Annotated in this window: 44 protein-coding genes and 10 pseudogenes; 23 read left to right on the top strand and 31 right to left on the bottom strand. The window is 68.7% G+C overall.

Annotated features, from left to right (window positions below):
- Nucleotides 1–209 precede the first annotated feature (209 nt).
- Complete coding sequence (locus IE244_RS15390) at nt 210–467, bottom strand: hypothetical protein (RefSeq protein WP_191874058.1); 258 nt, start codon at nt 465–467, stop codon at nt 210–212.
- Between the two features lie 315 nt (nt 468–782).
- Here IE244_RS15390 and IE244_RS15385 point away from each other — a divergent pair, with 315 nt between their 5' ends.
- The 4 genes from IE244_RS15385 (at nt 783) to IE244_RS15370 (ending at nt 4211) form a co-directional block, all read left to right on the top strand.
- Nucleotides 783–1004, top strand: coding sequence for a ferredoxin (locus IE244_RS15385; protein WP_191874057.1), 222 nt, complete (start codon nt 783–785; stop codon nt 1002–1004).
- Complete coding sequence (locus IE244_RS15380) at nt 994–2388, top strand: NAD(P)/FAD-dependent oxidoreductase (protein ID WP_191874056.1); 1395 nt, start codon at nt 994–996, stop codon at nt 2386–2388. The genes IE244_RS15385 and IE244_RS15380 overlap by 11 nt, the downstream gene beginning before the upstream one ends.
- 39 nt (nt 2389–2427) lie before the next feature.
- Nucleotides 2428–3636, top strand: coding sequence for a cytochrome P450 (locus tag IE244_RS15375; protein ID WP_191874055.1), 1209 nt, complete (start codon nt 2428–2430; stop codon nt 3634–3636).
- A 161-nt stretch (nt 3637–3797) separates the two neighbouring features.
- A complete protein-coding gene (locus IE244_RS15370) occupies nt 3798–4211 on the top strand; it encodes a hypothetical protein (protein WP_191874095.1) in 414 nt (137 codons plus the stop codon).
- Nucleotides 4212–4437: 226 nt separating this feature from the next.
- Here the strand turns inward: IE244_RS15370 and IE244_RS42015 are convergent, their stop codons facing one another.
- Together IE244_RS42015 and IE244_RS43165 are read right to left on the bottom strand one after the other, a co-directional pair.
- A complete protein-coding gene (locus tag IE244_RS42015) occupies nt 4438–4581 on the bottom strand; it encodes a hypothetical protein (RefSeq protein WP_229854130.1) in 144 nt (47 codons plus the stop codon).
- A 115-nt stretch (nt 4582–4696) separates the two neighbouring features.
- A pseudogene (locus IE244_RS43165) lies at nt 4697–5011 on the bottom strand (MFS transporter); the annotation flags it as partial.
- A gap of 130 nt (nt 5012–5141) precedes the next feature.
- Between IE244_RS43165 and IE244_RS15360 the strand changes: the two are divergent.
- The 3 genes from IE244_RS15360 (at nt 5142) to IE244_RS15350 (ending at nt 7352) form a co-directional block, all read left to right on the top strand.
- Complete coding sequence (locus tag IE244_RS15360) at nt 5142–5621, top strand: winged helix-turn-helix transcriptional regulator (RefSeq protein WP_229854129.1); 480 nt, start codon at nt 5142–5144, stop codon at nt 5619–5621.
- Nucleotides 5622–5726: 105 nt separating this feature from the next.
- Nucleotides 5727–6335, top strand: coding sequence for a type 1 glutamine amidotransferase family protein (locus IE244_RS15355; RefSeq protein ID WP_191874052.1), 609 nt, complete (start codon nt 5727–5729; stop codon nt 6333–6335).
- Nucleotides 6336–6632: 297 nt separating this feature from the next.
- Complete coding sequence (locus IE244_RS15350) at nt 6633–7352, top strand: hypothetical protein (RefSeq protein WP_191874051.1); 720 nt, start codon at nt 6633–6635, stop codon at nt 7350–7352.
- A gap of 567 nt (nt 7353–7919) precedes the next feature.
- Here the strand turns inward: IE244_RS15350 and IE244_RS15345 are convergent.
- The gene (locus IE244_RS15345; RefSeq protein WP_191874050.1) at nt 7920–8411 is read right to left on the bottom strand and encodes a winged helix-turn-helix transcriptional regulator; all 492 of its coding nucleotides are present in this window, start codon (nt 8409–8411) and stop codon (nt 7920–7922) included.
- Nucleotides 8412–8519: 108 nt separating this feature from the next.
- On the opposite strand from IE244_RS15345, the gene IE244_RS15340 reads away from it, so the two are divergent.
- Both IE244_RS15340 and IE244_RS15335 read left to right on the top strand, forming a co-directional pair.
- Nucleotides 8520–8918, top strand: a complete 399-nt coding sequence (locus IE244_RS15340; protein ID WP_191874049.1) for an SDR family NAD(P)-dependent oxidoreductase — start codon at nt 8520–8522, stop codon at nt 8916–8918.
- A gap of 12 nt (nt 8919–8930) precedes the next feature.
- Complete coding sequence (locus IE244_RS15335) at nt 8931–10514, top strand: MFS transporter (RefSeq protein WP_229854128.1); 1584 nt, start codon at nt 8931–8933, stop codon at nt 10512–10514.
- Nucleotides 10515–10564: 50 nt separating this feature from the next.
- On the opposite strand, the pseudogene IE244_RS15330 reads toward IE244_RS15335, so the two are convergent.
- Both IE244_RS15330 and IE244_RS15325 read right to left on the bottom strand, forming a co-directional pair.
- Nucleotides 10565–11001, bottom strand: a pseudogene (locus IE244_RS15330) (HNH endonuclease); the annotation flags it as partial.
- Between the two features lie 95 nt (nt 11002–11096).
- Complete coding sequence (locus IE244_RS15325; protein ID WP_191874048.1) at nt 11097–12818, bottom strand: alpha-keto acid decarboxylase family protein; 1722 nt, start codon at nt 12816–12818, stop codon at nt 11097–11099.
- 1361 nt (nt 12819–14179) lie between these two features.
- Here IE244_RS15325 and IE244_RS15320 point away from each other — a divergent pair.
- From IE244_RS15320 to IE244_RS15295, 6 genes and pseudogenes are all read left to right on the top strand, one after another.
- On the top strand, nt 14180–14497 hold the full coding sequence (locus tag IE244_RS15320) for a putative quinol monooxygenase (RefSeq protein ID WP_191874047.1): 318 nt from the start codon (nt 14180–14182) through the stop codon (nt 14495–14497).
- A gap of 138 nt (nt 14498–14635) precedes the next feature.
- Nucleotides 14636–15259 carry a cysteine hydrolase family protein gene (locus tag IE244_RS15315; protein WP_191874046.1) on the top strand — a complete coding sequence of 208 codons (624 nt, stop codon included), beginning with the start codon at nt 14636–14638 and terminating at the stop codon, nt 15257–15259.
- Between the two features lie 90 nt (nt 15260–15349).
- Nucleotides 15350–15520, top strand: a pseudogene (locus tag IE244_RS15310) (IS5/IS1182 family transposase); the annotation flags it as partial.
- A gap of 45 nt (nt 15521–15565) precedes the next feature.
- The gene (locus IE244_RS15305; RefSeq protein ID WP_191874045.1) at nt 15566–15964 is read left to right on the top strand and encodes a hypothetical protein; all 399 of its coding nucleotides are present in this window, start codon (nt 15566–15568) and stop codon (nt 15962–15964) included.
- 57 nt (nt 15965–16021) lie between these two features.
- Nucleotides 16022–16183, top strand: coding sequence for a hypothetical protein (locus tag IE244_RS15300; RefSeq protein WP_191874044.1), 162 nt, complete (start codon nt 16022–16024; stop codon nt 16181–16183).
- Nucleotides 16184–16355: 172 nt separating this feature from the next.
- Nucleotides 16356–17230: pseudogene (locus IE244_RS15295) on the top strand (IS5 family transposase).
- Nucleotides 17231–17248: 18 nt separating this feature from the next.
- On the opposite strand, the gene acpP reads toward IE244_RS15295, so the two are convergent.
- Nucleotides 17249–17500, bottom strand: a complete 252-nt coding sequence (gene acpP, locus IE244_RS15290; RefSeq protein WP_308436266.1) for an acyl carrier protein — start codon at nt 17498–17500, stop codon at nt 17249–17251.
- Nucleotides 17501–18180: 680 nt separating this feature from the next.
- Between acpP and IE244_RS15285 the strand changes: the two genes are divergently transcribed.
- Nucleotides 18181–18582: a hypothetical protein gene (locus tag IE244_RS15285; RefSeq protein ID WP_191874042.1), complete on the top strand. Its 402-nt coding sequence runs from the start codon at nt 18181–18183 to the stop codon at nt 18580–18582.
- Nucleotides 18583–18659: 77 nt separating this feature from the next.
- Here the strand turns inward: IE244_RS15285 and IE244_RS15280 are convergent, their stop codons facing one another.
- From IE244_RS15280 to IE244_RS15270, 3 genes and pseudogenes are all read right to left on the bottom strand, one after another.
- Nucleotides 18660–19367, bottom strand: coding sequence for a hypothetical protein (locus IE244_RS15280; protein WP_191874041.1), 708 nt, complete (start codon nt 19365–19367; stop codon nt 18660–18662).
- 136 nt (nt 19368–19503) lie between these two features.
- Nucleotides 19504–19650, bottom strand: a pseudogene (locus IE244_RS43390) (IS110 family transposase); the annotation flags it as partial.
- A gap of 34 nt (nt 19651–19684) precedes the next feature.
- Entirely contained in the window at nt 19685–20530 is an 846-nt protein-coding gene (locus IE244_RS15270) for a helix-turn-helix domain-containing protein (RefSeq protein ID WP_191874040.1), read from the bottom strand.
- A 96-nt stretch (nt 20531–20626) separates the two neighbouring features.
- Between IE244_RS15270 and IE244_RS15265 the strand changes: the two genes are divergently transcribed.
- Nucleotides 20627–21403: an alpha/beta fold hydrolase gene (locus IE244_RS15265; protein WP_191874039.1), complete on the top strand. Its 777-nt coding sequence runs from the start codon at nt 20627–20629 to the stop codon at nt 21401–21403.
- Here IE244_RS15265 and IE244_RS15260 read toward each other — a convergent pair.
- Nucleotides 21378–22292, bottom strand: coding sequence for a protein kinase family protein (locus IE244_RS15260; protein ID WP_229854126.1), 915 nt, complete (start codon nt 22290–22292; stop codon nt 21378–21380). The two genes, IE244_RS15265 and IE244_RS15260, sit on opposite strands and share 26 nt — an antisense overlap.
- Nucleotides 22293–22772: 480 nt before the next feature.
- Between IE244_RS15260 and IE244_RS42005 the strand changes: the two are divergent.
- Nucleotides 22773–23255 (top strand): annotated as a pseudogene (locus IE244_RS42005) (Scr1 family TA system antitoxin-like transcriptional regulator); the annotation flags it as partial.
- Between the two features lie 219 nt (nt 23256–23474).
- Here the strand turns inward: IE244_RS42005 and IE244_RS15250 are convergent.
- The 10 genes from IE244_RS15250 to IE244_RS15205 form a co-directional block, all read right to left on the bottom strand.
- A complete protein-coding gene (locus IE244_RS15250; RefSeq protein ID WP_191874037.1) occupies nt 23475–25505 on the bottom strand; it encodes a PQQ-dependent sugar dehydrogenase in 2031 nt (676 codons plus the stop codon).
- 21 nt (nt 25506–25526) lie between these two features.
- Nucleotides 25527–27776 (bottom strand): alpha-galactosidase, encoded by a 2250-nt coding sequence (locus IE244_RS15245; RefSeq protein ID WP_191874036.1) that lies wholly within the window; start codon nt 27774–27776, stop codon nt 25527–25529.
- A complete protein-coding gene (locus IE244_RS15240; RefSeq protein WP_373305745.1) occupies nt 27773–31018 on the bottom strand; it encodes a glycosyl hydrolase family 28 protein in 3246 nt (1081 codons plus the stop codon). The genes IE244_RS15245 and IE244_RS15240 overlap by 4 nt, the downstream gene beginning before the upstream one ends.
- A 13-nt stretch (nt 31019–31031) precedes the next feature.
- Nucleotides 31032–31817 carry a heparin lyase I family protein gene (locus IE244_RS15235; protein WP_191874035.1) on the bottom strand — a complete coding sequence of 262 codons (786 nt, stop codon included), beginning with the start codon at nt 31815–31817 and terminating at the stop codon, nt 31032–31034.
- Between the two features lie 5 nt (nt 31818–31822).
- Nucleotides 31823–33010 (bottom strand): glycoside hydrolase family 88/105 protein, encoded by a 1188-nt coding sequence (locus tag IE244_RS15230; RefSeq protein ID WP_191874034.1) that lies wholly within the window; start codon nt 33008–33010, stop codon nt 31823–31825.
- A 159-nt stretch (nt 33011–33169) separates the two neighbouring features.
- Entirely contained in the window at nt 33170–34279 is a 1110-nt protein-coding gene (pqqE, locus tag IE244_RS15225) for a pyrroloquinoline quinone biosynthesis protein PqqE (protein WP_191874033.1), read from the bottom strand.
- A complete protein-coding gene (gene pqqD, locus IE244_RS15220) occupies nt 34276–34560 on the bottom strand; it encodes a pyrroloquinoline quinone biosynthesis peptide chaperone PqqD (RefSeq protein WP_229854125.1) in 285 nt (94 codons plus the stop codon). The genes pqqE and pqqD overlap by 4 nt, the downstream gene beginning before the upstream one ends.
- Nucleotides 34557–35273, bottom strand: coding sequence for a pyrroloquinoline-quinone synthase PqqC (pqqC, locus tag IE244_RS15215; RefSeq protein WP_191874031.1), 717 nt, complete (start codon nt 35271–35273; stop codon nt 34557–34559). Before pqqC ends, pqqD begins: the two co-directional genes overlap by 4 nt.
- A complete protein-coding gene (pqqA, locus tag IE244_RS15210; RefSeq protein ID WP_191874030.1) occupies nt 35270–35437 on the bottom strand; it encodes a pyrroloquinoline quinone precursor peptide PqqA in 168 nt (55 codons plus the stop codon). The genes pqqC and pqqA overlap by 4 nt, the downstream gene beginning before the upstream one ends.
- A gap of 324 nt (nt 35438–35761) precedes the next feature.
- Complete coding sequence (locus IE244_RS15205; RefSeq protein ID WP_191874094.1) at nt 35762–35986, bottom strand: nitroreductase family protein; 225 nt, start codon at nt 35984–35986, stop codon at nt 35762–35764.
- Between IE244_RS15205 and IE244_RS15200 the strand changes: the two are divergent.
- Nucleotides 35950–36333: pseudogene (locus IE244_RS15200) on the top strand (IS701 family transposase); the annotation flags it as partial. The gene IE244_RS15205 and the pseudogene IE244_RS15200 overlap by 37 nt on opposite strands.
- 304 nt (nt 36334–36637) lie before the next feature.
- Nucleotides 36638–36937: an antibiotic biosynthesis monooxygenase gene (locus IE244_RS15195; protein WP_031173738.1), complete on the top strand. Its 300-nt coding sequence runs from the start codon at nt 36638–36640 to the stop codon at nt 36935–36937.
- A 138-nt stretch (nt 36938–37075) separates the two neighbouring features.
- On the opposite strand, the pseudogene IE244_RS43160 reads toward IE244_RS15195, so the two are convergent.
- The 9 genes and pseudogenes from IE244_RS43160 to IE244_RS41995 all read right to left on the bottom strand — a co-directional run.
- A pseudogene (locus IE244_RS43160) lies at nt 37076–37357 on the bottom strand (transposase); the annotation flags it as partial.
- Nucleotides 37264–37743 carry an IS5 family transposase gene (locus IE244_RS15190; RefSeq protein WP_191874029.1) on the bottom strand — a complete coding sequence of 160 codons (480 nt, stop codon included), beginning with the start codon at nt 37741–37743 and terminating at the stop codon, nt 37264–37266. The gene IE244_RS15190 and the pseudogene IE244_RS43160, both read right to left, overlap by 94 nt.
- A gap of 425 nt (nt 37744–38168) precedes the next feature.
- A complete protein-coding gene (locus IE244_RS15185) occupies nt 38169–38555 on the bottom strand; it encodes a hypothetical protein (protein WP_191874028.1) in 387 nt (128 codons plus the stop codon).
- Nucleotides 38556–38577: 22 nt separating this feature from the next.
- Nucleotides 38578–38880: pseudogene (locus IE244_RS15180) on the bottom strand (transposase); the annotation flags it as partial.
- Nucleotides 38831–39817, bottom strand: a pseudogene (locus IE244_RS15175) (IS256 family transposase). The pseudogenes IE244_RS15180 and IE244_RS15175, both read right to left, overlap by 50 nt.
- Nucleotides 39818–39979: 162 nt before the next feature.
- The gene (locus IE244_RS15170) at nt 39980–41215 is read right to left on the bottom strand and encodes a hypothetical protein (protein ID WP_191874027.1); all 1236 of its coding nucleotides are present in this window, start codon (nt 41213–41215) and stop codon (nt 39980–39982) included.
- A gap of 1929 nt (nt 41216–43144) precedes the next feature.
- Nucleotides 43145–44485 carry an SMI1/KNR4 family protein gene (locus tag IE244_RS15165; protein WP_191874026.1) on the bottom strand — a complete coding sequence of 447 codons (1341 nt, stop codon included), beginning with the start codon at nt 44483–44485 and terminating at the stop codon, nt 43145–43147.
- A gap of 46 nt (nt 44486–44531) precedes the next feature.
- On the bottom strand, nt 44532–45050 hold the full coding sequence (locus IE244_RS42000) for a 2OG-Fe(II) oxygenase family protein (protein WP_229854124.1): 519 nt from the start codon (nt 45048–45050) through the stop codon (nt 44532–44534).
- Nucleotides 45047–45415, bottom strand: coding sequence for a 2-oxoglutarate and iron-dependent oxygenase domain-containing protein (locus IE244_RS41995; RefSeq protein WP_229854141.1), 369 nt, complete (start codon nt 45413–45415; stop codon nt 45047–45049). Before IE244_RS41995 ends, IE244_RS42000 begins: the two co-directional genes overlap by 4 nt.
- A gap of 445 nt (nt 45416–45860) precedes the next feature.
- Here IE244_RS41995 and IE244_RS15155 point away from each other — a divergent pair, with 445 nt between their 5' ends.
- Complete coding sequence (locus tag IE244_RS15155) at nt 45861–47222, top strand: bifunctional o-acetylhomoserine/o-acetylserine sulfhydrylase (RefSeq protein ID WP_191874025.1); 1362 nt, start codon at nt 45861–45863, stop codon at nt 47220–47222.
- Nucleotides 47219–48364: a homoserine O-acetyltransferase MetX gene (metX, locus tag IE244_RS15150; protein WP_191874088.1), complete on the top strand. Its 1146-nt coding sequence runs from the start codon at nt 47219–47221 to the stop codon at nt 48362–48364. Before IE244_RS15155 ends, metX begins: the two co-directional genes overlap by 4 nt.
- Before the next feature lie 33 nt (nt 48365–48397).
- Here metX and IE244_RS41990 read toward each other — a convergent pair whose 3' ends face one another.
- Complete coding sequence (locus tag IE244_RS41990) at nt 48398–48934, bottom strand: sulfurtransferase (RefSeq protein WP_229854123.1); 537 nt, start codon at nt 48932–48934, stop codon at nt 48398–48400.
- A 48-nt stretch (nt 48935–48982) separates the two neighbouring features.
- Between IE244_RS41990 and IE244_RS15140 the strand changes: the two genes are divergently transcribed.
- Nucleotides 48983–49255 carry a hypothetical protein gene (locus tag IE244_RS15140; RefSeq protein ID WP_191874024.1) on the top strand — a complete coding sequence of 91 codons (273 nt, stop codon included), beginning with the start codon at nt 48983–48985 and terminating at the stop codon, nt 49253–49255.
- Nucleotides 49256–49330: the final 75 nt, after the last annotated feature.

Below are 49330 nucleotides of genomic sequence, written 5' to 3'. Positions count from 1 at the left end.
GGGCGACAAGGAGAGGTTCAACCGGGACCTGCTGGAATTCCTCAACAAGTAGCAGCCGACCCTGCCAGCCGCAGGGTCTTGCTCGCCTTCGCCCAGGACGACGAAGGAACGCCCGCGCCCTCGGACTCGGGCCGGCGCCGGCATCGAGCAGTTCCTGCACAGCGGCCTCACCCTGCGCCCCGACACCGCGGTGCCGGATCCTTTGCCGGTCACGATCGCCTCGTATCCCCGGCATCCTGACCGTGGTCGATTGCGACGCGCAGGAGGACGATCGCGCCGTCGGCGGCTTCAGCATGGCTGACGACCACCTCACGGAGAGGTCCAAGCCGCTGCTGGGAGTCGATGGGAAAACCGCCTGCACCACCGAAATGATCGTCAGCCAACTGGTCACAAACGCCATCCGCTACGGCACACCGCCAGTTCAGACACAGCTCATCAAGGACCGCACACTCACCTGCGACGTCCACGACGGCAATTCCCTCGCACCACGGCTGATTGCAGGTCTACCGGCCCCAAGCCCTGCCCGTCGCGGCGGTCCGGAGGGGAGCCGGCGCATACAGCCGCCCGAGTCCCCGTCCGTCCGGTGTTCATGCGGCCGATGGTGCCTCGTCTCCCTTGCGGTTGACCGGCCGGGTGCGCATCGGCCTGCCGGGCAGCCTTCGCCTTGCGAGCGCCCTGCGCAGAGGCCCATCCTGAAAGAGGCATGCCGACCACCGTATGGACCGAGCGCAGACGGCTGCGGAACCTGCGGGGACCGCGGCCCGCGCGGGGAGCGGGTTCTGATGAGGCTTGTCGTCGATCTCAACCGATGCCAGGGATTCGCACAGTGCGTCTTCCTCGCCCCGGACGTCTTCTCCCTCCACGGGGAAGAAGCGCTGCTGTTCTCTCCTCGCTTCGACGAGGCACAACGTGACCGGGTGGAGAAGGCCGCTGCCGCCTGCCCGGTCCAGGCCATCCTCGTCGACTACTCCGACGAGCCGACGGTCGAGCCCCATGTCGGCTGACACGGACGTCCAGGCCCTGCGGCGCCAGGGCCGCATCGTCGTCGTCGGTGCCTCGCTGGCCGGTCTGCGCGCGGCGGAGACCCTGCGCGAGCAGGGCTTCACCGGATCGCTGACCATGATCGGCGACGAGCCGTACGAACCCTACGACCGGCCGCCGCTGTCCAAGCAGGCACTGCTCGGGCGGGCACGGCCCGAGGACACCGCGCTGCCGCGACGGCGCGACATCGACGCCGAATGGCGTCTGGGCGTCGCCGCCGAGAGCCTGGACCGCGACGCCAAGCAGGTACGCCTGGCGAACGGCGAAACCGTCCCTTACGACCGCCTGCTGATCGCCACCGGGACCCGGGCGCGGCCCTGGTTCCACCCGGAAGAGGCCGCGCTGGACGGGGTGTTCGGGCTGCGTACCCGCGACGACTCCGCACGCCTGCGCCGGAAGCTGACCGGGGGCGTGTCCCGGGTGCTGGTGATCGGCGCCGGCTTCACGGGCTCCGAGGTCGCCTCCGCCTGCCGGGAGCTGGGCCTTCAGGTCACGGTCGCCGAGCGCGGCCCGGCCCCGCTGGTGGGCGCCCTGGGCGGAGTGATCGGCGCGGTCGCGGACCGGCTGCAGCGCAAGCACGGAGTCGACCTGCGCTGCGGCATCAGCGTCACCGCCCTCGAGGGCGACGATGTGGGGCGACTCAGGCGTGCCCATCTGTCCGACGGCTCGGCGATCGACGTGGAGGTGGCGGTCGTCTCGCTCGGTGCCATGCGGAACACGGAATGGCTGGCCGGCTCGGGGGTGGCCGCCGGCCCTCGGGGGATCGCGTGCGACGCCGGCTGTCGGGTGTTCGACGTCAACGGCATCGTCACCGACGACATCTACGCCGCAGGTGACGTCGCCCGCAGCCCCCACCCGCTGTTCGACTACCAGTTCCTGGCGCTGGAGCACTGGGGCAACGCGGTCGAACAGGCCGAGATCGCCGCCCACAACATGATCTGTGCCGGTCCGGATCGCCGCCCGCACCTATGGCTGCCGATGTTCTGGTCCACCCAGTTCGGCATCAACATCAAGTCGGTGGGTGTCCCTTCGCTGGGCGACCAACTGGTTGTCGCCCAGGGGGCGCTCGCCGAGGAGAGGTTCGTCGCGGTGTACGGCTACCGGGGCCGCGTCATCGCCGCGGCGTCCTTCGACGGAGCCAAGTGGCTGGGGTTCTACGAGCAGCAGATCGCGGCCGGCGCACCGTTCCCGCCGGAGTACCGCACAGTCGACCGCCGGACCGAGACGCTGCATCCGGTCGACCCGGCCTTCCCCGACCCCCATCTGCCCACCCATGGGGCCACGGTCACGCTGACGGGTCACTCGCCGAGCGAGCGGCGTGTCGCGTTCGTTCCGGCACATGCCTGATCACCGGCCCTGCACCGCCCGGAGCCCTCAGGAGTCACCATGACGTCCGGCACCCTCCTCGCGCAGATCACCGACTACGCCAACCGGGCCGATCCGTACCCGCTCTACGCGGAACTGCGCAAGCAACCGGTCAGGCGGGAGGACGACGGCTCCTACCTGGTCAGCACCTATTACGAGGTGCGGAGCCTGGCCAACGACCCACGGCTGAGCAACGACACGAGCAACCGCCCGTCCGGCTACGCCCGCGTCGGGCAACCGGACCCGGAGACCGGTCTGCCGCCCAGCTTCATCTTCACCGACCCGCCCGTGCACGACCGGCTGCGCGACACCATCAACCGGCCGTTCGGTCCCCCGCACAGCCCCAGATTCCTCGACGGCCTGCGCGGAGAGCTGGCCAAGGCGGTCACCGAGCTGCTCGACGCTTTCGAAGGCAAGGACCAGGTCGACATCGTCGAAGACTTCGCCTACCCCCTTCCGGTCACCGCCATCTGCAAGGTCCTCGGCGTCCCGCGCGAGGACGAACCGCGCTTCCACGGCTGGGCCGATGCCCTGGCGTCGTCAGTCGATCCCCACTCCGGCGACGACGGCGGCCCGGAAAAGGCACAGCGGGCCCGTCAGGAGATGGGCGCCTACCTGGCCGGTCTGATCGAGACCAAACGCCGTCACCCCGGCCCCGGGATGCTCAGCGCGCTCGCCCCCGACATGACACCGGCCGACCTGGAGGCCACCGCGGTGCTGCTCCTGGTCGCCGGCCACGAGACCACCGTCAACGCGATCACCAACACGACCCTCACCCTGCTGCGCCACCCCGACATCCTCCAGCGGTTCCAGAAGGACCCGGACCTGGCCGTCCCGCTCATCGAGGAAGTGCTGCGCTACGAGCCCCCGGTCCAGTTCGTCCCGTGGACCACCGCCCTGGCCGACATCGACATCGCCGGCACCACGATCCCCAAGGGCTCGCCGGTCTGGCTCATGCTGGCCGCGGCCAACCGCGACCCCCGGCGCTTCGAGAATCCCGACCGGTTCGATCCCGACCGCAAGGACAACGAGCACCTGGGCTTCTACACCGGCATCCACTACTGCTTCGGCGCCCCCCTCGCCCGCATAGAACTACACCTGGCTGTGCCCGAACTCTTCCGCCGGGTCACCTTCTCCCGGCTGCTCGAGGACCCGCCGCCGTACCGCGCCAACGCCGTACTGCGCGGCCCCCGCCACCTTCCCGTGGCCATCGAGAGCCTCACCGCATGAGCGCCATGCGTCCGGTGCCGACCTGAAGGACATCCGGCGGACGCCATCTGGTCCGGGCCGCCGCCACTGCTGAGGTGCACACCGATCGCTGACGTCGCCAGGCTCAGTACGGCGGCTGCGCCCCAGGCGATCCGGAAGTCGTGACGTGAGGACACACCGACGTGGGAACCACCGACCACCGTAACCAGGACCGCGACGCCGACCGTGGCCGAGGTCTGGCGGACAGAGTTGACCAGCGCCGACGCGGTCGCCGCACGGTGCCCCGGCAGGGCGTGCACACCAGTGGCCATCAGAGTGCCCAGGGCCAGACCGATGCCCGTACCGGTCGACAGCTGGCTGGGCAGCAGGTCACGCGCATGATCCGGCGTGACGGACGCGAAGCAGGCGCGCCAGACCATGCCGCCGGTGAACAGCAACCCGCCAACGGCGACCAGCGGACCGTGCCCGAAGCGCTGCGCGGCGCGGGCGGTCAGAAGGGTGACGACCGGCACGAGTGCGGGACCCGGGACCAGGGCGACACCGGTGCGCAGAGCGCTCCAGTGCCAGATTTCCTGGCACCACAGCACGTTCGATAGCAGCATGATCGCGAAAGGCGATGCCGAACACGAGGCTGCCCGCGTTCGCCGCTCCGAAGCGCGGTAGCCGCAGCAGGTCCAGCTCGAACAGCGGGCGGGGGCGCCGCAGGGACCTGGCGACGAACGCGGTGCCGCTGATCACGGCAACGGCCAGGAGCAGCACGGTCCTGCCGCTCGTCCAGCCCCAGTCGGGCGCCTGCACCAGCGCCCCGGACAGCGCCGCGTCCTACGAGTTGAGCAGCGGGGCGCCGCGGAGGTCGGGCAGCGGCGCGGCCTCCCGGGTGGCCGACTTCGGCAGCACCGCTCGGCCGGCGAGCATCGCCGCGATGCCGATGGCCACGTTGACGGCGAAGGCCCACCTCCAGTCCACCTCGACCAGGAGGCCGCCGGCGACGGGCCCGGCGCGCGGCGGGTCCGCCGACCGCAGCCCAGCTCCGGGTGGCGTGGGTACGACGCTCGGCCGGCACCGTCGCCAGCAGCAGGGCCAGGGATGCCGGGATCTGGGCGGCCGCCCCGGCGGCCTGCACCACCCGGGCCGCGACGAGGGTCACCAGGTGCGGGGCCAGGGCACAGCCCAGCGACGCGAGGGCGAAGACGGCGATCCCGGTGAGGAACACCGGCCGCTGGCCCATGCGGTCACCCGCACGCCCGGCCATCACCAGCAGCGCGGCGAAGGTGATCGCGTAGGCGTTAAGGACCCAGGACGGCGAACCGAGGGCCGCGCCCCTGCCGCCCCCGGAGAAGCTCGCTCCCACGGCCGGAAGTGCGACGTTGACGATCCACAGATCCAGGTTGGTCATGAAGACGGCCACCAGGACGACCGCGGTGGCCGTTCGGGGGTGATTTGAAATTCAAAGCATCATGCGCATGGTGCAAGCCGAGCACGGAGATGGTTTGAAAATCAAACCTCGCCGGGGTGATACTGGAGCCGTGACCACACGCATCGATCCCCAGGACATGGCCGGACGCCCCTGCTCGCTCTCCGCCGCCCTGCAGGTCGTCGGCGACCGATGGGCCCTGCCGGCGATCCGCGAGGTCATGCTCGGCAACCACCGGTTCCGGCAGATCGCCAGGAACACCGGCGCCCCCACGGACCGTCTGGCGGCGCGCCTGAAGGCGCTGGTGGAGAGCGGTGTCCTCGAACGGCGCCCGCTGCCGGACGACACACGCCACAGCGGCTACTACCTGACGGAAGCGGGGCGCGACCTGGCGGGCATCACCCGCGAACTCATCGGCTGGGGCGACCGCTGGGCCGTCACCAGGCCGCCCGTCCGGCTCCTTCACCAGGACCACGAACTGGTCACTCGCGCCGTCTGCGGGACCTGCGGCGAGCAGGTCCACGCCGAGGACGTCCACCGGGAGGAGATGATCCCCGGCTGGGACCGCTCCGGTCCGGTGCAAGCCCCATAGACCGTGCGGTGGTCATCGATCCCGCCCCGGAACGGGCGTGTGATCGCCCCGGAATGGCGCGCCAGGGAGCAGTGCAGATCTCATGCCGTGATAGAAGGAGATGTGATGCAGGTAGCCGTGGTCACCTTCGACGGGTTCAACGAACTCGACAGCTTCATCGCATCCGCGCTGATCAACCGATGCCGTAAGTACGGCTTGGAAGCCTTCATCACGACGCCGACACCGGTGATCACGTCGATGAACGGTGTAGAGGTGACAGGGCAGCGCCCGATGAAGTTCGTGACCGAAGCCGAGGTCGTGCTGATCGGTAGTGGCGTGAAGACTCGAGACGTGGTCGCCGACGACCGGCTGATCTCCCGGCTGCCGCTCGACCCTTCGCGACAGCTCGTCGGTGCGCAATGCTCCGGCGCGCTGGTGCTCGCCCGACTGGGGTTGCTGGACGGCATGCCAGCTTGCACCGACATGAAGAGCCGGCCCTTTGTGGAAGCCTGCGACGTGACCGTGCTGGACGCGCCGTTCCACGCCGAGGGGAACATCGCCACGGCAGGGGGCTGCCTGGCGTCCCAGTACCTCGCCACCTGGGTGATCACCCGCATGCTCGGGGAGGGCGCCGCGCGAGACGTCATCGGCTACGTGGCTCCGGTCGGCGAAAACCAGGAGACCATCGAGCGCGCCATGCGCGCCGTCCACACGGGCGAGGTCGCACTGCGCTGACGCCCGGCGATCAGTCGCGGCACAATGAAGATCCACCATCTTGAAGCCGTCCGGGCACGGCCTGATGTGAGGTGACGGTCGGTGCTGGTCACGGGCGGTTGTCGGAGCTCAAGCTCTCGTCCGCCACTTCGGTGATCACGGGTCCACGGATTCCCCTGACGTGAGGCATGTGTCCGTGGATTTGGGCGGGAGAGCGTTTCACCTCCCGGGCCCGTCGACGAACCGTCCGTGTCGACCGCATCATCCTCAGCCTTGAGTCCGCGGGCGTGCGCGGGCGTCGCATCTGAGGAGACCTGCATGAACGAACTACTCACCGAGGCGATCGAAGCCCACGGCGGGAACATACGCTGGCGCCAGCTGACTCAGGCGCGAGCCACCCTTGTCAGTGGCGGTCATCTGTTCGCCCTGAAAGGCTTGCCGCAGGATCCCGCGCCGCGCGAGATGACCGTTCTCCTTCACGAGGAGCACGCCTCGGTCAGACCCTTCGGTGCCCCGGACCAGAAGACCGACTTCACGCCCGGACGTGTGAGTATCGACACGCTCGACGGGCGAGTGGTGGCCGAACGCGAGGCCCCACGGTCGTCCTTCAGCGGCCACACTTTGGAGACCCCCTGGGACCCGCTGGACCGCGCGTACTTCAACGGCTACGCGCTGTGGACCTACCTCACCACACCGTTCCTGCTGGCCATGCCCGGCTTCACGGTCACGGAGATCGAGCCGTGGCGGGAAGGGGACGAACTGTGGCGAGGACTGCGCGCCACCTTCCCACCCGAGATCGGCAGCCACAGCACCCACCAAGACTTCTACTTCGGCCCCGACCGGCTGCTGCGCCGACACGACTATCACGTCGACGTGGCAGGCGGATTCGCCGCCGCGCAGTACGTCTACGACTGCGTGGAAGCGGACGGCATCGTGCTGCCCACCAAGCGGCGGGCCTACCGCCGCGACGCCGATGGCTACCCCACCCTCGATCAGGTCATGGTCTCGATCGACCTCAGCGACATCCACTTCAGCTGACAGCAAGGAGAACGTCCGGCCGATGCGCTCGATGGCGGTGAAGAGTTCGGCAACGATGCCTTCGGCCTCATTGCGTTCGGGCAGGCAGAGCGAACGCCCGAGATGGTTCGGTGCGGATGTCGGCACTGTGTTGGACGAGGCTGAGGTCTCGCATGCGCTGGTTGGTCTTTGTCCCGGCCATCTTCGAAGACGAGGAGCGGTTTGGCGCCATGAGCGGGTGTTTCGGCGAACGAGATGGCCTCGGTGAAGCGTTCGAGCGGGAACGGCTGGCCTTGGGGATGCTCAGCACGTCATCAGCGACAAGGCTGCGAACCTCGGACAACGCGCGCAGCGCATCCGCGGGTGAGAGCCACACGCTGCACCAGGTCCTCGTCCGAACACGCGTCATCTGCGTATTGCCGCTCCTGCCCGGTCGGTCGTGTCGGCACTCAGGGACTTCGACGTTTCGGACATGCAGGAGCTCCTCGGGGGCGTGAGTTGCCGGTGTAGCGTGCCGGTCGGCGATGGTGGGGGCGGGCCACTTCTGCGGTGGAACGGTCCTGCCGGCAGTTTCAGCCGCGGCTGGGTTCAGGGGCTGTCCGGGCTGACGCGGATGAGACCCGGGCCGGCGTCGACGAACGAGTCCCCGATCGGCACGTCGTGGCCGTCGTCGCAGCGGAGCACCGCGTGCACCGGGGCGCCGCAATGCTCGTGGCGTACGACCACGGGGGGCCCTTGTTCGTCGGTGGCCCAGGCGTCGCCCCACTGCCGCAGCGCCACGATGACGGTCCGGAAGTCCCGTCCCTTCTGGGTCAGTTGATAGGCGTACCGGGTCCGCTGGCCGGGCTCCTGGTAGGGGACGCGTTCCAGGAGACCGGCGGCGGTCAGTTCTTTCAGGCGCGCCGCGGCGGCGGGTTCGCTGATGCCCACACGCTTGGCGAAGTCGTCGAACCGGCGCGTGCCGAAGAACGCCTCGCGCATGATCAGCAGCGCTGTCCTGTTGCCGACGATCTCCAGAGTCCTGGCGATGGAGCAGTTGGCCATGGACCAGGCGTCCCGTTCCTCCAGCAGATCCTTCATCTCTCCACCCTTCACCTGACTTGCATCAAGCAAAGTCAGCCTATACCGTCGCAGCTGACTTATGTAATCGTAAGTCAGCTGGGGTGTGCGCATCACGAGAGAGGAATGATGGACATCAGCACAGCAACCGTCCTGGTCACCGGGGCCAAGGGCGGGCTCGGCAGGGCGCTCGCCCAGGAGCTGCTCGCGCGTGGCGCCACGGTGTACGGGGCGGCCCGCCGACCGGACCAGATCGATCTGCCCGGCGTGAAAGCGATACGGCTCGACGTCACCGGCCCCGCCTCCGTCGCCGCGGCCGCCGAGGAGGCCCGTGACACCTCCGCCCTGATCAACAACGCGGGCAGGGCCGTCGGCGCCTACGCCGCCGCCAAGTCCGCGGACGCCGCCCGCGCGACCCTCGACGGCATTGCCTCCAGGGCTGCGGAGATCGTCGTCGACGACCGCAGCCGCCAGGTACAGGCCGACCTCTCCGGCGGCGTCGCCGCCCTTTACCCGCAGCTCGGCTGAGACGAGGACACCGTGACTTCCACTCCTTCCCCCGCCCCGGGCCGGCTCAAGCCGACCGACCGGCACACCGGTGTCCGGCCCTCCCCGAACCACCCCTCCCGGCTCGCCGCCGGCGTCACACTCATCGCGATGTGCCTGGGCGCCATGACGACCTTTCTGCTGATCACCGCATCGGTGTCGGCACTGTCGGCCATCCAGGACGACCTGCACGTATCCCCGACCGGCCTCGTCTGGATCCCCTCCGCGTACACCCTGGTCGTGGCCAGTCTGGTGATGTCCGCTGGCACCATCGGCAACCTCTACGGCCGCAAGCGCGCCTTCGTCACCGGCGCCGCGGTCATGATCATCGGCTCGCTCATCGTCTACGCGGCGGGTTCGGCGGGAGGCGTCATCGCCGGCCAGCTCGTCTCCGGCCTCGGCGGCGCACTCATCCTGCCCAACAGCCTGGCCATCCTGGGGGCCACGTTCCCCGACCCCCACCGGCGCACCGAAGTCGTCACCATCTGGGCGGCCTCCTCGGGCATCGGACTCGCCGCAGGCCCCCTGATCGCGGGCACACTGCTGGACCACTTCCACTGGAACACGGTCTTCCTGTCGACCGCCGTCCTCGCCGTGGTCACCCTGGCCGCAGCAGCCTTCGTAGCGGAATCGCGCGGCCCCGCCGGCAAGCTCGACATCCCCGGCCAGGTCCTGGCCGTCCTGGGCATCGCCGCCCTCGTCTACGCCCTCATCGAAGGCGGGCACGACGGCTACACCAGCCCCCGCATCCTCATCGCCTGGATCACCGCGGCCGCGGCCCTGACCGGTTTCGTCCTCGTCGAGCGCGCCGACCGCACACCCATGCTGGACATCACCCTGTTCCGGTCGGCATCCTTCAGCGCCGTCATGTTCGTCGCGGCCGTCTCCCTGTTCGGCTTCACCGGCCTGGCCATCCTGTCGGTGCTCTTCTACGAGCGTGTCCAGCACCTGTCCGCCCTGGACGTGGGATGGCGGCTGCTGGCCTTCTTCGGCGTCTACGTCATCGTCAGCTACGCGACCGGACGCGTGATCCGCCGCACCGGCTTCAAGCTCCCACTGTCCCTGGGCTTCCTCATCGGAGCCGCCGCCACGGCCGGACTCACCACGCTGGAGCCGACCACCCCCTATGCCCGGGTGTGGTGGCTCTACGCGCTCTTCGGAGCCGCAAGCGGGATGGTGGCTGCGCCGAGCACCGCCGCCGCCCTGGTCAGCGTCTCCCATGAACACGCCGGCATGGCCTCCGGAGCAGTCAACACCTTCCGCCAGATCGGATCCGTCACTGGCACCTCCCTCCTCGGCGCACTGCTCGCCAGCCGGCTCCAGTCCCAACTGCCGCCCCAGCTGGATGCCCACCACGTGCCCCGAGCAGCCTGGCCCACCGTCGAACACGCCGTATCCAGCGGCAGCGGCGGCCACCGAGCAGCCCCGCCGAACGTGACCGCCGCGATCGGCGAAGCCTTCACCTCCGGTGTCCACGCCGGCATGATCGTCATCGCCGCCGTGTTCCTGTGCGCGGCCCTCGCCTCAGCCCTGCTGGTACACAACCGACCGCACCACACCACCGCCACGCCGAACTGACGCGCAGCTTCTCGCCTTCGCAGCGATGCCGACGGTGCCGGGGCGGTCAAGGCTTCAGTGGCAGGGCGTGGCTCGCCGTGGAACACCTGGCGGGCGTGCCAGTCGCGGTGAGCGGCCGCGACAGGGTGCGCGCCGGGCTGTGGGCCGAAGAGTGGCCGGCCCGCGAGGGCTATAACGTGCTCGCGGGCGGCGGGGCTGTGGCCGACGAAGCGCTGTGAGACCAGGATGCGCTGATCGTCTCCCACGCCGAGGACGCCCTTGTCGAAGAGCTTGTGGTGCAGCGAGCACAGGCACACCCCGTTGTCGATGTCGTCGGGACCGCCGAACGCCCACCAGCGCACGTGGGCGGCCTCCAGCCCGACCGGCACCGCCCCGATCCTGCCGTCGTACCGCAAAAGGCGCTCCGGTACTCGTAGGCGGTCAGCACCAGCTCCCGCATCCGCGGGTCCCGCTGCCCGCGCACCGCCGAGAGCTGCTCGGTCTGCGCCGCTTGCTGTTCAGGGTAGGCACATCGATTTGATCTGCGATGCCTGCCTCAGCCAAGTCGTCTCCGGGCACGCTGCTGTTTCGCGTGGCGGGGAGTCAGGCCGGCCTGAGTTGGACGTTGTCGCGGTGCTGCGGGCCGCGAGGCCCGTAGTCGATGTCCGCTCCGGTGTTGCTGCTGGCCATGACCGCGGCGGGAGCGTCGTAGGGATCCATGACCGCTTCGATGAAGATCAGCGTGTCGTTGGGCGCGCTGAGGGCCTCCGCCAGGTCCGCGGCGGTCTTGACGACGAACGACCGCGCCGTGGTGTCCGGGCGGAGCACCCTCGGTAGATCCGCGTAGGCCCAGGCGGCGATGTCGTTGTACTGCTCGGTTTTGCCGAGGTAACCGCGTTCGATGGTGTATCCGCCGTTGTTGATCAGGAAGATCACCGGCTTGTGGTCGTGCCGGAGGATGGTCGACAGCTCCTGCGCGGTCAGCTGGAACGAGCCGTCGCCCAGGAACAGCAGGTGGCGACGGTCCGGCGCTGCGGTCAGTGTTCCGAGCAGGGCTGCGACCGAGTAGCCGATCGAGCCCCAGTTGATCGATCCGACGAAGGTGCAGTCCGGTGGCAGCTGCAGGCCGAGGAGGGCGTACGACGTGCCGTTGTCGAGGAGGAGCACGTCCCCGGACCGGAGGTAGTCCTGGATTGCTTGCCAGTACGCGGCCTGCGTCAGGTTGGTGGAGCCGCCTGCGGGGGTCCCTGTCGCCGTAGCCCCCCGCCCTGTAGCCCCCCGCTGTGGTATAGCGCGGCTCGTGCCGTGCGGGACGGTGTCCAGTACGCCGCGGATGACTTCCTGGAGCGTCACCGCCTGATAGTTGTCATCACCGATGTCCACCGAGTGGCTGCGGGCGCGGATGGTGTCGGCCGGCAGCGAAGCGGTGAAGTCGCCCGTGGTCACCTCGATCGGCCGGTAGCCGATGGAGAGCAGGCAGTCGCTGGTCTCGATCGCCGCGCGCACATGCGGCTCGCTGGCCTGGCCGTTGTAGATGCCGACGTAATAGGGGAACGTCTCGTCGATGACCGCCTTGGCTGTGCTGATCGCTGCAACGGGAAGCCGCATTTTCTCGGCCAGCCCCATGAGGTCGGCTGCCACGCCGAAGCGGTCCGCGTCCAGATCCACCAGGACCGCCGGTGACTTGGCGGCGGACAGGTGGGCTGCGATTGCGGTGACGCACGACCGCAGCCGTTCCGGGTCGCTGGGCGGTTGCGCGAGCACCAGCGGAGCTTGCGGAACCACGATGTCGAGATAGGCGATGTCGGAAGGCAACTCCACGTACACCGGGAGCTTTTCCCGCCACGCGGTGAGGATCAGCCTGTCGATCTCGGTGACCGCGTTGTGCGGGGTCAGCCGCGCCTGCGCGGCGGTCACCTGCGCGTAGGCGCCGAGGAAGCGGTCCCAGGTGCCGTCGGCCATCGTGTGGTGCATCCCCAGGCCGCGATCGATGGACTTGAGCGGTATCGACCCGCAGATACAGACCACCGGCACGTGCTCGCTGTAGGAGCCGGCGACCCCGTTGATCGCGCTCAGGGCGCCGACGGCGTTCGTCACGAGGAGCGCGCCCATGCCGTTCAGCCGGGCATAGCCGTCCGCCGCGTAGGACGCGTTCAGCTCACTGCAGTTGCCGACCCATTTCAGCGTGCCCGCGTCCTGAAGCTGCTGCAGCAGTTCGAGGTTGAAGTCACCAGGGACGCCGAAGAGGTGGCCGACGCCGGCCTCCTTCAGACGCCGAAGCAGGAAGTCGCCGATCGTCATCCATCGGCTCGGGCTGGTGGACATCGCCTGTGCCTCCGAATCGCCGGTATCGTCTCCGTCAGGAGCGGGAGCGACTTATATCCATTTTGCGGTCAGAGATGGCTGCGCGCCTCTGTACGTCTTCGTGCTCCCACCCACGGGCGGATCGACCAGGGAGTTGCGGGCGGTCTCGTACGCCGGTCCCTGTGTGCGCAAGGACACGACCCCCGCACCCGGGTGTACTACGAACGCCGCACCCAGGAGGGCAAGACCCGACGCGAGATCATCCGATGCCTCAAGCGAGATGCCGGCCGAGAGGTCTTCCACCTGGTCAGGGCAGTATCCAGCGTCCCCCGCTACAGGGGCGTCTGCGCTGGCGCGGACGATGCAGTCGGTACGTCACGCAGTCCGGGTTTCTGCGACGATCCGGGAGTGCCTGATCTGCGATCGCACCCGCCCACTCGTCTTTGACGATCCGCGTAGCACATGGCGCGCCCCCGGCCACGCGCCGGTGGGGGCGTGAATGACAGGATCGGGTCCTCAACCTGGTCAGACAGGTTTCAAGCACCCCTCGTATGTGGAGCGCGCAGACGAGGCGATGGCCGCACTTTCCTCCCCGATCTCGCCGGTCCGGGCGCTGACCTGACCGACCCGGTGGCCGTCGACCTCCTGCGGGACATCCTCACCGAGGAGCACGCCGACGCCACGCTCCTGGTCACTGCGGCCGCTGTCTTCGCGTCAAGGGTCGTTCCTGGAGCATACGGCCGCGGACTACGACCGGTACCAGGTGATCAACCGCGCCTTCTTCTTCGTCACCCAGACCGTGGCCAGAGCGCCGTCGTCTTCATCCGTCTTCATCCGTCTTCATCGCTTTTCCCGCCATCCCGCCATCCGGTCTGACTCTGGTGGCAGAGGAGGAGGGCCTGCGCGACGCCCTCTACGCCGCCCTGGAAACCATCGCCTGCCGGACGGAGCCGAGGGCCTCGGCGGGCGTGGGTGTGGAGGTTGTGCGGGGCTGCGAGGCCCCGGCGCGCGACAGGGTGACGGCGGTCAGCGCGACACCTCCCAGCCCCAGCGCACCCGCACCGGCGGTGCGCAGCAGGTGGCGCCAGGGCAACCGTGGCGGTGGCTTCGTCGTCGGAGTCACTGTTCCCGGATGCCTGAGACATGGGCTCCCTTTCCGCCCCTGGCGGGCGCCTTCAGTGAGGTGCGGTGACACGCGGAACCGTCTCGGCGCCGTGGCGGCGATGCGTGACCGCACACCATGGCCGCACGCGCCCGTTGCAGGTCCCGCGGTCGTTGAGCCTCATGCTCAGCCGTGACCTGGGCCTCGCAATCGGTTCAGGGCCGTCGACGCGCGTGCCGCCCGCTGTGTGAGGAGACTGGGAGTGGTAGAAGGAGGCAGGATGAGCCAGATGGCGCTTTGTGTCCGCTTCACGCTGCATGACGGTGCTGGTGAAGCGTTCGACGAACTGGTCCGGGAGGCCGTCGAAGGGGTCCTCGAACACGAGCCGGGCACCTCGGTGTACGCCTGCAGTGAAGTCGAGGGAGCACCGAACCAGCGCCTCTTCTTCGAGCTGTACGCCGACCGAGCCGCCTTCGAGGAACACGGACGTCAGCCCCACGTCCGTCACTTCCTCAACCAGAGCAAGCAATACGCAGAGAAGACGGAGATCGACCACCTGCGACCGTACGCCGGAAAGTACCCTGCCGCGGCCGGATAGCGCGGTTCAGTCCTGTACCGACCGTGCCTCGGGGACGCGAAGCGGACTCGGGCACAAGGCGTGACGCCTCCCGGCCCGGCACCACTCTGAGCAGACCGGGACCGAACCCCCCAAGTAGGGCCGGGACGAGGAGGAACCATGGCCGAAATCTACGATCCTCGCCACACGGCCGTCCTGCTGGTCGACCCCTACAACGACTTCCTCTCGGAGGGCGGCAAGGTCTGGCCCCGCCTGGAGCCCGTGGCCCGCAGCGTCGATCTTCTGGACCATCTCCGGTCTGTGGTCGCCGCCGCCCGCGCAAACGGTGTGCGCGTGGTCTTCGTACCGCACCGCCGCTGGGAGCCGGGCGACTACGAGTCGTGGGACCATCCGACCCCCTCGCAGCGGAAGATCCAGGAGTTCCACCACTTCGCCCGGGGCTCCTGGGGCGGGGAGTTCCACCCTGACTTCCAGCCGCAGCCGGGCGAGGTCGTCGTACGGGAACACTGGGGATCGAGCGGGTTCGCCAACACGGACCTGGACATGCAGCTCAAGCAGCACGGCATCACTCACGTCGTCGTCGTCGGCGTCCTGGCCAACACCTGCATCGAGGCCACCGCCCGCTACGCCATGGAGCTCGGCTACCACGTCACGCTGGTCACCGACGCCACCGCGTCCCTCCGCCCCGAGATGATGCACGCCGCTCACCGACTCAACGGCCCCACCTACGCCCAGGCCATCGTCACGACAGACCAACTCACCGCCGCACTCGGCCCACGGTGAACACCGTGGGACGCATGACTCGCACCACCCTGGCTGCCGAGGGGCGAAGGTGTCGCCACCGTCGATGAGAAGGTCGGCTCCGGCTGACCACGCACGCGGGGCATCATCCCTCGCATCGCCCGACACGGAGTCGAGAGCTCCCACCATCTGGGCCGACACCGTTGGGTCGTCGAACGCGCCATCGCCTGGCTCAGCGGACGCCGACGACTACACCGCCGCTACGAACGCAAGGCCAGCCACTTCCTGGCCTTCACCGCCCTCTTTCGGGGTGCTGGCGGCAAGTGCCTGAAATCTGGGCCGCGCAGTGTGCTGGGCCCGAGCGGCGCGGCCGGCGAGCAGGACCGGGCCAAGCTCGCAGAGCAGGCCGCCACGGAGCGCGACGCCGCGCTCGCCGAGGCCCGGCAGCTCCGCGTCGAGCTCGCCGCCCATCAGGCCGTGCACAAGGCCGGCGCCGACACCGCGCGGCTGCTCGACTCCCGCACGGGCGAGAACCAGCTCGCCGCCCTCGACCCGGCCGACCCCAAGTTTGCCGAGCAGCTCGACACCGTGATCGCCGCCGCGGCGGGGCAAACCCGCTGCTGCGCGCCGAGGCCACAGCGCCGGCCCCGCCCAGGGGGGCGCCGAGTTCACCCCGGGGCACCGCAGACGGTCACGCCTGAGCGGTTCGCCCGCATGACCTACGCGCATCGCGTCGAGCTCCACTAGTCCGACCCCGATCTATATGCGCGGCTCTCCGCCGCTAGCGAGTAGGGAGGGCAGCCGATGCCCGCAGGAAAGACCACCGCGGCACAGATGACCGTGCCCGACATCTGCGCCGACGTGGCGCAGGCGAAGTTCAAGGGCGCGCTCATCCTGGGCACGCTCGCCATCGACGACGACACCCTCGAAGGCAAGCCGAACGACTCCGTCAACTTCCCTAAGTGAACCGCGCTTGGCGAGGCCGAGGACCTGACCGAGGGCACACCGATGACGCCCGAGCAGCTCGGCACCAACCCAGGCAACTCAGCCCCGATTCAAGGAGGCCAGTAAGGCCGTCGAGCTAGGGCCTGTCCGGTGAGTCGGGTGGCGGACCCATTGCCGGGTCGTTCAGCCCGGTATGGGGCGGGGTGATCTGTCTGATCGAGAGTGGGCTCGACTGGAGCCGCACCTCCCAAGGAACGCGGGTCGGGGCGGGCGTTGGAAGGACCATCGCACTGTTATCAACGGCATTCTCTTCCGACTGCGGACCGGTGTTCCGTGGCGGGACCTGCCCACGCGCTTCGGGAAGTGGAAGACTGTTCACGATCGTCATCGGCGGTGGTCGGCGAACGGCACCTGGGAGCAGATCCTTCAGGCTGTCCAAGCCGACGCAGATATAGAAGGCCGGATCAACTGGAGTGTCGTGAGAGTGGACTCCACCGCGTGCCGCGTTCACCAGCAGGCGGCCGGACCCCGCCACCAACCGCCGTGGATACCTGGACAGCCCCGCCGGCCCACCACGCATCGCCCTGACGAAGCGGTTAGCCGCTCACAGGACTCACGACAAAGATTCACCTAGCGAGTGAGGGTGGCTGTCGACCGCGGGTCGTCATGCTGGCGCCCGGACAATAGGGCGACGGCCCGCAACTGATCCCGGTCTTGGAGCGCACCCATGTCCCGCGTCTCACCGGCGGCCACCCGCGGACACGCCCATCCCACGTGTGCGGAGACAAGGCGTACAGCTCACGTCAAAACCGCCGCTACTTGCGGCGACGGCAGGTCAAGCACACCGTCCCCGAACGCCAGGACCAACGAGCCAACCGTCAGCGCCGCGGCAACCGGGGTGGCCGACCCACCGGTTTCGACCGAGCACGCTACGCCCGCAGAAATGAGGTCGAGCGGACCATCAACGTGCCGAAGGGGTTCCGTGCCGTGGCGACCAGATACGATAAGAGAGCGTACGTCTTTCACGGCACGGTGACCCTCGCGTCGATCCGACTGTGGCTCCGTTGACGACCCGCCGCACGGTCCTCAGGACTTGTGCTTTTCGTGGCGGACCAGGATGTACTCCACCAAGTGTGCTACGGACAAAATCTTTTCGGCATGCTCGTCGGGGATCTCGACTTTAAAGTCCACCTCAATCCTCATCAGCAGCTCGACAATGTTGAGCGAGTCCGCGTCCAGGTCCTCTTTGAACCGGCTGTCAGAGGTGATCGCGTTCCTTTCCTTGTTCAGCACCTCGGCGACAGTTTCGATGACCTTCTGCTCCACCTCTTCACGCACCGAACTCACCGTTCCGACCTCTCCACGATTGGGCCGGCACGGCCCGTCCCTCGCTCTTCCGGGAATGGGCGAGGGGCCTCCCGAACTCTCCCCCGCCACACGCGGACGACACACCTCAGCCCCCTGATCACCCATGCGAGTGACAGCTTTCTCGACACGGCCGCGACCGATCTGCGTCCCAGACCGTCACTGACCCGTCGGACAGGCCCTAACGGACACAAGCCGACTTGCGGCGTTCGGCGACCCCTGCGCCGAGACGCAGCGACAGCTCGGCGTACTGATCGCGCGGAAGAGCGACGAGTGGGACCCGGAGAACATGGCCGACCTCGTCATTCACTCCGTGCAGCGCGCTGCACTACTCCGTGACCCGAACTTCATCTCTGCCAACAAGCTCGGAGCCGGCGCCGTATCCCCCTCGGCGTGATCGGGCAGGTTGGCGGAGTAAACATCTACGTCTCGGACCGGGTCACCGTCACCGACGACGGAACCAACCCCGCGACGTACAATGTGCTGCTTATCGGGCGTGGCACCCTCGGCCTGCTCTACAAGCGGCGCCCTTTGGTCGAGACGGACCGCGACATTCTCGCGCGTACGACTGTCGTCACCACGAGCGCGCACTACGCGACGCACCGACTCAACGACGAGGGAATCGTCGTGCTCAACACGAAGGGGGGCGTGAGATGCTGCGCCGCTACCACCGTGGAAACGATCCCTCGGATGACGAGGGTGAGCAGCAGACATCGGAAGACGAGCAGACGGACGGACCGCAGGCAAGCGGATGCTGGCGCGGGGCCGACGAGGACGTCGACTCAGCTCTGCTCACCGCTGTGTACCCGGTCGACGAGGACGGCGACGTGCGCGCCGCCCTCGCCGACGCCACTTGCGCACAGATCGAGTACCAACTCGCCGCCGGCGCCGATGGCACCGGTGCGGCCGGACGGTGGAAATCGGTCTCGATCGGGCCCATAAGCCTGTCTGGGCGCGGCCGGCGCGCATGGGCGACGGCCGGCGTCGACCTCGCCCTGCGCGCCGAGCGCGCGCTGCGGCGATCGGTGCTGCCCGAAGTTGTCGACGATGTGTAGGCCCTGATTGCCGCGCAGATCCGGCGGACGCTGCGCTAAACACGGTCGCCTGATTGCTTGGCGGGCCCCAATGACCTTCATTGCGGGAACTGCACGCACGCCGCACCAATGTCCGCAATGAAAGCTGAGTCGTTATCGACAGCCCGCACAACCATTGTGAACTTGCATGAAATCTCTTCCCCATTCGATAGTTTGACCTTGAGGTCCGCTTCCACGCCATCCTCGATGCTGCCCCCCTCCCGGACTCCTCCGAGAGCCAGTTCCTGGCGCTTCACCTCTGGGGGCGGTTCTGGCAGCTGATCAGCCCCGACGACGCGATCATGCGGCGCATGAGCCGGCCCATGGACAATGAAGTGACCGACCGGCCCCCCTGCCAGCATGCGCAAGATTTCTAGAGTAACGAATAGACTTTTAAGCCCGTAGTAGACACCTCTAGGGCTGGCCTTCAGGGTGATTTTGAGTGTTCCACGCTGAACGTTGACCACGTCAAATTGCATCTTTGATGGGTAAGTGAGGTGAACAGGAGGGGGCGATATTGGATACTCGCCCACCAATTCACCAAGCCGCATGCACCAGCGAAACCAGATTTCTACGTCTTCCAGCACACGCCCCACGTACGGAATAGTCTCGTCTTGCAGCGTGAGGGTGATTTCAATTTCAGTCACCCCATGGTCGCCGAATTCCTTCTCGACCGCAGGAGCCAGCGTCGAGGTGAAGTGACGCCAGAAGGCATTGGGCAACGTTGGCTCAAAATGAGCAAGAGTAGGTGGGCTGATCGTCGTCACCTTTTCCTCCTTGCTGATTATCCCTGTCTCATCAACTCATGCTGCCCGATCGTTCGTCCTGCGGTGTGCCGCCAAACGAGTACGAGCCGAATGGCAGCCGCGCCCTCTGCCGCTCGGCCAACGAGGGGAACAGTTTGGATTTGGCCTGGGCCCGGGCGCGACCGCTGAGCACGGCTCGCGCTGCGGCCTGCGCATCGACCCGGTCCGACTTGCCGCGCCGACGGCGATCGGCCCGGTCGAGCCGATTCACATCGAAAACGTCCACGCCCTGGGCCAGCAGGTAGATGGATGTGAGTGCCTTTCTTGAGTGCACCGCCTCACTCGACGGCTACCATCGCCTTCCATGCGCCCGGGCGCATGCCTGTCGCCTTGTAGAAGAACACCGAGAAGTTGGATGCGTCGGGGAAGCCGAGCGTGGCGGCGCAGCGGGCTGCGGTGAGGCGGTCGTGCGCGAGGAGCCGTTTGGCTTCCACGATGATCCGGTCGACGATGTACGCCTTCGCGGTGCGGCCTGTGGCCTGCTGCACCGCTCGTGAGAGGGTGCGGGGCGCGTATCCCAGAGCACGGGCGTAGTAGCTGGCGTCGTGGTGGTTACGGAAGTGCGTCTCGACGCTAGAGCGGAACAACTGGAACACCGGATGTGTGAACCGTGCTTCGGCGTGCGGTGGCCGCAGCCGGGCGATGAGCGCGGAAAGCAGGATTTCGGGCAGCTCCGTGGAGAAGTCCTCGGGTGGGGCGAATGCTTCGAGGAGGAGATGGTTGCGCGCGGTGTCGACGAACAGCCAGTCGGCGTCGGGGATGCTCCAGTGCGCGGCCAGGTCCGGGGAGGCGACAAGCTGCCGGGTGGCGTGGGTGACCGGCGCTGTCGGCACGAACAATACGAGGTGCCCCGCCACATCGCCGATGTCGTCCCACCGGTGCACCGCTCCGGGTGGAATCCACGCCGCGGAGCGCTCTGTGAGCGGGTGGTGCAGGAAGTCCACCGTGACCGAGCCGTGTCCAGCGTCGATGACGGCGAGCACGTGGAAGTCGGCGCGCTGGGTGCCGCCGTCGTTCAGCTCGCGAAGGCGGTCGAACGTCATGGTCTCGACCGCGGCGGCGCGGCGCCCTGCGGGCTGGTAGCTCATATGCCGAATCACGGTCACGTGTCCAGTTTTCACCATCGGGCGACCAGTCACGCCGATGCCCCGTCCGGGTGCAGAAGTTTCAATGAACTCTCAGGACAATCGCTCAGAACACTGATTGGAAGAAGAGCCACCATGAGCATGACGCAGCAGACGCTTCTGCCCGTTTACGACCACCGGCCGGGGACCGGACCAACCCTGGTGTTCCTGCACTACTGGGGTGGTTCCGCCCGTACCTGGGACCTCGTCGTCGACCGCCTCGCGGGCCGTGACGTGCTCACGGTCGACTTCCGCGGGTGGAGCCGGTCGAGCGCTCTGCCCGGCCCCTACACGCTCGGTCAGCTCGGCGACGACACGCTCGCCGTGCTCGCCGACGCGGGGGTCACCGACTACGTCCTGGTGGGGCATTCGATGGGGGGCAAGGTCGCACAGCTGGTCGCGGCCACCCAGCCCGCCGGCCTGCGTGGCATCGTCCTCGTCGGCTCCGGCCCGGCGAAGCCCGCCGCACAGATCACCCCCGAGTACCAGGAAGCCCTGTCCCACGCTTACGACTCCGCCGATTCCATAACCGTGGCACGGGACCACATCCTCACCGCCACCGAGCTGCCCGCATCGGTCAAGGCGCAGATCGTGACCGATTCGCGGACCGTCACCGACGCCGCCCGCACCGAGTGGCCGCTGCGCGGCATCGCGCAGGACATCACCGAGCACACGCGCATGGTCAGCGTTCGGGCCCTCGTCGTCGCCGGAGAGAACGATCAGGTCGAACCCGTCGACGTGCTCCGCGACAACCTGGTGCCCTACCTCTCCCAGGCCAACTTCGTGGTGGTCCCGCACACCGGTCACCTGATCCCGCTGGAAGCCCCGGCCGACCTTGTCGAGGCCATCACGGCCTTCGCACCAGCAGCCTGACCACGACATCGCCGGTGCTTCCGCCCTGGACATGCTTCAGGCCATGGCCCGCGGCGAGCGCGAGCCCGAAGTGCTGACCGGTCTGGACGGTGAAGCCTTCAGCGCAGTCGGACTCGTCCGCCGAAAGGTCGAAGTGGGAGCTCAGGGCAAGCCCGAAGTCAGCGAAGTAGAGCTGGCGGCCATCGGTCAGGATGTTGGCAAAGTGAGCATCGAAGTGGACAAGTCCGTGAGAACTCATGAAGTCGGCTCCGCTCATCAGAGCTTCCTCCACCCAAAGGAAGGGCAAGCCGACCCCGCCCTCCGACACGGCGGGTTTGCGGTGGTCGGCCAGCCATCCGGCGAGTGTATGCGGCACGTGCTCCAGGAAGACCACCAGACTGTATGAGGACTGACCGATGGCCTCCAGCCGGTCACGAACGGCGGGGGATCCCTCCCAGTGGGCGACGGTCCCCTCCAGGCCCCCGAACTCGTCGGTGAATCCTTCGGGAGGGGAGTCAGGCAGAATCCGCCAGTGGTACATCAGGGGGAATCCCGCACACTCTCCGCAGAGAACCCAGTTCGTGGTCATGGTGTGCACAGCAAGCTCCCGCCAAGCACCGAACCCGGTCGGGCCCACCCCGTACTGGTAGAACATCGGCAGTTCGAACACGTTCGCCGTCGACCGCACATTCTCCCGGCGCAATTCGACCTCCGTCAAAGGGATCCGCTTGACGAAGACGCGCGTTCCGTTGATGTCCAGCTCTGCCGACCTGCCGCCGATGCCCGACCCGAGCGGGGTAGCGGCTGCCACGACCTCCCCGAGCCGGTGATCGCTCAGCAAGGAGAGCTGAGTGCCCACGATCCCGTAACCAGCCAGGCGCGCGGCACGCAGCAAATCCTGGTCCAGCATCGACGGCTCCTCGGTGCCCGAACCAGGGCTTCGACAATCCCATGTACGGCGCCGACCATACGCTGATAAGGGCAGCCAGTCTCAATAAATGGCCGGATGACGAACGAAGTTGGATCCGGGGGCGCGTTCGCCGAGCGGTTACTGTGGCCGTGCGCCGAACGGTTCCGCCCGGCCTCTCCAAGCCCTCACCTTGCACCGCGGCGAGCAGAACACCACATCCGCGCGGCAGCCGGTGCTGGTCACCCAACGGCCCCGCACTCCAGGCACCGCACCTCGCCCGTACCGTCCCGGATGGCCGCCAGACGCCGGCGTAACCGCCACGCCACTGCCTGGACCGACACGCCGACGAACAGGACTTCGCCCCGGGCCGGGCTCCCGGCCTCAGCCGTTCCCCGCAGCACCGGCAGATCCTCTCCCCGGCCCGACGAGGCCGGAGACAGACGTCTGCCGGTGGCAGCGGATCGTGGACCGTCTGCGCTCCTGCTACAGGCCGAGGGTTACGCCGCGGGCATCCTGCACACCAGCGCCTGTCTCCACGACGTCCCCGTGGACGACAGCGCGCAGGCGGCCCGGGCCCCCGCATCAAGCGCAGCCAGATCATCCAGGAACCCGGACACCGGCTCGTGACGGTGATCGAGGAAGCAGCCCTGCGCCACCAGGTCTGCGATCCCGAACGCAATGGCGGCCCAACTCGGCCACCTCCTGACTGCCGGCACCCTCCCCCAGGTCTCTGTCGGCATCATCCCCTTGGTCTCTCCCTCGTGGGGACAGTGGCCGCGTGAGACCTTCCACGTATACGACGACCGGCTCGTCAGCGCCGAACTCGTATCCGCCCGCGTACGGATCACACAGCCAGACGAGATCGTCCTCTACTTGAAAGCGTCCGAACAGCTACGTGGCGCGGCCCTCTACGGAGCCGAAGCCCGAAGCCTCATCACACAGGCCATCGACGCTGTTCATTGACCGCATACTGAGCAGAAACCCTTGTCCGGGGCGGATATGCGGGACAACGCTGTGGCTTGTGACGGCGCTCTTTGAATTCGGCTCTGCCCGCGATTGCGTGACGACTACGCCCAAGCACCGCACGGGCACCCTCGTTGAAGCTGAGGCGGATGGCGATCGAGAAGGCGTACGGCAACGAGGCCGAGGCCCTCTACCGGACGTGATCTTCCTGATGGGGCGTCAACTGATCGTCACCTTGAAGATCTTGTCCGAGCCGTCGGCGGCACCTCCGTTGTTGTCGCAGTTGGTGGTGGACAGCCACAGCTGGTCGGCGCCCGGCACCTTGGTCACGGTGCGCAGCCGGCCGTAGGTGCCGACGTAGTACGCGCTCGGTGTGCCGACGCTCTCGGTGTCGCCGTTGACGGGGATGCGCCACAGGCGTTCGCCGCGCAGGGACGCCATGTAGATCACGTTGCGGACGATGGCGATGCCGCTCGGCGAGGCCTCGGAGACGTTCCAGGTGGCCTTGGGGTTGGTCATGCCGGCGACGTTGCAGCTGCCCTCGCAGGTGGGCCAGCCGTAGTCGGCGCCGGGCTTGATGAGGTTGAGTTCGTCCTTGGAGCTGTTGCCGAACTCCGCCTCCCAGAGCCGCCCGTTGCGGTCGAAGGCGAGGCCCTGCGGGTTGCGGTGGCCGTAGGAGTAGACGTAGTTGCCGAAGGGGTTGCCGGGCGCCGGCTTGCCGTCGGTGGTCATGCGCAGGATCTTGCCGTTGAGGGAGTTCTTGTCCTGCGCGAGGTCGGGCTGCTGGGCCTCGCCGGTGGAGACGTACAGGTAGCCGTCGGGGCCGAAGGCGAGGCGGCCGCCGTTGTGGTAGCGGTTCTTCTTGATGCCCTGCAGCAGCACCTTGTAGCCGCTGAGTGTCGTGCCGTCGTAGGTCATGCGGACGACCCGGTTGCCCTCGGCGGCGGTGTGCATGAAGTAGACGTAGTGGTCGGTCTCCCACTTGGGGTCGACGGCGACGCCGAGCAGACCGCCCTCGCCGTTGGTGGTGACCGCGTTGGGAACCGTGCCCACCTGTGTCCTCGTGCCGCTCTTGGTCAGCTTCCACACCCGGAAGTCGTCCCGCTCGGTGACCAGGGCGGACTGGCCGTCGGGCATCCAGTAGGTGCCCCAGGCGATGGTCCAGCCGGTGGACAGGGTGGCGATGGAGGACGGGACACCGCCGTCGGTGGCGCAGGCCTTGGTGGTGAAGGAGACCGTGTTGCTCGGCGCGGAGACGTTGCCGGCGGCGTCCCGGGCGACGACGTTCAGGCTGTACGGGCTGTCGCAGGCGAGCCCGGTGAGCGTGGTGGACGTCCCGCTGGTGACGGTCTTGTAGACGGTGGTGTCGCTGCGCACGTCGTAGGCGGTGACCGCGTGGTCGTCGGTCGAGGCGCCCCAGGTGAGGTCGACCGTGTTCGAGGTGACGCCGGCCGTGTGCAGGGTGCCGGGCGCAGTCGGCGGTGTGGTGTCGGAGCTGGGCTTGGTGGTGCAGTCGACGACCGGACTGGCGGGCGAGGTGTTGCCGGACGCGTCACGGGCGATGACCGTGAGGTCGTAGGTGGTGTTCGGGGCGAGCCCGGTCAGCGTCTTCGAGGTCGTGTCCCCCGGCGCCTCGCCGATCTTGTTGCCGTGTTCGTAGAGGTCGTACGCCGCCACGCCCACGTCGTCGGTGGACGCGCCCCAGGACAGGGTCAGACGGTCCTCGCCGATGTCCGAGCAGGAGGGCTGCCCGGGGCGGGTGGGGGCCTGGGTGTCGGTCGGCGTGCCGAGGCTCACGCGGTCGAGGTTGGGGCCGCCGTTCGCCGTGGTGGCCGTCGCCCGGATCTTGTTGCTGCCCGCCTTCAGGGTGACGTTGACGGACTTGGCGGCCCAGGTGTTCCAGTCCGCCGTGGCCGGGAAGGAGACTGCGGGCGCGACGACGGTGCCGTTGACGGAGAGGTCCATCGGCCGGTCGGCCGTGGTGCCGTTGGCGTACCGCAGGGTGACCGACGCGGGACCGGCGGAGGCCGCGCTGACCGTGAACTCCACGTAGGAGCCTCTGACGTTGGTGTAGTCGACGAAACCGGTGCCCGTGAAGCCGGTGTGGTTGCTGGCGACAGTGCCCTGGGAGATCAGGGCGTCCTCGGCCTGGTAGTCGGTCGCCGCGAGGGCGGTGCCCTGGCTGAGGCCGGCCAGGGGCAGCGCGAGGGCCGCGGCCAGGCCGTACGGCAGAACTCTTCTGAGATGCATGGGTGTTCCCCTTGTTTCCCCTCAGCCCGTGTACTGGGTGAAGACCTTGAGGTAGTCGTACGGCTGCTGCGGCACGCCGCTGCAGGAGTCGCCGTCGGTGCCGGAGCCGCAGGGGCGGTCGCGGTTGGCGGACCAGTAGGTGAGGCGCGCGATGTGGTGCTGCCGGGCGTAGGCGAGCATGGTCCGGAAGTCGGCGACGCGGACGCGCTCACCGGAGTCGTCGGTCTTTCCGTTCATGGACGACAGGCCGATGTGGGCGTAGGCGGTGGCGTCGTCGTAGCCGTAGGCCGCCTTGACCCGGGCCTTGAGGCCCTCCATGGCCTGCGTGGTGAGGGTGCCCATGTTCGTGGTGCCGCCGCCGAAGTCGAACGGCATGACGCACCAGACGTCGTCGGCCAGGCCGGACCTTGCCGCGCGCTTGATCATGTCGACGCCGGTGGCGTCGGGGCCGCTGGTGGCGGTGCCGAAGGTGATGACCGTCTTCAGGCCGGGGTTGTTCGCCTTCACGGTCTTCAGGGCGTCCACGACACGCTGGCGGACGGTGGCGTTCGACCACTCGGTGTTCTCGATGTCGATGTCGAGCGCCTTCAGCCTGTACGCGTTGATCACCTTCTGGTAGGCGCCGGCCAGTGCGGAGGCGCTGGAGCACTTCTCCCCCAGTTTGGCACCGCTCCAGCCGCCGACGGAGACGATCACATCGCCGCCCGCGGACCGTATGCGGTTGACCGCCGACTGGTCGCCGCCGCCGGTCAGCGGCCGGGTGCCGTCCCACTTGGGGTTGCAGGTGCCGTCGGACAGGACGAAGGCGAGGGTGAACCACCTGTCGCCGGTCGCGGACATCACCTCGGCCGGGTCCGGCGGATCGCCCCAGCCCAGGTACTCGTAGGGGGCGACGGCCATGCCGGGGGACGCCGCGAGTGACTTCACGGCGGCGGTGGGCCTGACCCTGACGAGCCGGGTCTCGCCGGGGCGGAGGGTCGCGCTGTAGGAGCCGGTGACCGTGCCCTTGTGGGAGCCGGACCACAGGTCGGTGACGTCACCGGAGCCGGTGAACCCGACCTGGGACCAGTTCACGGTGACCGTGGCGCTGCCGGAGGTTCCGGTGTTGAACAGGGCCACCACGTAGTCGCCGTTGCTCTCCCGCTTGCTCCAGACCTGCTTGACCCCGCTGTTCACGATCCGTTTCGCCGCGGCCCCGTCCTGGTCCACGCCGATCAGCCGGTCGTTGGTGAGCATCGCCTTGTCGACCGGGTCGAGGTGGGTCAGGTCGGTGCCCAGCAGCAGCGGTGCCGCCGCCATCGACCACAGCGTGAACTGGGAGCGGCGCTGGTCGGCGGTGAGTCCCGCCTGGTCGCCGTTGCCGATCTCCAGGGAGTCCAGGTCGTTCCAGCCGCCGGGCCCGGCGTACGGCTGCCAGGCGGCGGCCGAGTCGAAGCGGGTGGAGACATGGGACCAGTTCGTGAGCGGGTAACCGCTTCCGTTGGAGCCCGGCCCGCAGTAGCACTCGACGTCACCCTGGGTGCGCCAGCTGTTGGCGAGCGCGCGCCAGGTGGAGGCGTGGTCGAGTGCGAGGTTGTTGGACAGGGCGAAGGTGATGGGCCGGCCGGTGGCGCGCAGGGCCTTGTCCCAGGCCTGGACGTCGGGGATGTCCTGGCTGCCCACGCCGTCGATCTTCAGGTAGTCGACTCCCCATGAAGCGAACTGGCCGGCCCACGAGTTGACGAACTCCTGGGCGCCGGGCCGGGAGTAGTCGATGGCGTACATGTTCTTGCAGTTGTAGTTCTTCTCCGTCTTCGAGGTGTCCGCGATGTCCTTCGCGTGGTACGGCGTGCCCTCGATCGGGGTGTTCTTCAGGACGGCGTTCTTCGCGATGCCGGGGGTGACGTAGAAGCCGAACTTCAGGCCCTTGGCGTGGACGTGATCGGCGAGGGCCTTGATGCCGTCGGGGAACTTGGCGGTGTCCACGGCCCAGCGGCCGTGGGAGTCGACCGTGAAACCGTTTTCATCACATTTCTGCCAGAAGTCGTCGAGGTTGACCTGGACGAAACCGTGGTCCTTCAGGCCGCTCGACGCCAGCGCGTCGGCCTGGGCCCCGATCTTCGCCTCGGTGGGCTGCCGGCGTACGAAACTCCAGCTGCTCCAGCCCATGGCGGGCCGCGGGGACTGGCCGTTGTCGGAGGCGGCCGCGGGGTGGGCGGCGCCGGCGAGGGGCACGGCGGCTACGACGAGCAGCCCGGCCGCCGCCGTCGTGAGGGTTCTGAGCCGGGTCATGGACGTCCCTTCGGGGCGGGTGTGGCGTAGGAGGTGCCGATCCAGGCCTCGTCTATCCGCAGCCGCTGGTAGCGGGTGGTGTCGGTGGAGGCGGCCCAGGTGGTGTCGACCTCGAGGCGGACATAGCGGGCCGTGGTGCCGGGCAGGTCGATGCCCTGGATGCCACGGGCGCTCGGGAGTTGTCCGGACTTCACGGGGCTGCCCCAGTTCTTGCCGTCGTCGCTGAGGTAGACCTTGTAGGCCTTGATCCGCGCGGACTGTTCGGTGGCGGAGCGGGCGTAGGCGACGGAGTCCTCGCGCTGGTTCAGCCCGAGGTACTGCGCCTTCTGCGCCGTGCCGAGGTCGAAGGTGAGGCTGACCGGGAGCGTCTTGTCGTTGTCCCAGTAGGTGAGGTGGTCGCCGTCGCCGGCGGCGGAGCCGGAGTGGCCGCTCGCGGACGTGCTCGCGGTGACCTTGACGCCGGTCGCGATGCCCTGGCGCCCCGCGGTGATCACCTTGAAGACGGTGTCGTACGGGTCCCAGCGGCCGAGGCCGGTGAGGGTGAGCACGCCGCCGGACTGCGACCAGGAAACCGGCGCTCCGGTGCGGAGGTTGGTGACCGCCGCGATGCGGTACCCGTTGTCGCGGACGCGCAGGGTGCCGGTGCTCGGCGGGGTCAGGACGTGGACGTACTGCCGGTTCGGGTCGTCCTTGGCGACGGTGGTGACGCCGTGGGCGCCGTCGTTCCAGAAGCCGGGCTTGAGGCCGCCGTACAGGTAGCCGCCGCCCTCGGTGCCGTGCAGGGACTCCCAGATCTTGTCGAGGTAGGAGTTGGCGAAGTTGTTGAAGTCCGCCTGGTTCGCCGGGAACTTCCCGTTGACCTGGGCGGTCTCCGCCATGAGCGCCTTCACCGAGGAACCGGCGTTGGTGATCAGCCGGCCGAGCGTGAGCATCTTGTCGACGGTGGGGTTCGAGCCGTCGTACCACCAGGCCCCGGTCGACGGCAGCTTGAAGTCGGCCTCGGTCAGGCGGGGTTGGGCGGTGTAGACCGCCTGTGGGTAGTCGTAGGCGGGCGTCATCCCCGTCTTCTGCTCGTTGCTGATCATGTCCATGATCGGCGTGTCTTCGTTGTTGTTGCTGAGCGTGTAGTCCGGGCGCTTCTGATAGATCTGCGCGTAGAGGTTGTGGCTCTCCCAGTACGCGTTGTCGTTGTCGATCCAGAAGCCGCCGAGGTCGGGGTAGCGGTCCATGACCTCGAAGAAGTTGTCGTACGAGAACTGCCCGAAGCCGTCGCGGGTGGTGAGGTCGACGTTCTTGCCCTTGTAGGCGGAGTAGGCGGCCGAGTCGAGCCACTCGTGGCCGCCCTCGTCGTGCCACTGGGGGTCGTCGGTCATGTAGAGGATGACCTTCATGCCCTTGGCCTTCGCGGCGTTGATCAGCTCACCGAGGAAGTCCCGCCTGGTGGAGCAGGAACCGGGGATCTTCGACGGCCACGGGCGGGCGTAGCCGAGCCGGCTGTGGAAGGTCGCCAGCACGATGTACTGCGTGTGCAGTTTCCGCGCCTCGTTCACCCAGTAGTCCGGCGTCCAGCCACCGCTGGTGACGTCCTTCTCCCAGGCGGTGCAGCTGGTGTGCGCGGGGGCGGTGCGCAGGCCCCAGTGCAGGAAGAGGCCGCCGACGGAGGCGCGGAGGAAGGCCTGGCGGGGGTTCTCGACGTCGCCGGGTGTTACCGGTGCCGCGCAGTTCTGGCTGGATCCCCTCGCCGACACGCGCAGGGCGCCGCCGTTGGCGGTGTGGCTGTCGCTGACGCAGTAGCCGGTGACGGACTGGAAGCCGAGGTCGTGAGGTGAGTTGCCGCCCTTCTGCGCTGTGAACCGGGTCAACCGGATACCGCTCGCCGCGTTGGCGATGAAGGCGGGGCGGCCGTCGTCCGCCGCGAACTTCACTGAGCTGTCGGTGAAGGTGACGCCGTCGGCGTCGTGCAGGTACCAGCCGTACGCCGGCCGGGTCCCGATGCTCTTGGGGTTGTAGTCCTTGGCGTCGTTGCTCGGCACACCGGTGGACATGGTGCCGTTGCCGCCGGGGACGGTGATGTTGACGTGGTTGAAGGTGACGTCGCTGATGCGGTGGCCGTCCTCGCCCCACAGGGTCGGGCTGAAGGACGGGCTGTTGCCGGTGGCCGTGATGTCGTCGTAGGTGATGTTGCTGATCGAGCCGACGCCTGGACTGTTTCCGCATCGCTTACGGGTGCCGATCTTCTCCATGATCGGCGAGTGCACGTCGGTCATGGTGATGTCGCGGTAGTGGACGTCGGAGATCTTCGCGCCGTCCATGGAGACCATGCCGAGCCCGGACTTGTCGGCGCCCTCGATACGGATCTTCTCGAACTGGTAGTCGGAGAAGTCGCCGCAGGTCTCGGAGCCGAACATCAGGGCGTTGCAGCAGCGCGCCGACAGCACCGAATCACTCACGCGCACGTGGCCGTTGGGGAGTTTGGCGCCGAGGGCGTAGTCGCTCTTGAAGACCAGGGCGTCGTCGTTGGCCGCGATGTGCGCGTTGGTGATCGTGACGTCGGTCGTGGAGATGACGTTCCAGCCGTCGCGGTCGCTCGCGGTGTCGATGGTCAGGTGGTCGGAGACGACGTTCGTGCAGCCGTTGATCAGGGCGCCGAAGTGGCCGCCACGGCGCAGCGTGAGACCGTCGCCGAGCCGCAGCCCGTCGCAGCGGGTCAGCGAGAGGATCTTGTCGGCCTGCCCGGACCTGGGGTTTCCGGTGATCAGGTTGCCGCCGCCGTCGATGACCCCGTCGCCGGTGAAACCGATGTCGGTCAGCCGGTCGCCGTAGATCATCGCGTCGTGGAAGTGGCTGTGCCCGTAGTCCTGGTACTTGTCGTTCGGGTTGGACTCGGGCGGGTCGTAGGTGCCTGCGGAGGAGCCCTGGAGGGTGGCGCCCTTGTCGACCTGGAGCGTCACATGGCTCTTCATGTGGATGGTGTTCTTGGACTTGTAGGTGCCGGCCGGGAGGCGGACGGTGCCGCCGCCCGCCGCGTTGGCCGCGGTGACGGCCTTGTCGATGGCGGGGGTGTCGTTGGTCGAGCCGTCACCCCTGGCGCCGTAGTCGCGCACGTCGTAAACGGCTGCCGGGCGGGGCGTGGCAGGGTGCGGGGCCGCGAAGGCGGCGGGGTGGGTGAGGCCGAGGACGACGGCGAGGACGCACAGGACGATCGCCGCCGCCCGTCTCGGGTCGGCGATGGCGGGTTTCACGAAGACCGCTCCTCTAGGCGAGTTGGTAGCCGCGGAGGTTGGTGAGCAGCAGGTAGGTGTCCTGCAGCGATCCGGAGGTGTCGCCGAGGGAGCGGTAGATGCCCCACTTGGGGCGCACCCGGTCGGCGAGGAAGGTGTCGACACCGGACCTGGACTTGTCGACGACGGTGGTGGAACCGTTCTTGAGGATCCAGCGGACGGAACCGGCCGAACCGTTGCCGACCTTGATCTGGAAGTCGACGTCGGTCCACTTGTCGTGCAGCGGGTCGAGGTTCGTACGGCCGACGAGGATGTCGTCGATCGCGAGCCGCAGTTCGATGGTCTGGACACCGTTCAGGCGCCGCAGCGACTGCACGACGATCGGCGATGTGCCGGCGCCGGGCTGCTTCATCTGCATGATGTGGGTGAAGGTGGTCGTCGCCTTGAGGGTGCTGGGGATGTACATCGAGTACGTGAGCCGCCAGGTCTGGCCCTCGGTCCACTTCAGATAGCTGCCGGCGCCGGTGCGCAGCCCGGTGACCTCCTGGCGCTGGCGGTCGGTGGAGGTGTCCCGGTCGACCGTGTGCATGTTGAAGCGCCAGTTGTCGCCGGTGGCGAAGATGTGCGGATGGCCCGCCGGGTGGGAGTGCGCGCGGTCGTCCTCGACGGTCTCGAAGGCGCCGAGTCCGTCGCTGCGTGCCGACGGCGACCACTTCAGCTGCCAGGAGGCGGCGTGCGCCTCGGTGGCGGGCAGGCCGGTCGCTGCTGCCACGGCACCGCCGAGTGCGGCGCCCAGCACAGCCCTTCTGGACGTGCTCATGACACTCAATCACCTCGCAGTTGCTCGTTCATGATCAGGAAGGCCCCGAGCCCGTGGAAGTCGTTGGTGGCCCGGGTGCGGCCCACGTAGTACGCGTAGTCGCCGACGTTGGTGCCGACGGAGATGTCGGCCAGGTTCGTACGGCCGTCCGCGCCGACCGACAGCCGGGCCAGCACCCCCTGGTGGCCGCGCTGGGCGACCGCGTTGAAGCGCTGGTCCAGATAGCCCTGCTGGACGCCGCGGGAGAGGGCGTAGGCGAACATGCTGGAGCAGGAGGTCTCGGCCCAGTTGTCCGGCCGGGAGCCCTTGTCCATCACCTGGAACCAGCGCCCGGACGCCGGGTCCTGGTACTTCTCCAGCGCCGAGGCCAACGACCGCAAGGTGCCGAGCAGTTGAGGACGTCGGGGCTGGTCGGCGGGGATCGCGTCGAGGACGTTCACCAGCGCCATCGCGTACCAGCCGACGGCACGGCACCAGTGCTCCGGGGCGAGTCCGGTGGCCGGGTCGGCCCAGCTCGCCGACCTGGACTCGTCGTACGCGTGCCGCAACAGGCCGTTCGCCACCTGGAGGTGACCGCCGTAGACGGCCAACTGCTCGGCGGCCTCGTGGTTCGTGTAGGCACCGTCGCCGAACTCTTTGCCGTACTCGACCAGGAACGGGTTCACCATGTAGGCACCGTCCGCCCACAGCTGGTGGGCCCGGCTGCTGGTGTCGGCGTGCCAGAAGCCGCCGTCGGAGGTGCGCGGATAGCTGTTCAGGCGGTCGCGGATCTTCCGCGCGGCCTTGCGGTAGCGGTCCTGGCCGGTTTCGTGGTGCAGGATCACCAGCAGTCGCCCCGCCTGCATGCTGTCGAGGCTGTTGAAGGACTGGTCGATCGTGCCGTCGCTGTGCACGAACCGGTCGACGTAGGCCTTGATGTAGGCGAGCAGGCGGGGATCATGGGTGCGCCGGTAGACGAGGTACTGGCCGTAGAGGTACAGGCCCACGGGGTACGACCAGCCGCCGATGGTGGCCGGCGTGTAGCGCGCCATGGTGGAGTCCACGACGGCCGTCGACCAGTCGCGGGCGGCGGCGGGGCGGGGCGCGGGGGCCGGGGTGGCGCTGGCCGGGGGTACGGCGGTGGGCAGCGCGACCAGGGTGGCGGTGGCGAGCGTCGCCGCGGTCAGCGCGGCCCGCAGACGTCGGCGTCTCATGGTCCTCCTTCTCGGTAGGCGTACGCGGATGGATCAGCGCGGCAGCGGTGTCAGCGGTGCTGCGGACCAGGACGTCGACGAGACGGCGGTCCGGGGCGTGCCGGCAGGCGGGGTCGGTGCGGGTGTCCTCGGCCGGGCCGGCCCGCGAGCGTCGGCATCTCAGCGCCCTCCCCCTCGGTAGCCATACGCCGATGGATCAGCACAGTCGGCGGCACCGTGCACAAGCGCCGCGACGAGAGGGCGGTCCGGGGCGTGCCGGCAGGCGGGGTCGGTGCGGGTGGCGTCGCCGGTCAGGGCGTATGCCTGGCAGCGGCAGCCGCCGTGGTCGACGGTGCGCAGGGCGCAGCCGCGGCATGGTTCGGGCATCCAGGACTCGCCCCGGAAGGCGTTGAAGGCCCTCGACTCACGCCAGATCCAGGCAAGTTCGCGGTGCGTCACGTTGGGCGGGTCCAGACCGGGCAGGGTGCCGGCCGCGGGGCACGGCAGCACCGTGCCGTCCGGAGTGACGGTGAGCGAGACGGCGCCCCAGCCGCCCATGCAGGGTTTCGCCGTGGCGTCCACCAGGTCGGGGGCCACCCACACCAACTCCAGTGTGCCGCCGAGGCGTTCACGCCAGCGGACCACTCGGGCACGGGCGCGCTCGACCTGGGCGGGTGTCGGCAGCAACGCGGCGCGGTTGCGGGCCGCCCAGCCGTGGTACTGGGTGTTCGCCAGCTCGATCCGGTCGGCACCCCAGTCGAGCGCGAGCCGGATCAGGCCGTCGAGGTCGTCCAGGTTGCCGCGGTGCAGGACGGCGTTCAGCCCGAGGGGCAGTCCGGCCTCGTGGATCAGCCGAGCGGCGCGTTCCTTCGCGGTGAACGACCGTGCTCCCGCGATCCGTTCGGCGGTGACGCGGTCCGCGTGCTGCACCGACAGCTGCACGCTGCGCAGCCCGGCCCCGGTCAGCTCGGCCAGCCGCCGCTCACCGAGGCCCACCCCGCTGGTGACGAGCTGGGTGTACAGGCGCGCGCCGTCGGCGGCGGCCACCAGGTCGGACAGGTCGCGCCGCAGCAGCGGCTCGCCGCCGGACAGATGGGTGTGGACGACACCGAGCGCGCCCGCCTGCCGGAAGACCTCCGACCACTGCTCCGTGGACAGCTCCCCTGACCGGCCGACCAGTTCGACGGGGTTGGAGCAGTAACCGCAGCGCAGTGGGCAGGCGTGGGTGAGCTCGGCGAGCAGGGCCCAGGGAGGACCGGGAGGTGCGGGAGGTGCGGGAGGTGCGGTCATCTCAGCCAGCCCTCCTTCCGTAACCGGTTCAGAAATTCGGGGACTTCGGCGGCGACGGGCGCGGCGGGGTGGCGTACGGCCAGCTCGGCGACGACGGCGGCCACGTCCCGGACGCCGTCGCACAGCCGGAGCACACCGCCCGCACTGCCGTCGAGCACCACCACCCGCTCCGGCAGCAGCAACAGGTCGGCGTCCCGTACCGGGTCGTGCCGCAGCACCACCCCGCGGGCGAGGACGGGGCGCCATGACGTGGCGGGCGAGGCCGGCGACGCCGCTGTCACGGGTCGCTCCGGTCCACCGCGTCGAGCAGGGCCCACAGCACCTCGCACTTGAACTCCAGTGCCGCGACGGCCCGTCGCTGCTCCTCGCGGGTGCGGGCCCGGGCGAGGACCAGGGCGAGGGCCTGCTCGGCGTCCCGGGCGCCCTGGGTGACACGGGTGCGGAAGTAGCCGAGGCCCACCGCGTCGATCCACGGGTAGTGGCGTTCGAAGGCGGCGATGCGGGTGCGCATCAGGTCCGGGGCGGACAGCTCGGTCAGGGAGGCCGCGACCGCGTCCAGCAGAGGGCTGCGCCGGCAGAAGGTGACGTACCCCTCCACCGCGAGGCGCACCCCAGGCGGGACCCGGGAGGTGTCCCACAGTTCCTCGCGGGCCAGGCCGGCCGCCTCGCCGAGCCGCAGCCAGCGCTCGATACCGCCCCCCGTGGCGTCGGTACCGTCCTGGTCGTGGATGCGGCGCAGCCAGGCGCGGCGCTCCTCGGGCCGGTCGAGCTTCGCGAGGATCAGCGCGTCCTTGACGGGGATGTGCCGCTGGTAGTGGAAGCGGGCGGCGATCCAGCGGCGCAGTTCGGCGGGGGTCAGTTCGCCGCGGTGCATCCGCTGGTTGAAGGGGTGCCGGTCGTGGTAGCGCGTCGCGGTGACCGCACGCAGCCGCTCGGTGAACTCGGCGGCCGGCCAGGCGGCGCGGCCGTCGAGTCCGGGTGGTGCCGCGGTCATGCGGCCGGGGGCGGCTGGGGCGGACGGCGGTCGGCGAGCGCGTACGCGGTCACCTCCAGCGCGGTCTCCACGATGTGGTAGTCCGGGGTCTTCCAGAGCTTTTCATCCGATGTATCCGCAGCGGAGTGGTGTGTCAGGGCAGGCAGGGAAGGACTCTCACTCATGTGTGCGTACTCGCTTTCCTGAGGGTGGGGAGTCTCGGAAGGGAGCCGGGGGGAAGATGCGGCCTGGTCAGGACCAGTTCACATGTATGCACCGGGTTCAGTGACACGTCCGGGGCGCGATACAGAGTTGCGGGGCGGAGGGCTCCGGTCAATGGTCCGGACCGAAAACGTCGGATGCGTTTCCGGCCAATCTCCGCTCCTTTCACTGACTGAACGGTCAGTAGAGGCGGATGTCGCCATCAGGAATGCATGGCGGCACGTGATCGTTGACGCCTGTCGACAACCGAAGGATCAAGAGGCTCGTGAGCAGCAAGGTCCCCCCGATCACCCTCCCTGCGGCGCGTCCGGGCAGGGCCCCCCGAACCACACGCCGCCCCAGCCGCGGGCGTGGAGGAGCAGCAGCAGGGTGGTGGCCCTCGCGGACGTCGCGGCCAACTGCTCCCAGTGCGGGATTCCCGGGTGGTCGCGAGGCTGGAAGACGACGGCGAGCAGCATCGGGGCGCGCAGGTGCTTGGCGGCGATCCTCTCGGCCAGGTCGGCGGAGGGCAAGGAAGCCTGCCGCCACCGCCCAGGAACAGTCCGGAGGACGCAACCGGTGGGACGGTGTGCTGCCGCTGCGGGCCCTGCTGGTCGAACAGCCCGACCAAGCTCACGAGCCGACCGGCTACCGGATGACCAAACTGCCCGCCACCACCCCGATCGCCGACCTGGTGCGGTGGGCGAAGATGCGCTGGCGGATCGAGCACGACTACCGCGCACTCAAACACGGCCTGGGCCTGGACCACTTCGAAGGCCGCACCTGGCGCGGCTGGCTCCACCACGTCACCCTCGTCACCGCCGCCCAGGCCTTCCTCACCCTGCGGCGACTCGACCCAACAGCCCAGATGCCGGCCTGACCCTCTACCAGGTCCTCGACGAGCTCCAGGACCTGCTGAGGTGCTGGACCGGCACCTGCACCACCTGCGGCCACCCCCCTACCGACCAGCAGAACCAGAACCTAACGAAGCACTACTGGGACTTGTCCGGCCGATCATGTCCAGAGCCGGATCCGCCGGCTGCGGCGGTGGCCTTGTTGCGATCGTCAGAGACCGCCCCCACCCAATAGGCTGACATGTACAGTTCCGATCTGGAGTGTGGTGGGTATGCAGGGCACGCCCATCGGATTCCGGAGGCGCGGAGGTCAAAGGGGGAGGTCGTGTCATGTTTGCCGTGATCTACCGGTGGCGTTTGCACGAAGGCAAGGAGCAGCAGTTCGCAGCTGGTTGGCACCGCGTGACACACGCGATGCACAAGCACTGCGGCAGCTACGGATCACGTCTGCATCAGGCCGATGACGGCACCTGGGTGGCGTACGCACGGTGGCCGGATGCCGCCACTCGCGAGGGGTGCCCAGACGTGGACCCCGAAGGGGAAGCCATGATGAGTGAGGCGATCGCTGAGCACCTCCCCACCATTCGATGTCATGTGGTGGACGACCTTCTCGCAGAACCCCGCGACTAGGCCCGGCCGATCATGTACGGAGCCACATGACCAGGGCCGCCGCAAGCCGGGTGGCCGTGCGCCGCGTGAGCCTCTGCGCACGCGGGCGGCCTGACTGTCGGCCTTCTCCGGGCTGATGGGCCGGATGCCCCGGCGCCGCAGGTAGGTGCGGCACGGACCGTTGCTGTATCCCTTGTCGGCCGTGAGACTGTCGGGTTTCGTGCGTGGCCGGCCCGGCCCGATGCGCGGAACGCGGATCTTTTCGAGCACGGCCTTGAGCTGGGTGCAGTCCGCTCGTTGTCCGCCGGTGACGACCAAGGACAGCGGGCGGCAGCGGCCATCCGCGCTCAGGTGGAGTTTGCTGGTGAACCCGGGGCGCGAGCGGCGCAGGCCCTCACCTCCTGCACCACCTCCACCAGCCGGGCGAGCAGACTCCGCCACGATGTTTCGCACCGATGTTCCACTACTTCGGCCCCCTTTGAAGCGGGCGCCGGCGGTGGTTCGGTGCGGGCACCGGCCGCGTGCTGATGGGCGCGCACGACGGTGGAGTCCGCCGCGATGTCCCAGTCGATCTCTCCCGCAGCATCGGCCGCGGCCTGGACCTGCTGCAGCAGACGCTCCCGGGTGCCTTCGGCCGAACGCAGCCGGTGGCGTTCGTAGGCTGTCTTCCACGGCCCGAACCGCTCTGGGAGATCGCGCCATTGCACCCCCGTCCGTACTCGGTGAAGGATCCCGTCGATCACCTGCCGGTGATCCCGCCACCGGCCACAACGCCCGTTGCTGACCGGCAGGAAGGGCCGCAGCCGATCCCACTCCGCATCCGTCACATCGCCCCACCTCATGCTCACATCAGCGATCTGAACAGTAGTTAGTCACTTGATCGGCCGGACAAGTCCTAGCTGTTGCGGGCCGGGACGTTGTTGACGGCGCGACCTGGCTCACAGCGCGCCGGGAAGCGTTTCAACGGCTGCGCCGTGTGATGTGCGGGGGCCGGGTCGCCGGGGGTGCCAGCAGTGAGCGATGGCTCCTTCGGCGAGCAAGAACACCGTTCGATCACCGGCATCCCGGTGGCCTGTCCCCATGCCGCGATCGGGTCGTGGAATGCGTGTCTGTTCCCGCTCCGCTAGCGTCCGCCCCCACCCCGACGAACAGTGGCTAACGGAATGAGGTGGAGGGTTCCTGGTAGGAGCAGTCTTGGTGTGAGTTTGTGCCTTCGGCTGGGAGTGAGGGCATCGTCTGTCTGGAGGGATTGCTACCCCTCCTGCGCGCTCCGCGTTCTACCTCGTTCAGCGCGGAACTCATCCAAGAGGGAGAAGAACATCTCCATGGGCGGAGTACCCGCTGCCTCAGCCGCCCGTTCGATCTCGACAGCCCAGCCCAGGTTGCTGGGGTACGTCATGTTCATCCGCTTCCACAGCCACTGAGAGAAGGGGCCGCTGTTCCAGAAGTCGAAACTCTCATCGCTGCCATGGATCTCAGAGGCGACTGCGTAGCCGACGAGCATGGAGTCGAGGTGCTGAAGAGAGCTGCGGCGGACCCACATTCCCGGGCGGAGCCTCACCTGGTCCAGGAACTCGTCGACATCGCGCAGCTCTCTCGGCTTGCGTGGCCCGGGCCTGCCGGCCGCCAGCTCAGTCATACCTGCAGCTTACTGACAACTGCTAACACAGGGAGCGAATCTGTCGGTGGGTGATGAGACAGCAGGCGAGTTTGAGGAAGGCTTCGTGGATGTCGGCTCTGCGTTCCCAGCGGATGCGGAGCCGTTTGAAGCCGTGGAGCCAGGCGAAGGTGCGCTCGACCACCCAACGGTAGGTGCCCAAGCCGGTGCCGTGTTGCGTGCTGCGGCGTGCGATGGCCGGCACGATGCCACGGGCGCGGACTTGGTTGCGGTAAACGTCATGGTCGTATCCGCGGTCAGCGAAGAGCGAGTCTGGTCTGCGGCGTGGGTGGCCGACCCTGCCCCGAGATCCGCGCGTTGACCGACTCGATCGCGTTGGTGGTGCAGACGATGCGGCGGATCTCGGTGTCGAACCGCAGGAACGGAGTGAACTCCTCCCACGCGTTCTCCCACAGCTTCACGCTCGCCGGATACTTCCTGCCCCAGGCATCGACGAACTCGGTGAACCGCTCGAGAGCGGCCTCCGCGGTCGGCGCGGTGTAGACGGGCCTGAGAAGCCTGGCGATCTTGTCCCAGTCCTGGCGGGTGGCATAACGGAAGGAGCTCCGCAGCAGGTGGACCACGCAGGTCTGCACGATGGTGCGAGGCCAGACCGTCTCCACCGCCTCGGGCAGACTCTTGAGCCCGTCGCAGACCAGCATCAGCACGTCGCTCACGCCGCGGTTCTTGATCTCGGTGAGGATGTGCAGCCAGTGCTTGGCGCCTTCGCCGCCGTCGCCGGCCCACAAGCCCAAAATCTCGCGCCGGCCTTCGGTGGTGACGGCCAGGGCCACGTAGATGGGCCGGTTGGCGACGGCGCCGTCGCGGATCTTCACGTGGATGGCGTCGATGAAGACCACCGGATAGACGGGGCCCAGAGGGCGGCTTTGCCATTCGACCATGCCCTCGAGGACCTTGTCGGGTGGTGGAGATGGTCTGCCGGGAGACCTCGGCGCCTAGACCTCCGCCAGGTGGGCCTGGACCTCGCCGCTGGTCAGGCCCTTCGCGGCCAGCGAGATCACCATCTCGTCGACGCCGGTCAGGCGCTTCTGCCGCTTCTTGACGATCTTCGGCTCGAAGGAGCCGTCCCGATCGCGGGGCACGGCTATCTCCACCGGCCCCACGTCGGTCAGCACGGTCTTGGAGCGTTTGCCGTTGCGGGAGTTGCGACCGTCTTTGCCCGCCGGATCGTGCTTGTCATAGCCGAGGTGGTCGGTGATCTCGCCTTCGAGGGCGGACTCCAGCAGCCGCTTGGTCAGCTGCTGGAGCAGCCCGCCCTCACCGGTCAGATGCAGGCCCTCGGCCTGAGCCCGGCCACATTCTCACTGGTCATCGATGCATCTTCCATGATCGGGAGTTACACCGAACGATTTACAGTCCCGCGCCAGCTACCGGGCTGCGCACTGTCAGGAGCGGCCCAGCACGCGGGTGAGGCCAGCAACCAGTGTGGTGGCGAGTATCCATCCCGAGGCGATGAGCACGTAGGTGAACCACTGGAGTCCGCTCTGCGGCAGGAACGCTTTCTCCTGGCCGAAGTCGATGATGGGCAGCAGGAGGTCCAGTGTGTAGATCGAGGAGTTGAAGTCCGGACCGTGGCCTGGGTCGGCAGGACGTGGCTCGCTGATGCTGAAGACGACTGCGCCGAGGACGGTGAGGATGATGAGCCAGCCGCCGGCCAGGGCTGGACGATAGCCATATCCCGCGACGACGTCCTGCAGCCAGTCCCAGATCTTGGTGGCCCACGGCAGCGTTGAGCGGTGGTGACGGTACTTGGCGCGCAGAACCCTGCGGGCTTCGCCGTCATGACCGAGGGCCCGGTAGGCCGCCGCCAGTTGCTCGTAGGGGTGAGGCAGGTACTGCCCGTTCAGGCTGGTCTGGAGCCAGGCGAGCCGAGTACGGGTCGAGCGCGGCGGCAGCGGTTCGAGTCGCTCGTAGGTGAGCGCATCCAGGTCCACCAGGGGACCTTCGTGGGCACGGTCGATCAGCTTGCCGATGGTGGCTCCGCGCAACGAGACCGACTTCGTGTCCGTCTGTGCCGTGGTGATGTCCAGGCGTCGGGCGTGGATGTCATCGAGGCGGATTGCCGGCTGGTCTGGGGGAACATCAGAGACCACCGCTTGCGAGAACAGTGCCTCGCCGTTGATGCGTGCCCCGGTCAGAATCATGCCGTGCGCCACCCGGATCTCCGACGCCCACAACGTGTCGCACGTCAAGAGCGGGGCCCCGAAAGCTGGTTTGTCCTCTGCGCGCCCGATGTCAGCCTGGCGCAGGTCGATGCCCCCGATGCGTGCGCTGGCGAGAGCCAGCCATTTCCCCACGGAGAGGCCGAAGCGGCCGTTGAACCATGACCCGATCGTGAGGAGATTTCCGTTGATCCCACCGCCGACCTGTGCGCGATCGAGGTTCAGGTCGAGCTTGATGTCGCTCCCCTGGATCCAGATATTTCCCTCTACGACCGCGTTCCGCATGTCGAGGCCTGGGCTGGTCAGTGCCTCCGCGCTGAGCTCGGGCAGATGGGACCCGGACAGGTAGACCGCGAGTGTCGTGGCATGCCGAAGGCTCACCGACTCGGAGAAGGAGCATCTGTCGAAGTCGATCTCGTAGCCGATAGTCGCAGAGGTGAGGTCGAGTGCACCGGTCACTCGTGCGCCTGTGACACGGAGCGCACAGACCTTTCCGGGACGGGCGGGCGGCCCATGGAGGAGCAGGACAGCGATCACATGAGCTCTGATCTGCCGCTCCGGCCCCCAGGCCGACCCAGTGGAGGGATCGTCATCCGCTTCAGCGCCTGTGCGCAGGTCCAGCATGCTGCCGTCACGGAAAGCGGACCAGAGTCGGCGCTCAGGGGGGCTCCAGCTTCTTGGCGGTGACAGGTCATCGGGATCGCGGCGATGGGCCATGGTTCGTTGTACGGGCATCCCAGCCCTTGGCACCAGGGGTGTGGGGCAGGAACTTGCCGGGGCACCTCAGTTGACCCATCTCGCCGCAGTCGGTGGTCGTCGCCCAGGTAATGTCCGCCGCCGGGAGGTCTCGGATGAGGCAGGGGGCAGCGGTCACCGTACGTGGTCGTCGTGCCGGCGCCGGCGGCCGGGGGCTGGCCTTTCCCTCCCGCTGACGCGATGGGTACGCGGCTCCTCGGGAAGCGGCTGGTGCTCGCGCTTCGCCTCGATGATCTGCGCCGTCGCCTCGGGTGTACTGGTCGCGGAAGTCCAGACCCGCGGGGTCGTCCCGGGCCAGCGCGAGGTGCTCTGGCTGCTCGTCCGGCTGTTCAGCGGCGGCCTGTTCAATGTCCGCCCTGACTGTTCACGAGCTAGTGTCCGTGCCTGGACGATCGCGACGTCCTACGTGCCCGTTGCCGGGCGCTGGCGCTGCTCGACGTTGTGCTCGGCGGTTTTGCTGCGAGGCACGACTACTTGACGTATGGATCCGGACCCTCGACGGGGTGTGAGGGGTGGTGTGTCACGGGCGGGGGGACCTGTACCAGCTCGAAGCCCCGGTCCAGTTCGTCGATCAGCCACTCCGACAACGTCGCCGCGGTTCTGCAGGAACCGTCCGCGAAGGTCGGCGACCTGTAATCTCCACGCCTTCACGAAGCGCAGGGCCTGGCCAGTCGGCCGGACCCTTGCGCTTCGTGAGTTGCGCCGTCCCCTGACGGTTTTGGCTTGGGCCTGCTGGAGGTCGGGGGCCAGGCTGCTGGAGGAATGGTGACTCGCCTGCCGTTGGCCCGCTCCCAGAGGGATTGAAGGACGAAGCGAATGGGGGCGGGGGTGGGTGTGGTGCCAGGGCAGGACGTGTTGACGTAGACGCGGCTGGGGGGAAGTCGGCGGTGATGGCGCGGGAGCCGGCGTAGCCGTCGCTGTCGGTGGCGGTGGTTAAGCTGGTGTGGTTGTCGGCGAAGACCGGTGGTGCCGGTGAGCTGGAAGGTGACGGTGATGCCTTCCAGGCCCGGGCCGATGGAGTTGGTGACCCGGGCCACGCAAGGTCGCGGGAAACGCGTGTCGGACTTGGCCTGCTGGTTGTTTCCGGATTCGATGACGATGTGGACGCCGCCGGCAGCGGTGACGGTGAGCTGGTAGTAGGCGGCCGGGATGTCGGGGTGGTCGGGGGCACTGGCCCGGACACGGAAAGTTCCCGGGGCAAGGCCGGCCAGGAGGGCTGCCGCTCCAGACCCTCTTCGACCGGCCGACGATCGAGGCGGTGGCCGGAGAGCTTGAACGCCGCCTGCTGGAGCATGTGAACGAACTGTCCGAGGACGAAGTGGGGGCGCTGCTGGAAGAGATCGCCAAGTAACGGTGCGACGGCGGCGACAGAGTGAAAAAGGGCGGATGCGTGACTCCGGGGGTACCACGAGGCCGTTGACAGAATTGCGGCGCTCGACGAGGACGTCGTGGAGTGTTTCGTTGGATGACCGCCTGGTGACCAGCAAGCCCGCAGTGCTCGGCCGTTCCCTCCACCGATGTACCGTGCCGCCCACCAGAGGCTTCCTGGTGGGTGGCACGCCGCGGGCGTGCGGCCTGCTGCTGTATCAGCTGGCGGGGCCCAGGTCGCGCGTACCGCCTGGAGCGCTCAGCCTACTGGCGGCCGGGGCCCGGACCCCGAGGCGTGGCCAGGATCTCGCGGCCGCGGTCAGAGGTGATCAGCTGGGCCAGGATCGGGTCGGCGAACAGGGATATCGGGGCGATATGGTCCTCGCACACCGGGTGCCACAGGCGCAGCGCCGCACGAAGTTCTGGCCAAGCTTCGTCACACAGAGCCGCGCGGACCTTGGCGGGGTCGGACCGCGGGTCGGGTTCCGGCCGCGAGCCGCCGCCCGCGTACAGGGTGATGACGATCGGACTCGTACGGATCGGCGGCCCGTCGGGAGCCTGGAAGGCCGGCTGCCCGGCGAGGCGGTCGACGACGCCGTGCACGGCCGCATCGAACTCGGGCCCGCCGAAGGTAAGCCGGAAGCCCGGCTCGGCCGTCCGGGCCTCGTACTCGGCGACGAGTGCCCGCACAGGTGCGGGCGCGTACTCCTTGAGCCGTGGCAGGGGCCGCAGGTCGTGGGGGTGGGCGAGTTGGTCATGCCGGACCAGCAGCGGCAGGAGTTGCGCGGCGAACAGCGGACTGAGCAGGAGGTCGTCGATCTCCGGGCGGTACCACATCAAGCTCGCGACGTGGCCGCGCCAACCGCCGAGCATCGCCTTCATTTGCATGCTCAGCACGTCGGCCCGCTCCCGCCCGTACTCGTGCGCCTGGGCGAACACCGCCAACGGTCCGTCGACTGCCCCGGTCAGCGCATCGCAGCGGGCCCGCTCGACCTCCGCGTCCCAGTGGTCCCGGGTGGCGCCCGGCGGCTTGCGCAGGGCGTGAAAGGATATCCACTGTCGGCGCATGAGGTCGTAAAAGGAGCCGTACCGCTCCGGTCCCTCGCCGGACCAGGAGGCGAGCCAGTACGCCGCCCACTCGCCGTCCTCGTCCACGTCGTCCGGGTCGAGCAGCATGACCGCCGCGTCACCCTCAAGGGACAGGCGCAGGGAGCGCGCGAGGACCTTCGCCTCCTGAACGCCGAACGCTTCCTCGCCCTCCTCCACATCGTCCTCCGCAAGGTCTTCCCACACCTCGATCCAGGAGCGGTCGTCGGTGTCCCGCAGCCATTCCAGCTCCGCAGTGCCCGCCAGCCGGTAGATGAAGTTGCCCGCGTCCCGCCACCCGTTGGTGACCAGCAGGAACTCCCGCAGCGAAGGCGGCAGCCGACGCCCCAGCCGGGCCTCGGCTGCGATGACCTCGGCCTCACTCGCCGACGCGAACCCGAGCCAGCTGTCACGCACGACCTCCGGCGCGAGCGGCGCATCCATCTCCGGGTCGTGCCCCGCGATCCACTCCGCGCTCCACTGCTCTAGAAACGGCCGCCACGCCGTGCACTCATCCATCGATCCCTCCGCCTCTCACTCTCCGTCGTATGACTTCCACTTCACCTCACCACAGGGGTATGACAACGGGTTGCGGCCCCGGCTCGGCTCCGCTCCGCTCGACCTTGTCCGTGGCATCACGATCGCGTCGAGGCGCGGGCCGAGGAAGAAGGGGATGGAGTAGCGGTGCACGCCCCGACTGCGGGCTGACGACCCGGTGTTGCGTGGCTTTCAGATAACCCTGGGTGGCCATCTCCAGCATCTCGCCGATGTTGAACACGAAGGCGTTGGGCACCGGTACCGCGTCGATCCACTCGCCGTCCTGGCGCCGCACCTGGAGCCCGTCCACCTCGTCCTGCTGGAGCAGCGCAAGATAGCCGTAATCCTTGTGCGCGCCTACGCCCTGGTCGGCGTCCTCGGCGGCGCGCGGCGGATAGTGCACGATCTTCACGTGGACGGCCGCCTCGTCGTCGAACCACTGGTCGAAGTAGCCCTCGTCCTGTCCGAGTGCGGCCCCGAGGGCCCGCAGCACCTCACGGCTCACCCGCAGCGCCTCCGCCTGCCAGCGCAGCACGGTGTCCCTCAACTCCGGGAGCCCGGAGGGCCATTGGCCGGGACGATCAGACGCGGGTAGTCGGTCATCCAGGCCGACATCGAGCGCCTCCCTTCCGGCCCGATGTCGATCTGCTCCCGCCAGTCGGCACTGCCCGCCGTGTACTCAGTTCCGGTGCGCGTATAGCCGTGGAACTGGGTCGAGTTGAGGTTCTCGATCTCCAGTCGCCGCTCCTCGGGCAGCGCGAAGAAGGCGCGGGCCGCGCTCAGCACCTCGTCGCGCAGTGGTGCGGGGACGCCGTGCCCGGTGACGTAGAAGAAGCCGACTTCGTGGGCGGCGGAACGGAGTTCGGCGAGGAAGGCGTCACGGTCGGCGTCCGGGGCGCGGAAGCGGGAGATGAAGAGAGAGGGTGCGGGTCGCGAGCCGTGGAACGGCGATCAGCAACAGACCTGGTCGAACTGGTCGGCGCGGCGGCTCACCCAGAACGAGTCGAGCAGCACCGTGTGTGCCGTGCCAGTGGTCTCCATGACCGGATCGAAGCACACCCGGGAAGGTACGTCCACCACGTATCCCGCAACGTGAGACACCCTCGTTGTGCTGGTGAATACCGCCGCCGCTGTGGTTATCTGGCTCCATGACCGTGCTCGTGACCCGCCGCCACGTGGACTACGTGCGTGTCACCACCACGGGTTGTCCCGCCGCGAGCTGACGCCGCGCTCCGGCTTCTGACCAGCATCTTTCTCACCGCTTCACGCTGACCGCCGCCCTCCGTCGGGGGCGGCTTCCGGCGCTGCGGTTCCCGCACGCCTTCCCACTCTCACCCTCCGCACAGGGAGCAGCACCATGAGCCAGCCCATCGACTCCGTCACCGCCGGCCACACCCCCGAGGAAACCTCCGCCGGGCCTGACACCTCCGCGTGGTCCTTCGAGACCAAGCAGATCCATGCGGGTGCCGCGCCGGACCCGACGACCGGGGCGCGGGCGACGCCGATCTACCAGACGACGTCGTTCGTGTTCCGGGACACCCAGCACGCCGCCGACCTGTTCTCGCTCGCCGAGCCCGGCAACATCTACACCCGCATCCACAACCCCACCCAGGACGTCTTCGAGCAGCGGATCGCCGCGCTGGAGGGCGGGGTCGCGGCGGTGGCGCTGTCCTCCGGGCAGGCGGCGGAGACCCTGGCGATCCTGACGCTGGCGAGCGCGGGGGACCACATCGTCTCCAGTGCGTCGCTGTACGGCGGCACGTACAACCTGTTCCGGCACACGCTGCCGAAGCTCGGCATCGAGGTGTCGTTCGTGGACGACCCGGACGACGCCGAGGCCTGGCGGGCGGCGGTCCGGCCGAACACCAAGGCGCTGTTCGCGGAGACGCTGGGCAACCCGCGCGGCAACGTGCTGGACGTGCGGGCGGTTGCGGACGTGGCGCACGCGGCGGGCGTGCCGCTCATCGTGGACAACACGGTTCCGACTCCCTACCTGCTGCGGCCCATCGAGCACGGCGCGGACATCGTCGTGCACTCGGCGACCAAGTTCCTGGGTGGTCACGGCACCGCGATCGCGGGTGTCGTCGTGGACGGCGGCACCTTCGACTTCGGCGCCCACGCCGACCGTTTCCCCGACTTCACCGAGCCTGACCCCAGCTACCACGGTCTGCAGTACTGGCCCGCCCTCGGCCCCGGCGCCTTCGCCATCAAGCTCCGGGTGCAGCTGCTGCGTGACCTTGGCCCGGCGCTCTCCCCGCACTCGGCGTTCCTGCTGCTGCAGGGCGTGGAGACGCTGAGCCTGCGCATCGAACGGCACTCCGCGAACGCCCAGGCCCTGGCCGAGTGGCTGGAGCAGCGCGACGAGGTCGCGGCCGTCCACTACCCGGGACTGCCCTCCAGTCGCTGGTACGAGGCCGGGCAGAGGTACCTGCCGCGCGGTGCCGGTGCCATCGTCTCGTTCGAGCTGCGGGACGGCATCGAGGCGGGCAAGCGGTTCGTGGACGCCGTCGAGCTGTTCAGCCACCTCGCCAACATCGGCGACGTCCGCAGCCTCATCATCCACCCGGCGTCCACCACCCACAGCCAGCTCGACGAGGCACAGTTGGCGGCCACCGGCACCTCACCCGGCCTGGTGCGGCTGTCGGTCGGCATCGAGAACCTCGCCGACCTCAAGGCCGACCTGGAGGCCGGGTTCCGCGCGGCCAAGGGCGCGTCCTGAACACCGTACTGACGCCCTCCGAGGTCCCCCTCCCGCCGGCCACCGGGGCCTGGCGGGAGGGGGACCCGCCCGGGCGTCGCCAGTGGTACGCCCGCGAGACGCCGCTTGCACTGGAGGCGGGCGGCGAACTGCCGTGCGCGCGACTGGCGTTCGAGACGTGGGGGCGGCTCGCGTCGGACGCGTCCAACGCGGTCCTCGTCCTGCATGCCCTCACCGGAGACAGCCACGTGGTCGGCCCCGCCGGACCCGGGCACCCCACCCCCGGCTGGTGGGACGGCCTCATCGGACCGGGACGGGCCCTGGACACGGACCGCTGGTTCGTCGTGGCGCCGAACGTCCTCGGCGGCTGCCAAGGCAGTACCGGGCCGTCGTCGCTCACACCGGACGGCCGCCGCTGGGGCGGCGATTTTCCCTTCCTGACCCAACGTGACCAAGTCGCTGTCGAGGCCGACTTGGCCGACGCGCTGGGTATCGACCGGTGGGCGCTGGTGGTCGGCGGCTCGATGGGCGGGATGCGGGCACTGGAATGGGCCGTGTCGTATCCCGAGCGCACCGGCGCCCTGCTGCTGCTCGCCTCGACGGCCGCGGCGAGCGCCGAACAGATCGCCTGGGCGAACATCCAACTGCACGCCATCCGCGCAGACCCGCACTGGCGTGGCGGCCACTACCACGACACCGGTCAAGGACCCCACGCCGGACTCGGCCTGGCCCGACGGCTCGCCCACGTCACCTACCGCAGCGAGCCGGAACTCGCCGTCCGCTTCGGCCGTACGCCCCAGGGCACGGAGGACCCCTGGAGCGGCGGCCGGTACCAGGTCGAGTCCTATCTCGACCATCACGCCGCCAAGTTGGTGCGCCGCTTCGACGCGGGCAGCTACGTCGTCCTGTCCGAGGCCATGAACAGCCACGACATCGGCCGGGGCCGTGGCGGCGTGCGCGCCGCCCTGCGCCGGGTGACCGCCAGGACACTCGTGGCCGGGGTCGACTCCGACCGCCTCTATCCACCGTCCCAGCAGGCGGAACTGGCGTCGGGTATCCCCACCGCCGCTGACCTCCGGCTGATCGAATCCCCCTACGGCCACGACGGCTTCCTCATCGAGGTGGAGCAGGTCGCCGCGCTCGTGGGAGAGCTCGTCCGCTGAGCGGGTCCGGGAGGTCCCGGCTCGCCGAGCGGCTCAGCCGCCGAGTTCCAGCGGCAGCGCCGGATCCTTGGACCACTCCTGCAGCGAGCCGTCGTAGACGGCGATGTCGTCCCGGCCGAGGAGGGTGAGGGCGAGTGCCGTGCCCGCAGCCGAGATGCCGCCGCCGCAGTACAGGACGACCGGTGAGTCGGCGGTGCCGTGGAGGACCGCGTCGGCGCGGGCGGCGAGGTCGGGGCCGGGCAGCTCACGGCCCGCGAAGTCCAGCAGGTCACGGCCCGGAAGGCCGCGGCTGCCGGGGATGTGGCCGCGGCGGCTGTAGCGAGTGGGAGCGGAGCCGTGGAAACCGTCGGCCAGCAGGGCGCACACCAGTGTGCCGGGACGGTCGCCGCGGCTGATGGCGGCCACCTCCTCGATCCCCACCCACAGTTCTGGACGCGGGAGCGGGGTCAGAGGCGGCACGGCCGGAGCCCGGTCGGTGTCGTCGCCGATGTCGTCGCCGCCGACGAGCGGACGCCCGGCCGTCTGCCACGCCTCCAGGCCGCCGTCGAGGACGGCCGCCGCCACGAGCACGGTCGGCTCACCCTGGAGGAGATCGCCCGGTTGCCCTGCGGGGAAATCATGGTGCCGGTCAGCTCCTCCGTGGCGCGTCTTCTCCCGCAGCTGCCGGCGCAACAGCGCGATCACGCCGTGGCCAGCGGTGTTCTTCGCACGGCGGAGGTCGAGCGGCGGCGCAACGGGACCGCACCCGACACCGGCATCAACGTCCTCGACCTCGCCGCCCAGAGCATCGAGTGGCTCGCCTCGGCGGCCAGGCACAGCGCGCGCCCCCGCCCGCACCTTCCCGCCGCCCGGCCGGACCGGCAACCCACTGCCACGCCGGGATCCTCCTGACGAGCAGCAGGGCGTTCTCGGTACAGCCCTGCTGGTGGCAGTTGGGAGGCGCCCCCTCGCTTCCGCGCGAGACGA

Source organism: Streptomyces filipinensis (genome assembly GCF_014649495.1).
GTDB classification, from domain to species: domain Bacteria; phylum Actinomycetota; class Actinomycetes; order Streptomycetales; family Streptomycetaceae; genus Streptomyces; species Streptomyces filipinensis.
Note: the sequence above shows the minus strand (reverse complement) of the source record. Positions and strands in the feature narration are given on the sequence as shown.

What these genes read in the sequence shown, in the direction of transcription:
- IE244_RS15385 (WP_191874057.1), top strand. Translation starts at nt 783, where the DNA reads ATGAGGCTTGTCGTCGATCTCAACCGATGCCAGGGATTCGCACAGTGC.
- IE244_RS15380 (WP_191874056.1), top strand. Translation starts at nt 994, where the DNA reads ATGTCGGCTGACACGGACGTCCAGGCCCTGCGGCGCCAGGGCCGCATC.
- IE244_RS15375 (WP_191874055.1), top strand. Translation starts at nt 2,428, where the DNA reads ATGACGTCCGGCACCCTCCTCGCGCAGATCACCGACTACGCCAACCGG.
- IE244_RS15355 (WP_191874052.1), top strand. Translation starts at nt 5,727, where the DNA reads ATGCAGGTAGCCGTGGTCACCTTCGACGGGTTCAACGAACTCGACAGC.
- IE244_RS15350 (WP_191874051.1), top strand. Translation starts at nt 6,633, where the DNA reads ATGAACGAACTACTCACCGAGGCGATCGAAGCCCACGGCGGGAACATA.
- IE244_RS15345 (WP_191874050.1), bottom strand. Translation starts at nt 8,411, where the DNA reads ATGAAGGATCTGCTGGAGGAACGGGACGCCTGGTCCATGGCCAACTGC.
- IE244_RS15340 (WP_191874049.1), top strand. Translation starts at nt 8,520, where the DNA reads ATGGACATCAGCACAGCAACCGTCCTGGTCACCGGGGCCAAGGGCGGG.
- IE244_RS15325 (WP_191874048.1), bottom strand. Translation starts at nt 12,818, where the DNA reads ATGTCCACCAGCCCGAGCCGATGGATGACGATCGGCGACTTCCTGCTT.
- IE244_RS15320 (WP_191874047.1), top strand. Translation starts at nt 14,180, where the DNA reads ATGAGCCAGATGGCGCTTTGTGTCCGCTTCACGCTGCATGACGGTGCT.
- IE244_RS15315 (WP_191874046.1), top strand. Translation starts at nt 14,636, where the DNA reads ATGGCCGAAATCTACGATCCTCGCCACACGGCCGTCCTGCTGGTCGAC.
- IE244_RS15300 (WP_191874044.1), top strand. Translation starts at nt 16,022, where the DNA reads ATGCCCGCAGGAAAGACCACCGCGGCACAGATGACCGTGCCCGACATC.
- IE244_RS15285 (WP_191874042.1), top strand. Translation starts at nt 18,181, where the DNA reads ATGCTGCGCCGCTACCACCGTGGAAACGATCCCTCGGATGACGAGGGT.
- IE244_RS15270 (WP_191874040.1), bottom strand. Translation starts at nt 20,530, where the DNA reads ATGGTGAAAACTGGACACGTGACCGTGATTCGGCATATGAGCTACCAG.
- IE244_RS15265 (WP_191874039.1), top strand. Translation starts at nt 20,627, where the DNA reads ATGAGCATGACGCAGCAGACGCTTCTGCCCGTTTACGACCACCGGCCG.
- IE244_RS15260 (WP_229854126.1), bottom strand. Translation starts at nt 22,292, where the DNA reads ATGCTGGACCAGGATTTGCTGCGTGCCGCGCGCCTGGCTGGTTACGGG.
- IE244_RS15250 (WP_191874037.1), bottom strand. Translation starts at nt 25,505, where the DNA reads ATGCATCTCAGAAGAGTTCTGCCGTACGGCCTGGCCGCGGCCCTCGCG.
- IE244_RS15245 (WP_191874036.1), bottom strand. Translation starts at nt 27,776, where the DNA reads ATGACCCGGCTCAGAACCCTCACGACGGCGGCGGCCGGGCTGCTCGTC.
- IE244_RS15235 (WP_191874035.1), bottom strand. Translation starts at nt 31,817, where the DNA reads ATGAGCACGTCCAGAAGGGCTGTGCTGGGCGCCGCACTCGGCGGTGCC.
- IE244_RS15230 (WP_191874034.1), bottom strand. Translation starts at nt 33,010, where the DNA reads ATGAGACGCCGACGTCTGCGGGCCGCGCTGACCGCGGCGACGCTCGCC.
- pqqE (WP_191874033.1), bottom strand. Translation starts at nt 34,279, where the DNA reads ATGACCGCACCTCCCGCACCTCCCGCACCTCCCGGTCCTCCCTGGGCC.
- pqqC (WP_191874031.1), bottom strand. Translation starts at nt 35,273, where the DNA reads ATGACCGCGGCACCACCCGGACTCGACGGCCGCGCCGCCTGGCCGGCC.
- pqqA (WP_191874030.1), bottom strand. Translation starts at nt 35,437, where the DNA reads ATGAGTGAGAGTCCTTCCCTGCCTGCCCTGACACACCACTCCGCTGCG.
- IE244_RS15195 (WP_031173738.1), top strand. Translation starts at nt 36,638, where the DNA reads ATGTTTGCCGTGATCTACCGGTGGCGTTTGCACGAAGGCAAGGAGCAG.
- IE244_RS15185 (WP_191874028.1), bottom strand. Translation starts at nt 38,555, where the DNA reads ATGACTGAGCTGGCGGCCGGCAGGCCCGGGCCACGCAAGCCGAGAGAG.
- IE244_RS15165 (WP_191874026.1), bottom strand. Translation starts at nt 44,485, where the DNA reads ATGGATGAGTGCACGGCGTGGCGGCCGTTTCTAGAGCAGTGGAGCGCG.
- IE244_RS15155 (WP_191874025.1), top strand. Translation starts at nt 45,861, where the DNA reads ATGAGCCAGCCCATCGACTCCGTCACCGCCGGCCACACCCCCGAGGAA.
- IE244_RS15140 (WP_191874024.1), top strand. Translation starts at nt 48,983, where the DNA reads ATGGTGCCGGTCAGCTCCTCCGTGGCGCGTCTTCTCCCGCAGCTGCCG.